45 protein-coding genes and 1 tRNA gene are annotated in these 55,436 nt (G+C 70.3%); 23 read left to right on the top strand and 23 right to left on the bottom strand.

Translation table 11 applies throughout. The features are described 5' to 3' along the window. A partial coding sequence (locus tag GA0115233_RS25125) for an ADP-ribosylglycohydrolase family protein (protein WP_255310341.1) occupies positions 1 to 1,255 on the bottom strand: 1,255 nt, incomplete at its 3' end. Between the two features lie 279 nt (positions 1,256 to 1,534). Here GA0115233_RS25125 and GA0115233_RS25120 point away from each other — a divergent pair. The 3 genes from GA0115233_RS25120 to GA0115233_RS25110 all read left to right on the top strand — a co-directional run bounded on the left by GA0115233_RS25120 (position 1,535) and on the right by GA0115233_RS25110 (position 8,710). Further along, positions 1,535 to 2,266 (top strand): VIT1/CCC1 transporter family protein, encoded by a 732-nt coding sequence (locus GA0115233_RS25120; protein WP_093722565.1) that lies wholly within the window; start codon positions 1,535 to 1,537, stop codon positions 2,264 to 2,266. A gap of 389 nt (positions 2,267 to 2,655) precedes the next feature. Further along, positions 2,656 to 7,254: a glutamate synthase large subunit gene (gene gltB / locus GA0115233_RS25115; RefSeq protein ID WP_093722564.1), complete on the top strand. Its 4,599-nt coding sequence runs from the start codon at positions 2,656 to 2,658 to the stop codon at positions 7,252 to 7,254. Further along, positions 7,247 to 8,710, top strand: coding sequence for a glutamate synthase subunit beta (locus tag GA0115233_RS25110; protein ID WP_093722563.1), 1,464 nt, complete (start codon positions 7,247 to 7,249; stop codon positions 8,708 to 8,710). The genes gltB and GA0115233_RS25110 overlap by 8 nt, the downstream gene beginning before the upstream one ends. A gap of 108 nt (positions 8,711 to 8,818) precedes the next feature. Here the strand turns inward: GA0115233_RS25110 and GA0115233_RS25105 are convergent, their stop codons facing one another. The 3 genes from GA0115233_RS25105 to GA0115233_RS25095 all read right to left on the bottom strand — a co-directional run bounded on the left by GA0115233_RS25105 (position 8,819) and on the right by GA0115233_RS25095 (position 11,970). Further along, positions 8,819 to 9,487 (bottom strand): family 16 glycoside hydrolase, encoded by a 669-nt coding sequence (locus tag GA0115233_RS25105; RefSeq protein ID WP_093722562.1) that lies wholly within the window; start codon positions 9,485 to 9,487, stop codon positions 8,819 to 8,821. Between the two features lie 17 nt (positions 9,488 to 9,504). After that, positions 9,505 to 10,647 (bottom strand): non-hydrolyzing UDP-N-acetylglucosamine 2-epimerase, encoded by a 1,143-nt coding sequence (wecB, locus tag GA0115233_RS25100; protein ID WP_255310340.1) that lies wholly within the window; start codon positions 10,645 to 10,647, stop codon positions 9,505 to 9,507. Between the two features lie 78 nt (positions 10,648 to 10,725). Beyond that, a complete protein-coding gene (locus GA0115233_RS25095) occupies positions 10,726 to 11,970 on the bottom strand; it encodes a glycosyltransferase family 2 protein (protein WP_093722560.1) in 1,245 nt (414 codons plus the stop codon). A gap of 404 nt (positions 11,971 to 12,374) precedes the next feature. Here GA0115233_RS25095 and GA0115233_RS25090 point away from each other — a divergent pair, with 404 nt between their 5' ends. Both GA0115233_RS25090 and GA0115233_RS25085 read left to right on the top strand, forming a co-directional pair. After that, on the top strand, positions 12,375 to 14,249 hold the full coding sequence (locus GA0115233_RS25090; RefSeq protein ID WP_255310339.1) for a polysaccharide deacetylase family protein: 1,875 nt from the start codon (positions 12,375 to 12,377) through the stop codon (positions 14,247 to 14,249). A 26-nt stretch (positions 14,250 to 14,275) separates the two neighbouring features. Beyond that, positions 14,276 to 15,280 carry a glycoside hydrolase family 113 gene (locus GA0115233_RS25085; protein WP_255310338.1) on the top strand — a complete coding sequence of 335 codons (1,005 nt, stop codon included), beginning with the start codon at positions 14,276 to 14,278 and terminating at the stop codon, positions 15,278 to 15,280. On the opposite strand, the gene GA0115233_RS25080 is transcribed toward GA0115233_RS25085, so the two are convergent. Then, positions 15,277 to 16,179, bottom strand: a complete 903-nt coding sequence (locus tag GA0115233_RS25080; RefSeq protein ID WP_093722559.1) for a chitosanase — start codon at positions 16,177 to 16,179, stop codon at positions 15,277 to 15,279. The genes GA0115233_RS25085 and GA0115233_RS25080 overlap by 4 nt on opposite strands. Next, positions 16,176 to 17,087: a rhomboid family intramembrane serine protease gene (locus tag GA0115233_RS25075; protein ID WP_093722558.1), complete on the bottom strand. Its 912-nt coding sequence runs from the start codon at positions 17,085 to 17,087 to the stop codon at positions 16,176 to 16,178. Before GA0115233_RS25075 ends, GA0115233_RS25080 begins: the two co-directional genes overlap by 4 nt. A gap of 148 nt (positions 17,088 to 17,235) precedes the next feature. Here GA0115233_RS25075 and GA0115233_RS25070 point away from each other — a divergent pair, with 148 nt between their 5' ends. Beyond that, positions 17,236 to 17,964, top strand: coding sequence for a vWA domain-containing protein (locus GA0115233_RS25070; RefSeq protein WP_093722557.1), 729 nt, complete (start codon positions 17,236 to 17,238; stop codon positions 17,962 to 17,964). Here GA0115233_RS25070 and GA0115233_RS25065 read toward each other — a convergent pair. Next, positions 17,945 to 18,895: an acyl-CoA dehydrogenase family protein gene (locus tag GA0115233_RS25065; RefSeq protein ID WP_093722556.1), complete on the bottom strand. Its 951-nt coding sequence runs from the start codon at positions 18,893 to 18,895 to the stop codon at positions 17,945 to 17,947. The two genes, GA0115233_RS25070 and GA0115233_RS25065, sit on opposite strands and share 20 nt — an antisense overlap. Continuing rightward, the gene (locus GA0115233_RS25060; protein ID WP_093722555.1) at positions 18,895 to 20,034 is read right to left on the bottom strand and encodes an acyl-CoA dehydrogenase family protein; all 1,140 of its coding nucleotides are present in this window, start codon (positions 20,032 to 20,034) and stop codon (positions 18,895 to 18,897) included. Before GA0115233_RS25060 ends, GA0115233_RS25065 begins: the two co-directional genes overlap by 1 nt. Before the next feature lie 49 nt (positions 20,035 to 20,083). Here GA0115233_RS25060 and GA0115233_RS25055 point away from each other — a divergent pair, with 49 nt between their 5' ends. The 3 genes from GA0115233_RS25055 to GA0115233_RS25045 are packed head-to-tail and all read left to right on the top strand — an operon-like array spanning position 20,084 to position 22,674. Beyond that, positions 20,084 to 20,866: an SDR family oxidoreductase gene (locus tag GA0115233_RS25055; RefSeq protein WP_093722554.1), complete on the top strand. Its 783-nt coding sequence runs from the start codon at positions 20,084 to 20,086 to the stop codon at positions 20,864 to 20,866. A gap of 15 nt (positions 20,867 to 20,881) precedes the next feature. Continuing rightward, positions 20,882 to 21,493, top strand: coding sequence for a TetR/AcrR family transcriptional regulator (locus GA0115233_RS25050; protein ID WP_093722553.1), 612 nt, complete (start codon positions 20,882 to 20,884; stop codon positions 21,491 to 21,493). 23 nt (positions 21,494 to 21,516) lie between these two features. Further along, positions 21,517 to 22,674 carry an acetyl-CoA C-acetyltransferase gene (locus tag GA0115233_RS25045; protein WP_093722552.1) on the top strand — a complete coding sequence of 386 codons (1,158 nt, stop codon included), beginning with the start codon at positions 21,517 to 21,519 and terminating at the stop codon, positions 22,672 to 22,674. Between the two features lie 48 nt (positions 22,675 to 22,722). Here the strand turns inward: GA0115233_RS25045 and GA0115233_RS25040 are convergent, their stop codons facing one another. Together GA0115233_RS25040 and GA0115233_RS25035 are read right to left on the bottom strand one after the other, a co-directional pair. Further along, a complete protein-coding gene (locus tag GA0115233_RS25040) occupies positions 22,723 to 23,631 on the bottom strand; it encodes an SDR family oxidoreductase (RefSeq protein ID WP_093722551.1) in 909 nt (302 codons plus the stop codon). After that, entirely contained in the window at positions 23,628 to 24,386 is a 759-nt protein-coding gene (locus tag GA0115233_RS25035; protein ID WP_093722550.1) for an SDR family oxidoreductase, read from the bottom strand. Before GA0115233_RS25035 ends, GA0115233_RS25040 begins: the two co-directional genes overlap by 4 nt. Positions 24,387 to 24,439: 53 nt before the next feature. Between GA0115233_RS25035 and GA0115233_RS25030 the strand changes: the two genes are divergently transcribed. The 5 genes from GA0115233_RS25030 to GA0115233_RS25010 are packed head-to-tail and all read left to right on the top strand — an operon-like array spanning position 24,440 to position 28,509. Beyond that, the gene (locus GA0115233_RS25030) at positions 24,440 to 25,189 is read left to right on the top strand and encodes an enoyl-CoA hydratase family protein (protein ID WP_093722549.1); all 750 of its coding nucleotides are present in this window, start codon (positions 24,440 to 24,442) and stop codon (positions 25,187 to 25,189) included. 44 nt (positions 25,190 to 25,233) lie between these two features. After that, on the top strand, positions 25,234 to 26,076 hold the full coding sequence (locus tag GA0115233_RS25025; protein ID WP_255310342.1) for a CoA transferase subunit A: 843 nt from the start codon (positions 25,234 to 25,236) through the stop codon (positions 26,074 to 26,076). Continuing rightward, on the top strand, positions 26,073 to 26,807 hold the full coding sequence (locus GA0115233_RS25020) for a CoA-transferase subunit beta (RefSeq protein ID WP_093722548.1): 735 nt from the start codon (positions 26,073 to 26,075) through the stop codon (positions 26,805 to 26,807). The genes GA0115233_RS25025 and GA0115233_RS25020 overlap by 4 nt, the downstream gene beginning before the upstream one ends. Then, the gene (locus tag GA0115233_RS25015; RefSeq protein ID WP_093722547.1) at positions 26,807 to 27,871 is read left to right on the top strand and encodes an NAD(P)H-dependent flavin oxidoreductase; all 1,065 of its coding nucleotides are present in this window, start codon (positions 26,807 to 26,809) and stop codon (positions 27,869 to 27,871) included. Before GA0115233_RS25020 ends, GA0115233_RS25015 begins: the two co-directional genes overlap by 1 nt. Beyond that, positions 27,868 to 28,509, top strand: coding sequence for an SIMPL domain-containing protein (locus GA0115233_RS25010; RefSeq protein WP_093722546.1), 642 nt, complete (start codon positions 27,868 to 27,870; stop codon positions 28,507 to 28,509). Before GA0115233_RS25015 ends, GA0115233_RS25010 begins: the two co-directional genes overlap by 4 nt. 185 nt (positions 28,510 to 28,694) lie before the next feature. Here GA0115233_RS25010 and GA0115233_RS25005 read toward each other — a convergent pair whose 3' ends face one another. Beyond that, entirely contained in the window at positions 28,695 to 29,579 is an 885-nt protein-coding gene (locus GA0115233_RS25005) for a hypothetical protein (protein ID WP_093722545.1), read from the bottom strand. A gap of 194 nt (positions 29,580 to 29,773) precedes the next feature. On the opposite strand from GA0115233_RS25005, the gene GA0115233_RS25000 reads away from it, so the two are divergent. Then, positions 29,774 to 30,541 carry a S1 family peptidase gene (locus GA0115233_RS25000; RefSeq protein ID WP_093722544.1) on the top strand — a complete coding sequence of 256 codons (768 nt, stop codon included), beginning with the start codon at positions 29,774 to 29,776 and terminating at the stop codon, positions 30,539 to 30,541. Between the two features lie 63 nt (positions 30,542 to 30,604). Here GA0115233_RS25000 and GA0115233_RS24995 read toward each other — a convergent pair whose 3' ends face one another. Beyond that, a complete protein-coding gene (locus GA0115233_RS24995) occupies positions 30,605 to 32,338 on the bottom strand; it encodes a glycoside hydrolase family 35 protein (RefSeq protein ID WP_093722543.1) in 1,734 nt (577 codons plus the stop codon). Positions 32,339 to 32,446: 108 nt separating this feature from the next. On the opposite strand from GA0115233_RS24995, the gene GA0115233_RS24990 reads away from it, so the two are divergent. The 6 genes from GA0115233_RS24990 (at position 32,447) to GA0115233_RS24965 (ending at position 40,083) form a co-directional block, all read left to right on the top strand. After that, positions 32,447 to 33,337, top strand: coding sequence for a helix-turn-helix domain-containing protein (locus GA0115233_RS24990; protein ID WP_093722542.1), 891 nt, complete (start codon positions 32,447 to 32,449; stop codon positions 33,335 to 33,337). Positions 33,338 to 33,348: 11 nt separating this feature from the next. Beyond that, a complete protein-coding gene (locus GA0115233_RS24985) occupies positions 33,349 to 33,699 on the top strand; it encodes a chorismate mutase (RefSeq protein ID WP_093722541.1) in 351 nt (116 codons plus the stop codon). Positions 33,700 to 33,840: 141 nt separating this feature from the next. Further along, entirely contained in the window at positions 33,841 to 34,374 is a 534-nt protein-coding gene (locus GA0115233_RS24980) for a response regulator (RefSeq protein ID WP_093722540.1), read from the top strand. Positions 34,375 to 34,430: 56 nt separating this feature from the next. Beyond that, positions 34,431 to 36,929, top strand: a complete 2,499-nt coding sequence (pepN, locus tag GA0115233_RS24975; RefSeq protein ID WP_093722567.1) for an aminopeptidase N — start codon at positions 34,431 to 34,433, stop codon at positions 36,927 to 36,929. Positions 36,930 to 37,015: 86 nt separating this feature from the next. Then, positions 37,016 to 38,677, top strand: a complete 1,662-nt coding sequence (locus GA0115233_RS24970) for a pyridoxal phosphate-dependent decarboxylase family protein (RefSeq protein ID WP_093722539.1) — start codon at positions 37,016 to 37,018, stop codon at positions 38,675 to 38,677. Further along, positions 38,674 to 40,083, top strand: coding sequence for a lysine N(6)-hydroxylase/L-ornithine N(5)-oxygenase family protein (locus tag GA0115233_RS24965; RefSeq protein WP_093722538.1), 1,410 nt, complete (start codon positions 38,674 to 38,676; stop codon positions 40,081 to 40,083). Before GA0115233_RS24970 ends, GA0115233_RS24965 begins: the two co-directional genes overlap by 4 nt. 15 nt (positions 40,084 to 40,098) lie before the next feature. Here GA0115233_RS24965 and GA0115233_RS24960 read toward each other — a convergent pair whose 3' ends face one another. Continuing rightward, on the bottom strand, positions 40,099 to 41,910 hold the full coding sequence (locus tag GA0115233_RS24960; protein ID WP_093722537.1) for a bifunctional metallophosphatase/5'-nucleotidase: 1,812 nt from the start codon (positions 41,908 to 41,910) through the stop codon (positions 40,099 to 40,101). Between the two features lie 362 nt (positions 41,911 to 42,272). On the opposite strand from GA0115233_RS24960, the gene pyk reads away from it, so the two are divergent. Then, the gene (gene pyk, locus GA0115233_RS24955) at positions 42,273 to 43,709 is read left to right on the top strand and encodes a pyruvate kinase (protein ID WP_093722536.1); all 1,437 of its coding nucleotides are present in this window, start codon (positions 42,273 to 42,275) and stop codon (positions 43,707 to 43,709) included. A gap of 3 nt (positions 43,710 to 43,712) precedes the next feature. Here pyk and GA0115233_RS24950 read toward each other — a convergent pair whose 3' ends face one another. Continuing rightward, positions 43,713 to 44,492: a hypothetical protein gene (locus GA0115233_RS24950; RefSeq protein ID WP_093722535.1), complete on the bottom strand. Its 780-nt coding sequence runs from the start codon at positions 44,490 to 44,492 to the stop codon at positions 43,713 to 43,715. 105 nt (positions 44,493 to 44,597) lie between these two features. Beyond that, positions 44,598 to 44,670 (bottom strand) — tRNA-Leu (locus GA0115233_RS24945). A gap of 104 nt (positions 44,671 to 44,774) precedes the next feature. Between GA0115233_RS24945 and GA0115233_RS24940 the strand changes: the two genes are divergently transcribed. Beyond that, complete coding sequence (locus GA0115233_RS24940) at positions 44,775 to 45,431, top strand: ANTAR domain-containing response regulator (RefSeq protein ID WP_093722534.1); 657 nt, start codon at positions 44,775 to 44,777, stop codon at positions 45,429 to 45,431. Positions 45,432 to 45,504: 73 nt separating this feature from the next. Here GA0115233_RS24940 and GA0115233_RS24935 read toward each other — a convergent pair whose 3' ends face one another. The 8 genes from GA0115233_RS24935 to GA0115233_RS24900 form a co-directional block, all read right to left on the bottom strand. Continuing rightward, positions 45,505 to 46,221 carry an ABC transporter ATP-binding protein gene (locus tag GA0115233_RS24935; RefSeq protein ID WP_093722533.1) on the bottom strand — a complete coding sequence of 239 codons (717 nt, stop codon included), beginning with the start codon at positions 46,219 to 46,221 and terminating at the stop codon, positions 45,505 to 45,507. Further along, on the bottom strand, positions 46,218 to 47,147 hold the full coding sequence (locus GA0115233_RS24930) for an ABC transporter ATP-binding protein (RefSeq protein WP_093722532.1): 930 nt from the start codon (positions 47,145 to 47,147) through the stop codon (positions 46,218 to 46,220). The genes GA0115233_RS24935 and GA0115233_RS24930 overlap by 4 nt, the downstream gene beginning before the upstream one ends. A 6-nt stretch (positions 47,148 to 47,153) precedes the next feature. Beyond that, a complete protein-coding gene (locus GA0115233_RS24925) occupies positions 47,154 to 48,962 on the bottom strand; it encodes a branched-chain amino acid ABC transporter permease (RefSeq protein WP_093722566.1) in 1,809 nt (602 codons plus the stop codon). Between the two features lie 5 nt (positions 48,963 to 48,967). After that, positions 48,968 to 49,897, bottom strand: a complete 930-nt coding sequence (locus GA0115233_RS24920; RefSeq protein ID WP_093722531.1) for a branched-chain amino acid ABC transporter permease — start codon at positions 49,895 to 49,897, stop codon at positions 48,968 to 48,970. A 154-nt stretch (positions 49,898 to 50,051) separates the two neighbouring features. Then, on the bottom strand, positions 50,052 to 51,281 hold the full coding sequence (locus tag GA0115233_RS24915; protein WP_093722530.1) for a branched-chain amino acid ABC transporter substrate-binding protein: 1,230 nt from the start codon (positions 51,279 to 51,281) through the stop codon (positions 50,052 to 50,054). 226 nt (positions 51,282 to 51,507) lie between these two features. Beyond that, on the bottom strand, positions 51,508 to 52,185 hold the full coding sequence (locus GA0115233_RS24910) for a hypothetical protein (protein ID WP_093722529.1): 678 nt from the start codon (positions 52,183 to 52,185) through the stop codon (positions 51,508 to 51,510). 86 nt (positions 52,186 to 52,271) lie between these two features. Next, positions 52,272 to 52,760, bottom strand: a complete 489-nt coding sequence (locus GA0115233_RS24905; protein ID WP_093722528.1) for a PaaI family thioesterase — start codon at positions 52,758 to 52,760, stop codon at positions 52,272 to 52,274. A 59-nt stretch (positions 52,761 to 52,819) separates the two neighbouring features. After that, positions 52,820 to 55,099, bottom strand: coding sequence for an FdhF/YdeP family oxidoreductase (locus tag GA0115233_RS24900; RefSeq protein WP_093722527.1), 2,280 nt, complete (start codon positions 55,097 to 55,099; stop codon positions 52,820 to 52,822). Positions 55,100 to 55,436: the final 337 nt, after the last annotated feature.

Raw genomic sequence — 55,436 nt, 5'->3', positions numbered from 1 at the left:
GGGCTGGGGGTGGCTGGGGTGGGTGGGTGGTGTTTCTGTGGGTGGGTGGGGGATCGGTCTGGACGGCCTCGTCCTCAAGCGCCGGACGGGCTGGGGGTGGCTGGGGTGGGTGGGCAGGGTCCTCGGCCTCGTCCTCAGGCGCCGGACGGGCTGGATCGGGCTGGGGGGTGATGTCCAGCGCTGTGAGGTCTTCGAACGGCGGGTCGTCCGGGGCCGTTGCTAGGGGCTCGGGGGGCATTCCGGGGGTCTCCCTCGGGGTGGGGGGTGGGGTCAGGAGGTCTGCTACCGAGAGGATGTGGTGGCCGCGCATCGCGGGGAGGCAGGTGCCCCTCGCCGGGCCGATGGGGGCCGACCAGGCCGGGGGGATTCCCGACTCGCCCTGGGTCGCTCCGGCCAGCGCGCCCGCCACCGCCGCCGTGGTGTCGGCGTCCCTGCCCATGTTCACGGCGGTCAGGACCGACTGGGCGAAGTCGCCGTCGGCCGCCGCGTACGCGCCGAAGGCCAGGGCCACCGCCTCGGGGGCCAGGTCGGTCCAGGGGTAGCCGCCGATCACCACCGCGGAGCGCACGGCCCGTTCGCCCCGGTGGGCGACCGCCGCCGCCCGGCGCAGGGAGCGTGCCGTCCAGGAGTCCTCGGGGATCACGGCCAGGGCCGCGGCCACGACGGCCGGTGTCGGAGCTCCCGCCATCGCCGCCGCGACGCCCGCCGCCACCGCCTGGCCGCCGTAGATGCCCTCGCCCTCATGGCTGACCGAGCCGTCGATGGCGACCAGGCGGGCCGCCTCGGCGGGGCGGCCCGCGGCGTAGACGCCGAAGGGGGCCGCGCGCATCGCCAGGCCGTCGCTCCAGGCGTGCCGGTGCTGGGCGGAGATGGGCGCCGCCAGGCCCCTGCGGAGGTTTTCGAGGGTGCCGCGTTCGCTGAAGCCCGCGCCGCGGAACGGGCCCTCCTCCCGGTCCGCGATCCACTCGTGCCACGCCGCCTCCACGTGCGCCGGTGTGAGCGCGGAACCGTGCCGGGCCAGCAGCAGGCCGGAGAAGATCGCGTACTCCGTGTCGTCCGTACCGGACGGGTGGTCGGAGACGTAGCCGGTGATACGGCCCCAACGGGCCCGGATCTCCGAGGGCTTCATGTTCTCCGCGGGGGCGCCCAGCGCGTCGCCCACCGCCAGTCCCAGGAGCGCGCCGCGCCCCCGGTCGCGGAGTCCGGCGGCGTCCCCCGGCGCCGGGACCGAGGGGATGCAGGCGATCGATGCCATACGCGGCCTCTCCTCCGGGGCTCCCGGGGCGGCGGAGCCCTTTGCGGATCTGTGCCACGGGACGGGGGAGGGATGGCCTCGGCGGGGTCAGCGTCACCCGGTCGACATCTGTGCGGCTTATCTATCGGATGAGCGGAAGCCTGCAAAACCGCAGGTTAGCCGAGCCTTTCCTTGCTGGCGGAGGGGGAATCGGGGGAGTAGCTTTGGGGTTGTAAAAGGTTGGACTCCGTCCAAAGTTAGCCTTTCCTAAGCATCTATCAGCAGGGGGACGCACACCCAATGGCGATCATCGAGACCGAGGCCGCGCTCCACGTGGCCCACCGGGACAACCACACCCACCGCGACGTCAACGGCGGCTGGCTGCGGCCCGCCGTCTTCGGCGCCATGGACGGTCTCGTCTCCAACCTCGCCCTGATGACCGGCGTCGCCGGCGGGCAGGTCAGCCACCAGACCGTCGTACTGACCGGGCTCGCCGGTCTGGCCGCCGGTGCCTTCTCGATGGCCGCGGGGGAGTACACCTCCGTCGCCTCCCAGTGCGAGCTGGTCGAGGCCGAGCTGGACGTCGAGCGGCGCGAGCTGCGCAAGCACCCGCAGGACGAGCAGGCCGAGTTGGCGGCCCTGTACCGGTCCCGGGGGGTGGACGCGGAACTGGCCGACGAGGTCGCGCGGCAGTTGTCGCGGGATCCCGAGCAGGCGCTGGAGATACACGCCCGTGAGGAACTCGGGATCGACCCGGGCGACCTGCCCTCGCCCGCCGTCGCCGCCGTGTCGTCCTTCGGGTCCTTCGCGCTGGGCGCCCTGCTGCCCGTACTGCCCTATCTGTTCGGTGCCACCGCGCTCTGGCCCGCCGTACTGCTCGCCCTGATCGGGCTCTTCGCCTGCGGTGCCGTCGTGGCCAAGGTGACCGCGCGCAGCTGGTGGTACAGCGGTTTGCGGCAGCTTGCCCTGGGTGGTGCGGCGGCCGGTGTGACGTACGCCCTGGGAAGCTTCTTCGGAACGGCCGTAGGATAGGCGGTCTGGAACTTATGCGATGGGCCGCATAAGTAGCCGTTACTCGCTGGTTTCGAATGCTTAACCACCGGGCATGAGCCGTAAGCGCTGTGGGCAATGGTGCCTGCCGCGCACCTGTGCGAGGTGGGCGACGACGCCCCCCTCGCCACCGCCGACGGGCCACCGATCTGATCGATCTTGTCCTGGTCGGTCCCCCATACTTTCCGGCCGTCGCACACGGCCCCGCCGCCACCCGCGGTGTCCGCATGCTGGAACGGTGTATCCGGTTCCCGAGAACCGCTCCATCATGTAACCTGCACGAAATTTTGATCTCAGCGCAGATCACACGCAGAGGGCCAACGTCGTCCCTCGGCACCAGCTAAATGCCACTGACGACGACGGGAGAGCCGATGCGTACGCCGCGCCAGCCGTCCCAGCATTCCGCGAATGGCCAGAACTGGTCGTTCATGGATGCTCGCCCTGCTGCACAGGGTATGTACGACCCCCGCAACGAGCACGACGCCTGTGGCGTCGGCTTCGTGGCCACCCTCACCGGCGAGGCGAGCCACGCGCTGGTCGAGCAGGCGCTCACGGTTCTGCGCAACCTGGAGCACCGCGGTGCCACCGGCTCCGAGCCCGACTCGGGTGACGGCGCGGGCATCCTGTCCCAGGTCCCGGACACCTTCTTCCGTGAGGTCGCCGGCTTCGAGCTGCCCGCGGCCGGCGGCTACGCCGTCGGTATCGCCTTCCTGCCGGAGGACGGCACCGAGGCCGCCGTCTCGCAGATCGAGACCATCGCCGCCGAAGAGGGCCTGACCGTCCTCGGCTGGCGCGAGGTTCCCGTCGCCCCCGAACTGCTGGGTGCCACCGCCCGCTCGACGATGCCCGCCTTCCGGCAGATCTTCGTCAGCCACGGCGAGGCGACGGGCATCGACCTCGACCGCAAGGCGTTCGTGCTGCGCAAGCGCGCCGAGCGCGAGGCCGGCGTCTACTTCCCCTCGCTGTCGGCCCGCACCATCGTCTACAAGGGCATGCTGACCACCGGCCAGCTGGAGCCCTTCTTCCCGGACCTGTCCGACCGCCGCTTCGCCTCCGCGATCGCGCTCGTGCACTCCCGGTTCTCCACGAACACCTTCCCGTCGTGGCCGCTCGCGCACCCCTACCGGTTCGTCGCGCACAACGGTGAGATCAACACCGTCAAGGGCAACCGCAACTGGATGCGCGCCCGTGAGTCGCAGCTGGTCTCCGACCTGTTCGGCACCGACGACAAGGCCCTGGAGCGGATCTTCCCGGTCTGCACCCCGGACGCCTCCGACTCCGCCTCCTTCGACGAGGTCCTGGAGCTGCTCCACCTCGGCGGCCGTTCGCTGCCGCACTCCGTGCTGATGATGATCCCGGAGGCGTGGGAGAACCACGACTCCATGGACCCGGCCCGGCGCGCCTTCTACCAGTACCACTCCACGATGATGGAGCCCTGGGACGGCCCGGCCTGTGTCACCTTCACCGACGGCACCCAGGTCGGCGCCGTGCTCGACCGCAACGGTCTGCGCCCCGGCCGCTACTGGGTCACCGACGAAGGCCTCGTCGTCCTCGGCTCCGAGGTCGGCGTCCTCGACATCGACCCCGCCAAGGTCGTCCGCAAGGGCCGTCTGCAGCCCGGCAAGATGTTCCTCGTCGACACCGTCGAGCACCGCATCATCGAGGACGACGAGATCAAGGCCGAGCTGGCCGCCGCCGCCCCCTACCAGGAGTGGCTGGAGGCCGGCGAGATCGAGCTGTCGGACCTGCCCGAGCGTGAGCACATCGTGCACACCCACGCCTCGGTCACCCGCCGCCAGCAGACCTTCGGCTACACCGAGGAAGAGCTGCGGATCATCCTGGCGCCGATGGCCAAGGCCGGCGCCGAGCCGATCGGCTCGATGGGCACCGACTCGCCCATCGCCGCGCTCAGCGAGCGCCCGCGGCTGCTCTTCGACTACTTCACCCAGCTGTTCGCGCAGGTCACCAACCCGCCGCTGGACGCCATCCGCGAGGAGCTGGTCACCTCCCTGCGCTCCTCCCTCGGCCCGCAGGGCAACCTGCTGGAGCCCACGGCCGCGTCCTGCCGCAGCGTCACCCTGCCGTTCCCGGTGATCGACAACGACGAGCTGGCCAAGCTCATCCACATCAACGCCGACGGCGACATGCCCGGCTTCAAGGCCGCGACCCTGTCCGGCCTGTACCGGGTCTCCGGCGGCGGCGACGCCCTCGCCGCGCGCATCGAGGAGATCTGCGCCGAGGCCGACGCCGCCATCGAGAACGGCGCCCGCCTGATCGTCCTGTCGGACCGCCACTCCGACGCCGAGCACGCGCCGATCCCCTCGCTGCTGCTCACCGCGGCCGTCCACCACCACCTCATCCGCACCAAGCAGCGCACCCACGTGGGCCTGCTGGTCGAGGCCGGTGACGTCCGCGAGGTCCACCACGTCGCCCTGCTCATCGGCTACGGCGCCGCCGCGGTCAACCCGTACCTGGCCATGGAGTCCGTCGAGGACCTGGTCCGGGCCGGCACCTTCCTGCCCGGCATCGAGCCCGAGAAGGCCATCCGCAACCTGATCTACGCCCTCGGCAAGGGCGTGCTGAAGGTCATGTCGAAGATGGGCATCTCCACCGTCGCCTCCTACCGCGGCGCCCAGGTCTTCGAGGCCGTCGGTCTCGACCAGTCCTTCGTGGAGAAGTACTTCAACGGCACCGCCACCAAGATCGGCGGCGTCGGCATCGACGTCATCGCCAAGGAGGTCGCCGCCCGCCACGCCAAGGCCTACCCGGCCTCCGGCATCGCCCCGGCGCACCGCGCGCTGGAGATCGGCGGCGAGTACCAGTGGCGCCGCGAGGGCGAGCCGCACCTGTTCGACCCGGAGACGGTCTTCCGCCTCCAGCACTCCACGCGCTCCGGCCGCTACGACATCTTCAAGAAGTACACGGACCGCGTGAACGAGCAGTCCGAGCGCCTGATGACGCTGCGCGGCCTGTTCGGCTTCAAGTCGGACCGGCAGCCGATCCCCATCGACGAGGTCGAGCCGGTCTCCGAGATCGTCAAGCGCTTCTCCACCGGCGCCATGTCGTACGGCTCCATCTCCAAGGAGGCGCACGAGACCCTCGCCATCGCCATGAACCAGCTGGGCGGTAAGTCCAACACCGGTGAGGGCGGCGAGGACCCGGAGCGCCTGTACGACCCGGCGCGCCGCTCGTCCATCAAGCAGGTCGCCTCCGGCCGCTTCGGTGTGACCTCCGAGTACCTGGTCAACGCGGACGACATCCAGATCAAGATGGCCCAGGGCGCCAAGCCCGGCGAGGGCGGCCAGCTGCCCGGCCACAAGGTCTACCCGTGGGTCGCCAAGACGCGTCACTCGACGCCGGGCGTGGGCCTGATCTCCCCGCCGCCGCACCACGACATCTACTCCATCGAGGACCTGGCCCAGCTGATCCACGACCTGAAGAACGCGAACCCGCAGGCGCGGATTCACGTGAAGCTGGTCTCCGAGGTCGGCGTCGGCACGGTCGCGGCGGGTGTGTCCAAGGCGCACGCGGACGTGGTGCTGATCTCCGGCCACGACGGCGGCACCGGCGCCTCCCCGCTGACCTCGCTCAAGCACGCGGGCGGCCCCTGGGAGCTGGGCCTGGCCGAGACCCAGCAGACCCTGCTGCTCAACGGCCTGCGCGACCGGATCGTCGTACAGACCGACGGTCAGCTCAAGACCGGCCGCGACGTGGTCATCGCCGCGCTGCTGGGCGCCGAGGAGTTCGGTTTCGCGACCGCGCCGCTCGTCGTCTCCGGCTGCGTCATGATGCGCGTCTGCCACCTGGACACCTGCCCGGTCGGCATCGCCACCCAGAACCCGGTGCTGCGCGACCGGTTCTCCGGCAAGGCCGAGTACGTGGTGAACTTCTTCCAGTTCATCGCGCAGGAGGTCCGCGAGATCCTCGCCGAGCTGGGCTTCCGCTCCATCGAGGAGGCCGTCGGCCACGCCGAGGCCCTCGACGTGACCCGCGCGGTCAACCACTGGAAGGCGCAGGGCCTGGACCTGGCCCCGCTGTTCCACGTGCCCGAGCTGCCCGAGGGCGCCGTGCGCCACCAGCTGATCGAGCAGGACCACGGCCTGGAGAAGGCGCTCGACAACGAGCTGATCAAGCTCGCCGCCGACGCGCTGGCCGCGGACTCCGCCACCGACGCCCAGCCGGTGCGCGCCCAGGTCGCCATCCGCAACATCAACCGCACGGTCGGCACCATGCTCGGCCACGAGGTGACGAAGAAGTTCGGTGGCGCGGGCCTGCCCGACGACACCATCGACATCACCTTCACCGGCTCCGCGGGCCAGTCCTTCGGCGCCTTCCTCCCGCGCGGTGTCACCCTGCGCCTGGAGGGCGACGCCAACGACTACGTCGGCAAGGGCCTGTCGGGCGGCCGTGTGATCGTCCGCCCGGACCGGGGCGCCGACCACCTCGCCGAGTACTCCACGATCGCGGGCAACACCATCGCCTACGGCGCCACCGGCGGCGAGCTGTTCCTGCGCGGCCGGACCGGTGAGCGGTTCTGCGTCCGCAACTCCGGTGCCCTGGTGGTCTCGGAGGGCGTGGGCGACCACGGCTGCGAGTACATGACCGGCGGTCACGCGGTGGTCCTCGGCGAGACGGGCCGCAACTTCGCGGCCGGCATGTCCGGCGGTGTCGCCTACGTCATCGACCTCGACCGGGACAACGTCAACGTCGGCAACCTGGACGCCGTGGAGACGCTCACCGAGGACGACAAGCAGTGGCTGCACGACGTGGTGCGCCGCCACGCCGAGGAGACCGGCTCCACGGTCGCCGAGAAGCTGCTCGCCGACTGGGACGCCGCGGCGGAGCGCTTCAGCAAGATCATCCCCAGCACGTACAAGGCAGTGCTCGCCGCCAAGGACGCCGCCGAGCGAGCCGGTCTCACCGAGACCGAGATCACCGAGAAGATGATGGAGGCGGCGACCAATGGCTGATCCCAAGGGCTTTCTCAACCACGGGCGCGAGGTCGCCAAGTCCCGCCCCGTCGAGGTCCGGCTGAAGGACTGGAACGAGGTCTACGTCCCCGGCTCCCTGCTGCCGATCATCAGCAAGCAGGCCAGCCGCTGCATGGACTGCGGTATCCCGTTCTGCCACAACGGCTGTCCGCTCGGGAACCTGATCCCGGAGTGGAACGACTACGCCTACCGCGAGGACTGGGCCGCCGCCTCCGAGCGGCTGCACGCGACCAACAACTTCCCGGAGTTCACCGGTCGCCTCTGCCCCGCCCCCTGCGAGTCGGCGTGTGTGCTCGGCATCAACCAGCCGCCGGTCACCATCAAGAACGTCGAGGTCTCGATCATCGACAAGGCGTGGGAGACCGGTGACGTCTCCCCGCAGGCGCCCGAGCGGCTGTCCGGCAAGACCGTCGCGGTCGTCGGCTCCGGCCCCGCGGGTCTGGCCGCCGCCCAGCAGCTGACCCGGGCCGGTCACACCGTCGCCGTCTACGAGCGCGCGGACCGCATCGGAGGCCTCCTCCGCTACGGCATCCCCGAGTTCAAGATGGAGAAGCGCCACATCAACCGCCGTATCGAGCAGATGCGCGCGGAGGGCACCAAGTTCCGCACCGGCGTCGAGATCGGCCGGGACATGCCGGCCACCGCGCTGCGCAAGCGGTACGACGCCGTGGTCCTCGCCGTCGGTGCCACCACCGCCCGTGACCTCCCCGTCCCCGGGCGGGAGCTGAAGGGCATCTACCAGGCGATGGAGTACCTGCCCCTGGCCAACAAGGTCCAGGAGGGCGACTACGTCACCTCCCCGATCTCCGCCGAGGGCAAGCACGTCGTCGTCATCGGCGGCGGCGACACCGGCGCCGACTGCGTGGGCACCGCCCACCGCCAGGGCGCGGCCTCGGTGACGCAGCTGGAGATCATGCCCCGCCCGAACGACGAGCGGAACCCGGTCACCCAGCCGTGGCCGACCTTCCCCATGCTGTACAAGGTCACCTCCGCGCACGAGGAGGGCGGCGAGCGGGTCTACTCCGTCTCCACCACCCACTTCGAGGGCGACGAGGACGGCAACGTCCAGTGGCTGCACCTGACCGAGGTGGAGTTCGTCGACGGCAAGCTGACCCAGAAGCCGGGCACCGAGCGCAAGATCCCCGCCCAGCTGGTCACCCTCGCCATGGGCTTCACCGGCACCGACCGGGAGAACGGCCTGGTCGAGCAGTTCGGCCTGGACCTCGACGAGCGCGGTAACATCGCCCGCGACGCCGACTTCCAGACCAACGTGCCGGGCGTGTTCGTCGCCGGTGACGCGGGCCGCGGCCAGTCGCTGATCGTGTGGGCCATCGCGGAGGGCCGCTCGGCCGCCCGCGGCGTGGACCGCTTCCTGACCGGGGCCAGCGACCTGCCGGCCCCGATCCGCCCGACCGACCGGGCCCTGATGGTCTGACGGTCCGTCCAGGACCGTTCGAGAAACGTCCCGTACAAAGGCGTACGGAACACAGATGGCGTCTGCCCCACTGTCCCCGACCGGACGACTGGGCAGGCGCCGTCGCCTTTACCGGGACCGGACCCGGCCGACCTCCAGCCCCTCGAACTCCACGGTGGCGTCCTCCGAGTACGCCCCCACCTTCCCGCCCGTGTAAGGGCGTTCGGCATCGCTGAACTCCACCAGCCGCTCCCCGTCCACCGTCACGGTGAGCGTGGCCCCGCGCTGCTCCACCAGAACCCCGTACCAGTCGCCCACCGGGTACTCCTGGTGCCCCGTGGCCAGGAAGCGCTGCCCGCCCGGGTAGGCGGGGTCCCGTTTGCCCAGCTCCCAGCCGTTGGGCTTGAGCGTGATGTAGTAGAAGTGCTCCGGGTCGGTGTACGCCCACACCAGCCACGGCACCTCCCAGGGGTTCGGGTCGGGCTCGCGCAGCTGCTCGACCGTCCGCATCCGGGCCGTGAACCGGACGTCCGCGTACGACGCCGTGCTCACCACCAGCCCCGCGTGCGTGGTCCCCGGGTCCTCCGCGGGCATCGGCGACAGCGTCAGCGAGTCGTCGTCACCCGAGTTGGTGCCGTGGCCGTTGAACACCGACTCCCAGCGGCCGTGCACGGAACCGTCGGCCCACGGCGTCGACGGCGGTGGCGGGTCGTCGGAGCCGCACTGGGTCAGGGCGACGGCCAGGACTCCGACGAGCGCCACCGCCGGGAGCAGACGGCGCAGCAGGGGGCGGGTCATGCGGACGAGTATGGCGCTCAGACCACCGCGTCCAGGGGGACTTCCGCCGCGAAGTCCTCGGCGAGCTGGGCCAGTACGCGCTCCGCCGCCCGCCCGTCGCCGAACGGATTGCCCGCCCCCGACATCCGCCGGTAGGCCACCGGGTCGTCGAGGAGTTCCCCGGCGTCCCGCACGATCGCCTCGGGGTCGGTGCCGATCAGCCGGGCCGCGCCCGCCTCCACCGCCTCCGGGCGCTCGGTGGTGGTCCGCAGCACCAGCGCGGGCTTGCCCAGGCTCGGCGCCTCCTCCTGGATGCCGCCGGAGTCGGTGAGGACCAGATCGCTGTCGGCGAGGGTGGCCGCGAAGTCCAGGTAGTCCAGCGGCTCCACCAGGGCGATCCCGGCGTGGCCGTCGAGTTCGGGCAGCAGCACCTCCCGGACCGCCGGGCTCTTGTGCAGCGGCAGCACGATCTCCACGTCCCCGCGCTCCGCCAGCCGGCGCAGCGCCCGGCCCATCCCGCGCATCCGCTCGCCCTGGTTCTCCCGCCGGTGCAGGGTGACCAGGATCTTCCGGGCCCGGGTGCGGAAGGCGGAGCTGCCGGTGCCCCGGTCCAGCACCCACAGCAGGTTGTCGATGACGGTGTTGCCGGTGACGAACACCTGCTCCTTGGGCACGCCCTCGTCGGTCAGGTGCCGGGCGGCGCGCTCGGTCGGGGCGAAGTGCCAGCGGGCGATACGGCCGATGAGGCTGCGGTTGAGCTCCTCCGGGAACGGATTGTCGATGACGCCGGTGCGCAGCCCGGCCTCGACATGGGCGACCGGGACCTTCTCGTAGAACGCGGCGAGCGCCCCGGCCAGCGCGGTCGTGGTGTCCCCCTGCACCACGACCAGGTCCGGCCGCTTCTCGCGCATCACCTCGCCGAGTTCGGCGACCAGCCGGGCGGTCAGGTCGGAGAGCTGCTGGCGGCTGCGCATCACGTCGAGCGCGACGCGGCTGGTGACGCCGAGCAGCCCGAGCATCTGGTGGAGCATCTCGCGGTGCTGTCCGGTGGTGACGACCAGCGGGTCGAAGTCGGCGGAGTCGGCCATGGAGCGGGCGACGGGCGCCAGTTTGATGGCCTCGGGCCGGGTGCCGAGCACCAGCATGGCGCGTACGGGCAGGACGGACTGAGGTGCGGACATGGGTGAGCCCCCCTTGGGCGCGCGGCCGTGGAGCCGCGCGTTGAGATGAGAGAGAAGTCGGCGGGGTGGGCGGTGGATTCAGGTGCGCGCGGTCTTCAGCCAGGTCCGTTTGCCGGTGAGCATCCGCCAGAAGCCCCACCAGCCGGCGGCGAACCAGATGTAGCCGTAGAAGACGAAGACATGGGCGAGGAGCACCGAGCGGACCAGCCCGAGGTCGCGCTCACGCCGGGAGTAGACGAAGCCGTAGGCGTAGGCGGCGGTGAAGGACAGCAGGTACGGGCCGAGCAGCCACATCGGCGACACCAGCGGCTCGCCCGCCTGTACCGAGGCCACGGCGGTCGCGCCGAGGGCCACCAGGAAGGACAGCGGGAGCAGCGAGGTGAGCAGGATCAGCACCGGGCTGGACAGGTGGTAGAGCAGGTCCAGCGCGGGGCGGGTGGGCACGTCCCGCAGGATGAGCGGGACGAGGTTGGCCGACTGCAGATGGCCCTGGAACCAGCGTGAGCGCTGCCGGATCAGACGGCGCAGGCTCAGCACCGCCTGCTGGGAGACGGAGGCGGTGGTGCAGTGCTGGTTGGTCCAGCCCTTGGCGATCAGCCGGACCCCGAGGTCGAGGTCCTCGGTGAGGCTGTCGCTCCACGGGCCGTCCCCGTCCAGCGTGTTGAGCGCGGACAGCCGCATGAACTGGCCGTTGCCGCCCATGCCGACGCTGCCGATGAAGCGCCGGGCGCTCTGGAAGACATCGCCGTAGACGACGAACTCCATGTCCTGCATCCGGGCCAGCAGCCCCTCGCCGCGGTTGTACATGCGCACGCAGACCTGCACGGCGCCGGTGTCCGGGTCGTCGAAGTAGGGGTCGACCGACTGCACGATGTGCGGATCGAGGCGCCCGTCGGCGTCCACCACACACAGGACGGTGTCGGCGGGGTCGCGGCCGGCCAGCAGCCCCGACTCCCTGAGATGGCGCACTCCGTCGTTGAGCGCGGCGCCCTTGCCCCGGCGCGCGTTCGGGGGAGTGCGCCGGTACAGCCTGACCCGGTCGGGGTCGGCGGCCAGCGCGATCTCGGCGGTGCGGTCGTCGGAGCCGTCGTCGATGACCAGCGCCATGAAATTCCCGGCGGGCAGCGAGGTGATACGCGCCAGGCTTTCGGAAAGGACTCGCTCCTCGTTCAGACAGGCGAGCAGGAATACATAGAAACGCTCTCTCCGCTCGGTGCGGGTCCGGCGAATTCTGCGCCGGGAGAGCAGGAAAAGACTTGTGTTGTAGCAGCCGGCCAGCACGATCAGGCTGACCGAGGACCACAGCAGCAGCTCAGTGATCATGTTTGCTCCCGGCGCTGACCTGCGCTTTTACGGTCTGTCTGCGCAGGTGCGTCCGGGCTGTGAGTATCAGGCAGGCGGTCAGGCAGTAGAGCAGGAATCCCGCTCCCGCCGTCGCCTGAAGAGCTTTGGCCAATGGCAGGCCCGGAATCGCCTCCGGCGCGGCCATGGCTCCGGCCAAGGGCAGCAGTGCCCCCAGAGCTGGTCGTCCGTACATTTTCCCCCCACATTTCACAGCGCGTCCCCATCGCGCGAAGAGGAAGGTAGCAGAACCGTGGGGCGTCCCAGAAGTCGATTTGACAAACGGACGGGTCCCATTGACACCCTTCTTGATCGCCGAGAACAATCGGTGACTTCCTGCCGGAAAATCTCTTTGCCAAAAGCTTGGCAAAGTGGGGGGAACGAACGTGCACGTACACATCCGGCCTCGGAGACGGAGATTCTCCAGGCTTTCCGTTGTCTTCCTGCTCCTCGCCGCACTCTTCGGCGGCACATTCCTGCCGGCCCAGGCGGCCGGCAAACCGGACCGAGGGCACGGCGAGTCGCCCGGCCTGCGGTCCGGGGTCAACCGGGTCGACCTCAAGGGCTGGGCGAAGCAGCAGCTCAAGGCCGACCGCGCGCGCCACGACCGGGCGCGCGGCAAGGGCAAGGGCAAGGTCGGCAGCCGGGCCAGGGGGGCCGTCACCTCGGCGACCACCGCCTCCACGCTCGCCAGGGCGGTCGGGCGCCAGGCGGCACTCGCGGCCCCGGCCGCCGTCGGCCCCGCCGAGCCGTCCACCCTCGTCCTCTACGACACCGCGGGCCCCTACGGCCACCTCGGCGAGCTGTACGCCATGGCCACGGCCAACCTGGCGGGCCACTTCGGCAGCGTGACCGCCAAGCCGGTCTCGCAGTACACCGCCGGGATGGTCGACGCCCACACGGCCACCGTCTACATCGGGTCCACCTACTACTGCTGCGACGTCCCGGACGCGATCCCGGCCGCCTTCTACCAGGACGCGTTCACCACCACCAAGCCCGTGACCTGGATGGGCGCCAACATCTGGAACATGGCGAACGCCGTGGGCGTGGCCCCGTTCGGCCAGAAGTACGGCTGGGACCCCACGTCGTCGTACTACGAGGACGGAGGATCCGTCGGCACCGTCACGCAGGTGACGTACAAGGGGCAGACGCTCACCCGTAAGGTGCCGGCCGGGCAGGACGGCGGGGTGCTGCGCCCCAACGTGCTGACCGGCGCCGGGTATCCGCAGGTCACGCGGGTTGCCGAGGGCCTGGACTCGTCCAACGGGCACACCTTCGGCTGGGCGGTCCGCTCGTCCAACCTCACCTACATCGGGGAGATCCCCTTCTCCTACGTCTCCGAGAGCGACCGGATCATCGTCTTCGAGGACCTGCTCTTCGACGCGCTCGCCCCGGACACCACCGAGCGGCACCGGGCGATCGTGCGGCTGGAGGACATCAGCCCCAACTCCGAACCGTCCGAGCTGCGGGAGATCGCGGACTACCTGTACGAGGAGCAGATCCCGTACGGCATCAACGTGATCCCCGTCTACAGCGACCCCAACGGGACCTACAACAACGGTGTTCCGGAGACGGTGAAGCTGACCGACCGGCCCGAGCTGGTGGAGACGCTGGAGTACATGCTGGACCGGGGCGCGGTGCTGATGAACCACGGCTACACCCATCAGTACGGCAACGCGGCCAACCCCTACAACGGGGTCAGCGGCGACGACTTCGAGTTCTACACGGCCCATGTGGACGCCGCGGACAGCGTGATCTACGACGGGCCGGTGCCCGGCGACTCCGCGGCCTTCGCCCAGGGGCGGGTGGACAGCGCGCTCGCCGAGTTCGCGGCGGCGGGGCTGCCGCGGCCGGATCTGTGGACCACTCCGCACTACGCGGGGTCCGCCACGGATTACCAGGTATTCAGTTCGAACTATTCGGCCCGGCTCGAACGGTCGCTTTATTTCGCCGGAACCCTGAGCGGGGCATCGTCGGATCCGAACCGTTTCATCGGGCAGTTCTTCCCGTACGTGGTGCGTGATGTGTACGGGACGAAGGTGATTCCGGAAAACATCGGGAATTACGAGCCGGAGGCGTACAACAATCACCCTCCGCGGCTGCCGGCGGATCTGATCGCCTCCGCGAAGGCCAACCTGGCCGTACGGGACGGGTTCGCCAGCTTCTTCTACCACCCGTACTTCCCGGTCGAGCCGTTGCGCGAGACGGTCGAGGGCATCAAGGCGCTCGGCTACACCTTCGTCAGCCCCGCGAGTGTGTGAGGAGGCACTGAGCCTGTGAGGAGGCAGTGAGGAGGAGGGCCGTCGCCGTACTGGCGGCGGCCCTCCTCGCCGCAGGCGGCTGTACGCCGCAGAGCGAGGAGGCGCCCGTGAACCGGGGGATCACCCTGCCCTCGTGGTACCGCACCGACTACGACAGCCCGAGCGCCGACCGCTTCCTGCGGGACATCAGGGCGACCGGGGCGCGCTGGGTCACCTTCACCCCGACCTGGTACCAGCGGCGCCCGGGGGACACGGAGATACGGCGCACGCAGGAGACGGCGAGCGACGCGGGGCTGAGACGGATCGTGCGGCGCGCCCACGCGCACGGGCTGAAAGTGATGATCAAGCCGCACGTTGACCTGCCGGGCGACATCGACCGCGCCAGGATCCGCCCCCGCGACCGGGACGCCTGGTTCGCCTCGTACCGCCGCTTCATCACCCACTACGCCGCACTGGCCGCGGAGACCGGCGCGGAACAGTTCTCCGTGGGCACCGAACTCGCCGGGGTCTCGGGCGACCGCGCCGCCTGGACCGAGGTCGTCGAGGCGGTCCGCGACCGCTACGACGGGACCCTCACCTACGCCGCCAACTACGACGAGTACCGGCGCATCGGCTTCTGGCGGGAGCTGGACCTCATCGGCATCGACGCGTACTGGCCGCTGTCCGACCGCCCCACACACTCCGCCGAGCGGCTGCGCCGGGCGTGGCAGCCGATCAGCGCCCGCCTGGCCGCGTACTCCCGCGAGCAGGGCCGCCGCATCCTGTTCACCGAGGCCGGCTACGTCAGCCAGCGCGGTACGACGACGGCGCCCTACGACTGGACGGTCAGCCATCACCCGGACCCCGCCGAACAGTCCGCCGCCTACCGAGCCCTGCTGACCACCTTCACCGGCCAGGACTGGTGGGCCGGCGTCCACTGGTGGATGTGGGACGACTGGCCGGACAGCGCGGAGACACCGGGGCGACTGGCGTACACCCCGCACGGCAAACCGGCGGAGGAGGTGCTCAGGCAGGAGTGGGGGGCCGACTAGGGCACCTGGTAATGCTCGCCGTACATGCTCCAGCTCAGGGGGGTCCTCAGCGAGAGGTTGCCGTTGCGGAGCCACTGGCGCTGGGCCGTGGCGATGCGGCTGGTGTCGGCCGTGGACCTCTTGCGCTTCATCGCCTCCTCGCGGAGGTCCAGGAAGACGTCGAGGTACTGCTTCTCGGAGCCTCCGCGGGAGGGCGGCTCGGCCTTGCGCAGCGCCCGTTCGCGCAGGCCGTAGAAGCCCTCGGGCTCGGGGTCGGGACCGTGCAGGAGCATCGCGTCGTAGTAGATGAACTGCCCCAGCATGCCGAGGCCGTCGAGCTTGGCGAGGCGGACCGCGGGGTTGAAGTAGACGCGGTCGCGCTCCTTGTCCTGCATCTTTCGGAACTCGGGCTTGTCCGCCTCCGCCTTCCACGCGGCGCGGAAGCCGTCCAGCCCGTCGAGCGAGTCGGAGCCGTTGACCTCGCGCAGCGCGGGAAGGTAGCGGGCCAGGCCGTTGTCCGGGTACTCGTCGGTGTAGCGCTCGACCAGTTCGAGCAGATCGTTGGTTCCGGTACAGAACCCGGCCACGCCGGCCGTGTAGCCGCAGTCGTCGTCGTTGCTCTCGACGCTGGCGTACCCCACCTTCCAGTCGAGGCTGGAGAACTCGGCCGAGGCGGTGATCTTGAAGGCCAGTTCCCGCTTGCCCGGCTCGGCCAGCCCGGGCGGCAGGCTCCTGATCGTCTTCTCGTCCGCCGCCCGCTCCGACTCGGCCCGCTCCTTGGCTTCCTCGCGGGCCTGCTGCGCGGCGGACACGGACGGCGCCGCCGGGCTCTCGGCGGAGTCCGAGGGGGACAGGACGTACGCCCCGGCCGTGATGACGAGGGGCAACGCGGCGAACGCCAGGATGTTGCGTGTTCTCACTTCAGACCTCCCACCCGGGCCAGCGCCAGGACCACCAGTACTGTCACAGCAGCCGCGCACGCCGCGGCCTGGATCAGCGTCCGGCGCGGCCCCGGGGGCACGTACGCGTACGCCAGCGCCACCGCGCCGCCGGTCAGCAGCCCGCCCAGGTGCCCCTGCCAGGAGGTCAGCCCCGCGGACAGCAGCAGCCACAGCAGCAGGAACCCCATGAACCGGTTGACGCCCCGCATGTCGGCGCCCACCCGCCGGGCCACGACGTAGTAGGCGGCACCCAGGCCGAAGATCGCGCCGGACGCGCCCAGCGTGGTCGTGCCGGGGTCGTCCAGCAGCAGGACGAGGACCGAGCCGCCGAGCGCCGAGAGCAGGTACAGGGCGAGATAACGGACCCGACCGAGCATCGTCTCCACGGCCCGGCCGATCATCCACAGCGAGAGCATGTTCATCACGACATGCGCCAGGCCGAACGTTCCCTCGGTCGGCTCCAGGTGCAGGAACGCGCTCGTGAGCAACCGCTCCCACTCCCCGGCGACCAGCCCCTCCGCCTCGAAACCGAGCGGTACCGGCGACTGGTACACGTAGTGCAGTCCGTCCGGACCCACCATCGCCGTCGGGACCATGGCGAACCGGTCCACGATCGACGGCCGCACGATCTCCGCCAGATACGCCAGGACGTTCACCGCGATCAGCGCGTACGTCACCACGGGGGTGCGCGAGATCCGGCCGCCCACGACCGTGCGCGCCTGCCGGACGGACTTCGCGCCCTCCCGTACGCACTCCACGCACTGGTGGCCCACGGCCGCCTCGCGCATGCAGTCGGGGCAGATGATCCGCTCGCAGCGCACACAGCTGACGTACGACTCCACCGTGGGATGGCGGTAGCAGGTCGTGACGTGGGACTCGGGTTCCACGCGGCTCCTCGGAAACGCTTGCGGACACTCGCTCGGCCGGGTGGGCGGCGGCGGTCAAAAGTATCGAACACCTGTGAGAGTCGGGAGGGGCGGGGCGGGTGTGACGTAATCTCGTCAGCCAGACGATCGAGTCCAGGGGGGATCGCGGATGTCGGCCATCAGTCTGCGCAAGGTGGAGGAGACCGCGCCCGCGCTGGTCAGTCTCTACAAGAGCGCCGGGGTGTCACTCACCAAGCACGGCCTGGACGGGCTGCGCGCCGCGGTCTACCTCGTGATCGACTACTCCGGCTCCATGAAGCCGTACTACCAGGACGGCAGTGTGCAAGCGCTCGCCGACCGGGTGCTTGGCCTGTCCGCGCATCTCGACGACGACGGCCGGGTGCCGGTGGTGTTCTTCTCCACCGATGTCGACGCCGAGACCGAGATCGCCCTCGCCGATCACCAGGGACGCATCGAACGGATCGTGGCCGGGCTCGGGCACATGGGCAAGACCAGCTACCACCTGGCCATGGACGCGGTCATCGACCACTACCTCGACAGCGGCTCCCGGGCACCCGCCCTGGTGATCTTCCAGACCGACGGCGGCCCGATCAACAAGCTCGCCGCCGAGCGGTACCTGTGCAAGGCGGCCAGGCTCCCGCTGTTCTGGCAGTTCATCGGCTTCGGCGACCCGAACAGCAAGCAGTTCGACTACCTGCGCAAGCTGGACGAGCTGGCCGTGCCGCAGAAGCGGTGCGTGGACAACGCGGGCTTCTTCCACGCCGGACGCAACCCGCGCAAGGTGTCCGACCGCGAGCTGTACGACCGCATGGTCGGGGAGTTCCCGAAGTGGCTGGTGGCGGCGCGGGCCCAGGGCATCATCCCGGCCGGCGCCTGACCGGTCCCCGCAGCACGGCGTCCCGGCACTCGCGCGGGTCGCCCCACGCGGTACGCAGGGCGCGGGCCTTCGCCAGCAGCGGCGACACCGCGCACTCGGCCGTGTACCCGATCGCGCCGTGCAGTTGCAGCGCCGCGCGCCCGGCGCCGTACGCCGCCTCGCAGGCCGTGACCTTGGCGGCGGCGATGTCGGCGGGGGAGAGGGTGAGCGCGGCGCCGAGGACGAGGGGACGGGCGAACTCCAGGGCGACCTTCGCGTCGGCCAGCCGGTGCTTGACGGCCTGGAAGGAGCCGACGGGAACCCCGAACTGGGTGCGCCGCCCGACATGGGTGACCGTCCGCTCCAGCAGCGCCAGCCCGGTGCCCAGCGCCTGGGCCGCGGTGGTGAGCCGGGCCAGGGCGAGGGCCCGCCCGGCGGGCGGACGGGCGTCGAGCAGCTCGCCCCGTTCCAGCGCGGTCAGCCGGCGCGCCGGGTCCAGCGAGGCCCGTACCGGCCCGTGTCCCCCGGAGCGGAACAGCCCGTCCTCGGTGAGCACGAGCCGTAGGTCCGCCGCGTCCCCGTCCAGCGCGTACGGCCCCCCGTGCGCGACGGTCGCCATGACCTCCCCGGACACCAGCCGCTTGACCGTCCCGGAACCGGTGAGCAGCACGGCGGCCGTGACTGTCTCCACCAGCGGACCGGGCACGGCATGCCGCCCCAACTCCATAAAAGCGAGCGCGAGTTCGACCGGCCGCAGTCCGAACCCGCCGTCCTCCTCCCGCGCCGCGAGCCCGAACACCCCGCCCGCCGCGATCCGGCCCCACAGCGCCCGCCCGCGCGCATGCTCGCCCCGGCTCCACTCCCGTACGGCCGCCGGGGTGTCGGCGGCGGAGAGCATCGCGTCCAGGGAGGAGACGAACGCCCGCTGTTCGGCGTCGGGCAGGAACCGCATCACCGGCGTCCCTTCGGCAGGCCCAGCAGGCGCTCGGCGATGATGTCGCGCTGGATCTCGTTCGTCCCGGCGTAGATCGGTCCCGCGAGCGAGAAGACATAGCGTTCGGCCCACTCGGTGTCCGCCCACTCGCCCTCCTCGCCGAGCAGATCGAGCGCCGTCTCGTGCAGCGCGATGTCGTACTCCGACCAGAAGACCTTGTTCAGGCTGGACTCGGGGCCGATCCGCTCGCCGTCCAGGAAGCGGGAGGCGGCGGCGAAGGTGGACAACTGGTAGGCGCGGGCGCCGATCAGGGCGTCCGCGACCCGGTCCCGGGCCCACTCGGGGCTGCCCCGGGCCCGCCACAGCGCGGCCAGCCGGTCGGCGGCGGCCAGGAAGCGGCCCGGGGAGCGCAGCATCAGCCCGCGTTCGTTGCCCGCCGTGGACATCGCGATCCGCCAGCCCCGGCCCGGCTCGCCGATCACGTCCTCGTCGGGCACGAACACCTCGTCCAGGAACAGCTCCGCGAAGGCCGGTCTGCCGTCCATGCGGCGGATCGGCCGGACCGTGACACCGGGGGCGCGCAGGTCGAACATCAGGTAGGTCAGGCCCTGATGGGGCGCGGGCGCGTCGGGGTCGCTGCGGAACAGGCCGAAGGCGCGGTCCGCGAAGGCGGCGCGCGAGGACCAGGTCTTCTGCCCCGACAGCAGCCAGCCGCCCTCCGTGCGCACGGCCCGCGAGCGCAGCGACGCCAGGTCCGAGCCCGCCTCCGGCTCCGACCACGCCTGCGCCCACACCACCTCGCCGCGGGCCATCGGCGGCAGCACCCTCGCCCGCTGCTCGGCCGTGCCGAAGTCGAACAGGGTCGGCGCCAGCAGATGGATGCCGTTCTGGCTCACCCGGCCCGGCGCGCCCGCCGCGTAGTACTCCTCCTCGAACAGCAGCCACCCGACGAGCGAGGCGTTCCGGCCGCCGTACTCGGCGGGCCAGTTGACCACCGACCAGCGGTCGGCGGCCAGTTCGGCCTCCCACGCGCGGTGCGCGGCGAAGCCCTCCTCGGTCTCCAGGGAGGGCAGCGGTTCGGCGGGCACATGGGCTCGCAGCCAGGCGCGGGCCCGGTCGCGCAGGGCCGACTCGGCCTCGGAGAACGCCAGATCCATCGCCCACCGCTCCTTCCCTAACAAGTGTTTGGTAGGTTAGCGTGCCCCTATGACAGGCGTCGAGAGCCCGGAATACGTCCCCGGGCACGGGCTGCTGAGAGGCCGCACCGCCGTCATCACGGCGGCCGCGGGCGCGGGCATCGGCGGGGCCACCGCGCGCCGCTTCCTTGAGGAGGGCGCCCGCGTCCTGATCAGCGACGCCCACACCCGGCGCCTGAAGGAGCACGAGGCCGCACTCGGCCGGGAGTTCCCGGGCGCCGTCACCGCCGTGCCCTGCGACGTCACCGACGAGACCCAGGTGACCGCCCTCTTCGAGGCCGCCCTGCGTGAGCACGGACGGCTCGACGTCGTCGTCAACAACGCCGGGCTCGGCGGGACTTCGTCCCTCGTCGACATGACCGACGAGCAGTGGACCCGCGTCCTGGACGTGACGCTGAACGGCACTTTCCGCTGCACCCGCGCGGCCCTGCGCCGGATGCGCGAGAGCGGCGGGGTCATCGTCAACAACGCCTCCGTCCTCGGCTGGCGCGCCCAGGCCGGACAGGCCCACTACGCCGCCGCCAAGGCCGGGGTGATGGCCCTGACCCGGTGCGCCGCACTGGAGGCCGCCGAGTACGGGGTGCGCGTCAACGCCGTCGCCCCGAGCCTCGCCATGCACCCCCACCTGGCCAAGGTCACCTCGCCCGAACTCCTCGCCGAGCTCACCGCGCGGGAGGCCTTCGGGCGGTACGCCGAACCCTGGGAGGTGGCCAATGCGATCGTGTTCCTGGCGTCCGGTTACTCCTCGTACCTCACCGGCGAGGTCGTCTCCGTCAGCGGCCAGCATCCGTAGGACGACAATGGGACCGTGCCGACCAAGAAGAAGCCCCAGGTGACCGCCTCACCCGAGCGCCGCCGCGAAATCCTCGGCACCGCCGCCGAGGTCTTCGCCGAGCAGGGCTACAATGCCACCACCGTACGCACCATCGCGGACCACGCGGGCATGCTCGCGGGCAGCCTCTACTACCACTTCGACTCCAAGGAGTCGATGCTGGAGGAGATCCTGCGCGCCTTCCTCGACGAGCTGTGGGACGGCTACGACACCGTCCTCAACGCCGGCCTCGGGCCCCGCGAGACCCTCGAAGCACTGGTCACCGAGTCGTTCCGGGAGATCGACCGGCACCGCGCCGCCGTCGCGATCTACCAGAAGGAGAGCAAGCAGCTCGTGGCGCAGGAGCGGTTCGCGTTCCTCGCCGAGTCACAGCAGCGGTTCGAGAAGGCGTGGCTGTCCACGCTGGAGCGCGGCGTCGCGGACCGGGTGTTCCGGTCCGACCTCGACGTCCGGCTCACCTACCGGTTCGTCCGGGACACGGTGTGGGTCGCCGCGTCCTGGTACCGGCCCGGCGGACAGCACAGCCCCGAGGAGATCGCCCGGCAGTACCTGTCGATGGTGCTGGACGGGATCGCCGTACGCGAATAACCCAGTCGAGCTTGGGAGTTGCCATGGCCGAGGCCTACATCGTCGAAGCGGTCCGGACGCCCGTCGGGCGGCGCGGGGGAGGGCTCGGCCAGGTGCATCCGGCCGACCTCGGCGCGCGGGTGCTCACCGAACTGGTGGCGCGCGCCGGCATCGACCCGGCGGCCGTGGAGGACGTGGTCTTCGGCTGCCTGGACGCCGTGGGACCGCAGGCCGGGGACATCGCGCGGACCTGCTGGCTGGCCGCCGGACTCCCCGAGGAGGTCCCCGGCGTCACCGTCGACCGCCAGTGCGGCTCCTCGCAGCAGGCCGTGCACTTCGCGGCGCAGGGCGTGCTCTCCGGCACCCAGGACCTGGTCGTGGCCGGAGGCGTGCAGAACATGACCATGATCCCCATCGCCTACGCCACCCGCCAGGCCGCCGAACCCCTCGGCCTCACCCAGGGCCCCTTCGCAGGCAGCGAGGGCTGGCGGGCCCGGTACGGCAGCAAGCCCGTGAACCAGTTCGTCGGCGCCGAGATGATCGCCGCCAAGTGGGGCATCAGCAGGCGCGACCAGGAGGAATTCGCCCTGCGCTCCCACCGGCGGGCGGTACGCGCCGTCGACGAGGGCCGCTTCGACCGGGAACTGGTGCCCTACGGCGACGTGACGGCCGACGAGGGCCCGCGCCGGGACACCTCGCTGGAGAAGATGGCCGCCCTCAAGCCGGTCGTCGACGGCGGCACCATCACCGCCGCCTGCTCCTCCCAGGTCTCCGACGGTGCGGCGGCCATGCTGCTCGCCTCCGAACGGGCGGTGCGCGAACACCACCTCACGCCCCGCGCGCGGGTGCACCACCTCTCGGTGCGCGGCGAGGACCCCATCCGCATGCTCACCGCGCCCATCCCGGCCACCGCGCACGCCCTGAAGAAGACCGGCCTGACCATCGACGACATCGACCTCGTCGAGATCAACGAGGCCTTCGCCCCGGTCGTCCTGGCCTGGCTGAAGGAGACCGGCGCCGATCCGGAGAAGGTCAACGTCAACGGCGGCGCCATCGCCCTCGGCCACCCCCTGGGCGCCACCGGCGTCCGCCTGATGACCACCCTCCTGCACGAACTGGAGCGCACCGGCGGCCGGTACGGGCTCCAGACGATGTGCGAGGGCGGGGGACAGGCCAATGTGACGATCATCGAGCGGGTGTGAGGGCGACGGCCGGGTGAGACACGCGGACGGCCGGGAACGCCGGACGCGTCAGCTCGCCCCGTACACCGGCAGTGGTTCCCCGGCCTCCCCCAGCAGCTTCCGTGCCGTCTCCCCGGCCTCCTGAGGGGTCCGGCGGGCGCCCCGGTCCGCGCTCGGGCCCCGGCGCCAGCCGTCCATCACCGTGATCCGGCCGCCCTCCGTCTCGAAGACCCGCCCCGTCACCCCCGCGCTCTCCGCCGAACCGAGCCACACCACCAACGGGGACACGTTCTCCGGGGCCATCGCGTCGAAGCCCGCTTGCGGGGGCGCCATCGAGGCGGCGAAGGTCTGCTCCGTCATCCTGGTGCGGGCGGCGGGGGCGATGGCGTTGACCTGGACGCCGTAGCGGGCGAGTTCCGCCGCCGCGACCAGGGTCAGCGCCACGACGCCCGCCTTGGCGGCGCTGTAGTTGCCCTGACCCACCGCGCCCAACAGGCCCGCCCCGCTACTGGTGTTGACGATCCGCGCCGCCGGGACGCGCCCCGCCTTCGCCTCCGCGCGCCAGTGCGCCGCCGCGTGCTTCAGGGGAAGGAAGTGACCCTTGAGGTGGACGCGCACCACGGCGTCCCACTCCTCCTCGTCCAGGTTGACCAGCATCCGGTCGCGCAGGAACCCGGCGTTGTTGACCAGCGTGTCGAGCGATCCGTACGTCTCCAGGGCCGTGCGGATCAAGGACGCGGCGCCCTCGGTCGTCGCGATGTCGCCGCCGTGCGCCACGGCCTCGCCGCCCCGTGCGCGGATCTCCTCGACCACGTGCGCGGCCGGGCTGTCGGCGGCCGGAGTGCCGTCGAGGCCGACACCCAGGTCGTTCACCACCACGCGCGCGCCCTCCGCCGCGAACGCCAGCGCGTGCGCGCGGCCCAGACCCCGGCCTGCCCCGGTGACGGCGACCACTCGGCCCTCGCAGATTCCGGTCATCCCGACTCCCCTCTCCCGCCCGTGCCGTTCACCGTCGCCGCGTCCAGGAAGGCCGGCCGTTCCCCGCCGCCGTGGAGCTGGAGGCTCGCCCCGGATATGTAGGCCGCCGCGTCCGAGGCCAGGAACACCGCCGCCGCGCCCACGTCCGACGGCTCCGCCAGACGGCCGAGCGGGACCGTGCGGGCGACCGCGGCCACGCCCCGCTCGCCCCCGTAGTGCAGAGCGGACCGCTCGGTGCGGACCATGCCGACGACCAGCGTGTTCACACGGACCTCCGGTGCCCACTCCACGGCCATCGAGCGGGCCAGGTTCTCCAGGCCCGCCTTGGCGGCCCCGTAGGCGGCGGAGCCGGGGGAGGGGCGGGTGCCGCTGACGCTGCCGATCATCAGGACGCTGCCCCGGGAGCCGCGCAGCAGCCCGTACGCGGCGAGCGAGACCGTCAGCGGCGCGACGAGGTTCAGCTCCAGCACACGCGCGTGCCGTTCGGCGTCCGCGTCGGCCAGGAGCCGGTACGGGGTGCCGCCCGCGTTGTTCACCAGCACGTCCAGGCGCGGGAGTTCGCGCAACAGCCGGGCCACGGAGGCTGCGTCCCGTACGTCCACCTGCCTGAACTCGACCCCTTTCAGAGGGACTTCCGGTGGCTTTCGCGCGCACACCACCACCTCCGCCCCGGCGTCGGCCAGCGCGCGGGCGATGCCGGCGCCCACGCCGCGCGTGCCGCCGGTGACGACGGCGAGCTTCCCGGTGAGCTCCATCCGCTGCTACCTTCCACCTAACAAACGTTAGGTGGAAGGTAGCTGATGCGCCCATGAGTGTCTCCACCTCGTCCCCGGAAAAGGGGATCCGCGTGGTCACGGTCGACCACCCGCCCGTCAACGCCCTTCCGGTGAAGGGCTGGTACGCACTGGCCGACGCGGTGCGTGGCGCCGGCGAGGACCCCGGGACGCGGTGCGTGGTGCTGGCCGCCGCGGGCCGGGGGTTCAACGCGGGCGTGGACGTCAAGGAGATCCAGCAGGACGGCCGGACCGCGCTGCTCGGCGCCAACCGCGGCTGTTTCGCGGCCTTCTCGGCGGTGTACGACTGCGAGGTGCCCGTGGTCGCCGCGGTGCAGGGCTTCTGCCTGGGCGGGGGCGTCGGGCTGGCCGGCAACGCGGACGCCGTCGTGGCGAGCGAGGACGCCGTCTTCGGGCTGCCCGAACTGGACCGGGGTGCCCTGGGCGCGGCCACCCATCTCGCCCGGCTGGTGCCCCAGCACCTCATGCGCACCCTGTACTTCACCTCCCGCACCGTCACCGCCGCCGAACTGCACCGGCACGGCTCGGTGTGGCGCGTGGTGCCGCGTGGCGAACTCCTCGAAGCGGCACTGGAGTTGGCGCGGGAGATCGCCGCCAAGGACGGGGAGCTGTTACGCCTGGCCAAGTCGGCCCTCAACGGCATCGACCCGGTGGACGTGCGCCGCTCCTACCGCTTCGAGCAGGGCTTCACCTACGAGGCCGACGTGAGCGGGGCCGGCGACCGGGTGCGGGACACCTTCGGGGCCGGGAGGGCGGGGCGATGACCGGTGCGATGACCGGTGCGGCGACCGGTGCGGCGACCGGTGTGATGACCGGTGTGACGACCGGTGCGACAACCGGTGCGGCCGACAAGACGATGACCGCCGAGGACGTGGTGGCGCGGCTGGCGAGCGGGATGACCATCGGCATCGGCGGCTGGGGTTCGCGCCGCAAGCCCATGGCGTTGGTGAGAGCACTGCTCCGCAGTGAGATCACCGATCTCACCGTCGTCTCCTGCGGCGGCCCCGACGTCGGCATGCTCGCCGCCGCCGGACGCATACGGCGCCTGATCGCCCCCTTCGTCACCCTCGACTCCATCCCTCTGGAGCCGAACTACCGCGCCGCCCGCGAACAGGGCCGCCTCCAGCTCACCGAGTACGACGAGGCGATGTTCCTGTGGGGCCTGCGCGCCGCCGCCAGCCGGCTCCCCTTCCTCCCGGTCCGCGCCGGACTCGGCTCCGACGTCATGCGGGTCAACCCCCATCTGCGCACGGTCACTTCGCCCTACGACGACGGCGAGACCTTCGTCGCGGTCCCCGCCCTGCGCCTGGACGCGGCCCTGGTCCACGTCAACCGCGCCGACCGCCGCGGCAACGGCCAGTACCTGGGCCCCGACCCGTACTTCGACGACCTCTTCTGCGAGGCCGCCGAGACCGCGTACGTCTCCTGCGAGCGGATCGTGGACACCGCCGAGCTGACCAAGGACGCCCCGCCCCAGACCCTGCTGATCCAACGGCACCGCGTGACCGGCGTGATCGAGGCCCCCCACGGCGCCCACTTCACCTCCTGCGCCCCCGACTACGGCCGGGACGAGGACGAGCAACGCGCGTACGCGACCACGCCCTGGCCGCAGTTCGCCGCGCGCTATCTCGCCGACGGGGGGACGCCGTGACCGCGCGCCGGGACCCGGCCGTCACCCGCGCCGAGTACTGCGTGATCGCCTGCGCCGAGACCTGGCGCGGGGCCGGGGAGGTCCTTGCCAGCCCCATGGGCCTGATCCCCTCCCTGGGGGCGCGGCTCGCCCGGCTGACCTTCTCCCCCGACCTGCTGCTCACCGACGGCGAGGCCCTGCTCGTCGGCCCCGACGGCACGGTCGAGGGCTGGCTGCCGTACCGGCGGCACCTGACCCTGGTCACGGGCGGCCGTCGGCACGTGATGATGGGCGCGAGCCAGCTCGACCGCCACGGCAACCAGAACATCGCCTGCATAGGCGACTGGGCGCAGCCCAGACGGCAGTTGCTCGGGGTGCGCGGGGCGCCGGTCAACACCCTGAACAACCCGACCAGTTACTGGATCCCGCGGCACTCCCGGAGGGTCTTCGTCCCCCGCGTCGACATGGTCTGCGGGGTGGGCAACGACCGGGCCGACGGCGCCCGCTTCCACCGTCTCGTGCGGGTCGTCACCGACCTCGGGGTCCTCGACTTCGCCACGCCGGACGGCTCGATGCGCCTGGCCAGTCTGCACCCGGGGGTGAGCGTCGAGGAGGTCCAGGAGGCGACCGGGTTCCCGCTGACCGTCCCGGACGAGGCGCCGTACACCCGCGAGCCCACGGCGGAGGAACTACGCCTGATCCGCGAGGAGATCGACCCGGGCAACACCCGCGCGCGGGAGGTGGACCACTGATGGAGACCGCGCTCACCCGGCTCACCGGGGTCCGGTATCCGCTGGTGCAGACCGGCATGGGCTGGGTGGCCGGACCCCGGCTGGTCTCGGCCACGGCGAACGCGGGCGCGCTCGGCATCCTGGCCTCCGCCACCATGACCGTGGACCGGCTGCGGGAAGCGGTTCGCGAGGTCAAGTCCCGTACGGACGCGCCGTTCGGGGTCAATCTGCGCGCGGACGCCTCGGACGCCGGGGACAGGGTCCGGGTGATCGTCGAGGAGGGCGTCAAGGTCGCCTCCTTCGCGCTGGCGCCCTCCGCCGAGCTGGTCGCCGAGCTGAAGGCGGCGGGCGTGGTGGTGATCCCCACGGTGGGCGCGCGGCGGCACGCCGAGAAGGTGGCGGGCTGGGGCGCGGACGCGGTGATCGTGCAGGGCGGCGAGGGCGGCGGGCACACCGGTGAGGTGGCCACGACGGTGCTGCTGCCGCAGGTCGTGGACGCGGTGCGGATTCCCGTGGTGGCGGCGGGCGGCTTCTTCGACGGGCGGGGCCTGGTCGCCGCGCTCGCCTACGGGGCGGCCGGTGTCGCCATGGGCACCCGCTTCCTGCTGACCTCGGACTCCACGGTCCCGGACGCGGTGAAGGCCCGCTATCTGGCGGCCACGGTCCGGGACGTCACGGTGACCCGCGCGGTCGACGGACTCCCGCACCGCATGCTGCGTACGGAGCTGGTCGACTCGCTGGAGCGCTCCGGCCGTACGACGGCGCTGCTGCGGGCCGTCCGGCACGCGGCGGCCTTCCGGCGGCTGTCCGGCCTGTCCTGGCCCCGCATGCTCCGGGACGGCCGCGCCCTGCGCCACGGCAAGGACCTGACGTGGAGCCAGGTCCTGCTCGCCGCGAACACACCGATGCTGCTCAGGGCGTCGATGGTGGAGGGCCGTACGGATCTCGGGGTGATGGCGTCCGGGCAGGTCGCCGGGGTGATCGACGACCTGCCCTCGTGCGCGGAGCTGGTGGACCGGACCATGACGGAGGCCGCGCAAATCATGGGCGCTTTGTCGGCCGGGAGTGCTTCAATGCGCGGATGACTGAGACGATCAAGGAGCCCTGGGGGCTCAGTGTGTTCGGCGCGGGCGATGTGCGGGCGGAGCCCCAACTGGTCCGGGTGAAGCTCGGAGTGGAGGTGCTGGAGCCCAGCGCGGAGGCGGCGTTCCGTGAGGCGGGCGCGGCGGTGACCAGGCTGCGCGAGGTGCTGCGCGGGCACGGGATACCGGACGCCTCGGTATCGGGTTCCCGCCTCAGGCTCAACTCGGAGTACGGGCACACCAATGGCACGCGCAAGCACCTCGGCTACGGCTGCAACGCCCAGTACGTCATCGAGACCGGGCTGCTGGACGACCTCCAGCAGCTGATGGTCGATGTCGTGGAGGCCGGTGCGCACCGCATCGACAGCGTCGAGTTCGACGTGCACGACATGCCGGCCCTGCGGGACGAGGCGCGGCGCAGGGCGGTGGCCGCGGCCCGCCGCAAGGCCGAGGTCTACGCGGACGCGGCGGGCGTGCGTCTGGGGCCGGTCGTCCACATCCAGGACGTGGACGCGGAGTCGTACGAGTTCCGCCAGTACCGCGGCCACAGCGGTGGTGGCGGCGCGTCCGCCAACGACCTCGCACCGGGGATGGTCCAGGTCGCGGCCGGAGTACTGCTCGGCTTCTCACTGGCCGACTGAGAACTTCCAGCCCGTCCGGCACCTGAGAACACAGGCCAGGAATTCCAGCCCGTCCGGCGTTTGAGGACGAGGCCCGTTCAGGGCCGACGAGGGTCCAGGGGGCGGAGCCGGAGCCCCCTGGTGGGGTCGAAGGGGCGAAGCCCCTGGGGAGGGGAACGGGCAGGGGCGGCGGGGGCGAAAACCCCCTACGTGTCACACTCCAGCACCGTCCGGCAGAGCCCACACCGCGCCCGCACCCTCCCCTTCACCGGCACCCGAATCCGCTGATGACACGTAGGACAGGGAAACGACACCCGCAACCCCCCACCGTCCGGCCCGGCGGCGAACGCGTACGGCACCCCCGGCCCCGCCCCACCCCCATGCCGCCGATCCCGCGCATACCGCCGCCGCCCCGCCCACCCGGCAGCCGTCAGCGGAGGCTGCTGCGCGTCCCGCCGAGCCACCGCCAGCCCTTTCTCGTACGCCGTGTACGCCTGCGCACTGGTGAACCACACCGACGGGTCCTCACCGAACACCAGCGCCCGCTTCCCCAGCACGTACCCGAACTCCTCCGGCGTGAGGTACCCCAGCTTCTGCGAGGACGCCCCGTCCTCCCGGTACGCGTCCAGCAGCAGCCACCCCGCGCCCAGATACGTCGTCGCCGTATCCGTGAGGATCTCGTTCTCCCGCGTGCCCGGGAACGCGAGGTCCAGCCGGTGCAGATACACATGCATGATCTCGTGCGCCAGCGCCGCCCCGATGTCCCGCCGATGCGTCCGGAACCGGTCGTTCAGCTCCACGAAGTACTCGGGCCCCGCGGTGAGTTCGACGTTCGCCGCATGCGTCATCTCACGGAAGCTGACGATGATCCGCGCGTCCGGGAGCCGGTAGTGCCGGACCAGTTCCCGGGCCACCCGCTGGGCCCCCAGATGCAGGTCGTCGCTGTCGCAGAAGGCGACATCAGCGGGGACCACGCTGGTGGAGAACGTCTGGATCGTGTCGTAGGACAGCCGCTTGTACAGCGCGGTGATCGCCGCCCGCACCGTCTCCAGGTGAGGGTAGCCGTGCTCGACCGGTCCGCCGTTCGCCACGTCCGAACCCCCAAGACGCCTGAACCCGATTCCACTCTACGGGGATGTGAGGGATATTTCCGCGCTCGGGTTCCCTCTCCGGTACGTGAGATCCGTCCTTGTCATGATCCCCTCTCCATCCTCATACTGCGGCCGCCCAACGCCCCACGAAAGGACATGTGTTGACCCATAAACCGACCACCAGAAGCAGCGGCATGACCATGGTCAAGAGAGTCGCCGCCTTCGGTGCAGTCGCTCTCGCCGTGGCCTCCCTCCAGCCCGTGAGCGCCGCGCAGGCCGCGGACACCCGCATCGTCGGAGGAACGCCCGCGGCACAGAGCGAGTTCCCGTTCATGGTCCATCTGTCGATGGGCTGCGGCGGGGCGCTCTACAAGAAGGACATCGTGCTGACGGCCGCGCACTGCATGCCCGGCTCCGGCAGCAACAACCGCATCACCGTCACCGCGGGTGTCAGCGACCTGAACTCGTCCTCGGCCATCAAGGTCAAGTCGAAGAAGGTCAAGGTGGCCCCCGGCTACGACGGCTTCGGCAAGGACTGGGCGCTGATCAAGCTCGCCAAGCCGATCGACAAGCCCACGCTGAAGATCGCGACCACCAACCGCTACAACCGCGGCATGTTCACGATCGCCGGCTGGGGCGACACCCGCGAGGGCGCCGGCACCGGCACCACGAAGATGCGCAAGGCCACCGTGCCGTTCGTCGCCGACCGCGTGTGCAAGCGCCACTACGGCAACCGCCTGATCTCCAAGGAGGAGATCTGCGCCGGCTGGATGCGCGGCAGCGTCGACGCCTGCCAGGGCGACTCCGGCGGCCCGATGTTCCGCAAGGACGACAAGGGCAAGTGGATCCAGGTCGGCATCGTCAGCTGGGGCGACGGCTGCGCCCGCGCGGGTGCCCCCGGCATCTACACCGAGGTGAGCACGTTCGCCGACGACATAGCCCGCGCCGCCGCGTCTCTCTGAGCCGGGCGGCCGTATGTGAACGGCCCGGGCCGCACGCCCTCCCCGACGGTGAGGGCGTGCGGCTCACACGCTTCTCAGCACCGGCGCCCGCCCCGAGGCGCCCTCCAGCTCCAGCACCCGGATCTCGTTCTCCCCCTCGACCAGCACCGGCCCCGGCACGAACAGCGCCCGCTGCGGTCCCGCCGACCAGTAGCGGCCCAGGTTGAAGCCGTTCAGCCACACGAACCCCCGCGTCCAGCCCGGCAGTTCCAGCAGCGCGTCCCCGGCGCCCCGCACGGTCACCGTCCCCCGGTACAGCCCGCGCGCCCCCGATCCGTCCGGCGCCCCGAACGGCACCGCCGACACCTCCTCCAGGTCGTCGAGGCGCAGCCCACGCGCGCGTACGTCGTGCAGATACTGCCGCTCGTGCAGGATCCCCCCGGTGATCCCCTTGGCCTCCCCGCAGCGCGGCCCGTAGTTCACCCGGCCCAGGGACTCCACCCACAGCTCCACGCGCGCGTGCCCCGCGACCGGCTCCCTCAGCCGCGGTTCCTCCTCGGTGAGCACCCCGGCCCGCTCCCCGTCGACGTACACCACCGCCAGATCCCGCAGCCCGCGCACGGTCAGCGGGTACGGGCGCCGCGGCCCCGGCACGGTCACCTCGTAGCGCACCAGGCCCCGGTCGACGTCCAGCTCCTCGAACGTCGGCGGCACCGGCCCGGACACCTCCGGGCCCCCGCACGCCTCCAGGACGGCCTCCAGGGGCGCCCAGGCGGTCAGTACCGCCTCGCCGCCCCCGGCGAGCGGAGCGGGCGGGGGAGGGGGCTCGGGGAGCGGGCCCCCGGCGTACTCGGCGAGGACCTCGCGGAAGGCCCAGAACTTCGGCGTGGGGCGCCCGGCCTCGTCCACCGGCGCGTCGTAGTCGTAGGACGTCACATCCGGCTCCAGCGGCCCGTCGTGCAGCTCGCCGCCCCGGTTGGCGCCCGCCCAGCCGGCGAAACTGGTGCCGCCGTGCGCCATGTACAGGTTCACCGAGGCCCCGCACCCCAGGACCTCCCGCAACGCCTTGGCCGCGTCCGCGGGATCCCGTACGACGTGCTCGGCGCCCCAGTGGTCGAACCAGCCGCACCAGAACTCCATGCACATCAGCGGGCCGTCCGGCCGGTGCGCGCGCAGCGTCCGGAACGCCTCCCGCGCGTGGGAGCCGAAATTCACCGTCGCCAGCACGCCGGGCACCGAGCCGCCGGTGAGCATGTGGTCCTCCGGACCGTCCGAGGTGAACAGCGGCACCGTGACCCCCAGCGCGCGCAGCAGCTCCGCCAGCCCGGCCAGGTAGCGGGCATCGGAGCCGTAGCTGCCGTACTCGTTCTCCACCTGCACCAGGACCACCGGGCCGCCCCGGTCGATCTGCCGGGACACCACCTGCGGCAGCAGCCGGGCGAACCACGCCTCCACAGCCGCCACGAAACGCCCGTCACGCGTGCGTGCCCGGCCCGGCACCCAGTGCGGCAGCCCGCCGTTCTCCCACTCGGCGCAGATGTACGGGCCGGGCCGCACGATCGCCCACAGACCCGCCTCCGCGGCCGCGTCCAGGAAACGGCCGAGGGCCGCCACGTCCCGGAACCCGCCCGGCCGGGGCTCGTGACGGTTCCACGGCACGTACGTCTCCACGCAGTTCAGGCCCATCGCCCGCAGCATCCGCAGCCGGTGCCCCCACTGCGCCTCGTGCACCCGGAAATAGTGCAGCGCCCCCGACAGCAGCCGCACCGGCCGCCCGTCCAGCAGGAAATCGGTGTCCCCCACGGTGAACTCGCTCATGCCCGCCACCCTCACCCCTGGCGGCGGCCGGGTCCATGGACAAAGATCGGCGCTGCTTGGACCGAAGTGACAGCGACGGACCGACGACGGGGACAGGAGGGAGCGCCGGTGTACCGGACCTGGATGCGGTTCCTCACACCCGGACCCGCCCACCACCGCCTCGGCCTGGTCTGCCTCGGCGTCGGCCTCCAGCACGGCGCCCTGCCCACCGTCGGACCACGCACCCTCGACCACCACGTCGCCGTCGTCATCAGCGCCGGAACCGGCTGGTACGCCACCCCCGACGGCCGCCGCACCCCCGTCACCGCACCCGCCCTGCTCTGGCTCACCCCCGGCGTCCCGCACCACTACGCCCCCGACCCGGAAACCGGCTGGGACGAGGCCTTCGTCGACTTCACCGGCCCCGCCACCGCCCCCTACACCGAACTCGGCTACATCGAACCCGACCGCCCCGTCGTACCCCTCACCGAAGCCGCCGCCCCGCGCGGAGTCGTCGCCCGCATCGCGCGCGCCGCACGCCGCGACAACCCGCTGCTGGAGGTCGAGACCGCGGCCGCCGTCCACGAACTGCTGGTGACCCTGCGCCGCGCCCGCGCCGACCTCGCCCCCGACGGCGACCCCGTCCTCAAGGCCCTCGCCCACGACGCCTGCACCCCCATGACCGTCGCCGACCACGCCGCCAAGCACGGCATGACCCCGGCCGAACTGCGCACCGCCGTCCGCCGCGGCGCCGGATGCAGCCCCAAGGACTACCTGCTCGGCATCCGCCTCGGCCGGGCCAAGGAACTCCTCGCCACCACCGAACTGCCCGTCGCCGCCGTCGCCCGCCGCGTCGGCTACGACGATCCGGCCTACTTCTCCCGCCTGTTCACCCGCCGCACCGGCATGCCCCCCGTCCGCTTCCGCGCCCAGCAGGCCCGCGCCGTCCCCGGCGGCTACAGCGACCGGGTACCGGATCCGGACGATCCCCCGATGATCGCCGGACCTCGCAGACCGTAGGCTTCTCGCCCATGACCACCAGCAACAACGGAACCGGTGACGTCGACCCCGCCGTCCGCGAAGAACTGGCGCGGCTGCGCGACAGCATCGACAACATCGACGCGGCCGTCGTCCACATGCTCGCCGAACGGTTCAAGTGCACCCAGCAGGTCGGACACCTCAAGGCCGTCCACCAGCTGCCGCCCGCCGACCCGGCCCGCGAGGCCCGGCAGATCGCCCGGCTGCGCACACTCGCCGAGAACGCCAAGCTCGACCCGGCCTTCGCCGAGAAGTTCCTGAACTTCATCATCGCCGAGGTGATCAGACACCACGAGCGCATCGCGGAGGACACCGTCGGCGGCGCTGCGCCCACGGCGAACTGACGCCCCCGCGCCCTCCCGGGAGGTGACACCGGCCGCCCCCACGGGGCATGCTGCGCTGTGCACTCGTTGTCAGCCGACGGGCACAGCCCGTCAGCCCCACGGACACCAGCTGGTAGTCCCATGCGGGAGGGACGTCGGGCCATGCCGCCGGATGCGAAGATCCTCATCGTCGACGACCACCGGGACACGCTGTACGCCCTGGAGAGCGCCCTGGCCCCGCTGGGCCACCGGATCAGCCGCGCCACCACCGGCGACGAGGCGCTCAAGCAGGTCCTGCGCGGACACGTCGGACTCCTGCTGCTGGACGTACGGATGCCCGGCGTCGACGGCCTGGACGTGGTGCGGTACATGCGCCGCGTGGAACAGACCCAGCACATTCCGGTCATTCTCCTGACCGGGTTCGGCGCCGACCAGGAACTGACCTCCGCCGCCTTCGGCCTCGGCGTCGCCGACCTGGTGACGAAACCCATCGACCCCTGGGCCTTACGCACCAAGGTCCGCTACCTCTACGACGCCCACCGCCGCCAGCGCGACCTCGAACACGAGGTCCGCGCCCTGCGCGCCCTGGTCAAGGACCGGAACGACCCCGACACCCCCGTACTGCCCCACCCCGACACGCGCGTCCCGCCGCAGCGCGACACCTCCGGCGCACACCCGGCGCGAGACCGGACATAGGGCGCGTACCGATCCGCCTCTGTGCCATCCCACCGCCATCAGGCAGCATGTCCTGCATGTCCGTACTGACGCGCGACGAAGCGCAGACCCGTGCCCAGCTCATCGACGTGAGCCGCTACACGATCGCCCTCGATCTGACCACCGGCGACGAGACCTTCGGCTCCCGCACCGTCATCAGGTTCACCACGCGCGCCGACGCGGACACCTTCGTCGAGATCAAGCCCGCACAGCTGCACTCGGTCACCCTCGACGGACAGCCCCTGGACCCGGAGACCCTCGACGGCAACCGGCTGCCGCTGAAGAACCTCACCACGGGCGAACACGAACTGCGGGTCGAGGCCACCATGCGCTACTCGCGCACCGGCGAGGGCATGCACCGCTTCACCGACCCCAGCGACGGCGAGACCTACGTCTACACCCAGCTGTTCATGGACGACGTGCAGCGCGTCTTCGCCGCCTTCGACCAGCCCGACCTCAAGTCCGTCTTCGAACTGTCCGTCCAGGCCCCCGACGGCTGGAAGGTCCTCGCCAACGGCGTCACCGAGCACACCGGCGACGGCGTCTGGACCGCCGCGCCCACCCCGCTGATCTCCACCTACCTCGTCGCCGTCGCCGCCGGACCCTGGCACTCGGTCACCACCGAACACCGCGGACTGCCCTTCGGCATCCACTGCCGCCGCTCCCTCGCCCCCTACCTCGACGCGGACGCCGACGAACTCTTCGAGATCACCCGGCAGTGCTACGACCGCTACCACGAGAAGTTCTCCGAGCCCTACCCCTTCGACTCCTACGACCAGGCATTCGTCCCCGAGTTCAACGCCGGCGCCATGGAGAACCCCGGGCTGGTCACCTTCCGCGACGAATTCGTCTACCGCTCCGCCGTCACCGACACCGAACGGCAGACCCGCGCCATGGTCATCGCCCACGAGATGGCCCACATGTGGTTCGGCGACCTCGTCACCCTGCGCTGGTGGGACGACATCTGGCTCAACGAGTCCTTCGCCGAGTACATGGGCTACCAGACCCTCACCGAGGCCACCCGCTTCACCGACACCTGGACCGACTTCGGAGTCGTCCGCAAGGGCTGGGGCTACGACGCCGACCAGCGCCCCTCCACCCACCCCGTCGCACCCGAAGCCGTCCACGACACCGCCTCCGCGCTGCTGAACTTCGACGGCATCTCCTACGCCAAGGGCGCCTCCGCACTGCGCCAGCTCGTCGCCTGGCTCGGCGAGAAGGACTTCCTCGCCGGCATCAACACCCACTTCGAACGGCACCGCTTCGGCAACGCCACCCTCGCCGACTTCATCGACTCCCTCGCCGCCCACACCCACCGCGACGTACACGCCTGGGCCGACGCCTGGCTGCGCACCACCGGCGTCGACACCCTCACCCCGCGCGTCACCCCCGGCACCGACGGCACCTGCACCCTCCAGGTCGAGCGCACCGGCAGCCGCCCGCACCACATCACCGTCGGCCTGTACGACCTGGACATCGCCGACGAGCGCCGCCGGCTCGTGCTGCGCGAGCGGATCGCCGTCGACGTGCCGCAGAGCGAGCCGCAGCCCATCGGCAAGCGTCCGGCCCTGCTCCTGCTCAACGACGGCGACCTCTCCTACGCCAAGGTCCGCTTCGACCCCGAGTCCTTCGAGGGCGTACGCACCGCCCTGTCCGGACTGCCCGAGCCGCTGTCCCGCGCCGTGGTCTGGAACGCGCTCCGGGACACCGTCCGCGACGGTGAACTCCCGGGCACCGCCTACCTGGAGACGGCCCGCACCCACCTCCCCTACGAGACCGACCTGGCCCTCGTACAGGGCGTACTGAGCTTCGCCGACGCACAGATCGCCAACCGCTACCTCACCCCCGAACAGCGCCCGGCCGCCCTCACCCTGGTCGCCGCCCTCTGCCGCGACCTGATCCGCCGCACCGAGGACGGCGACCACCCCGGCCTCCGCCTGATCGCCGTACGCCACCTCATCGAGGTGTCCGCGCACCCCGAGCCCATCGCCTCCTGGCTCGCCGACGGCACCGTGCCCGGCGGACCCGAACTCGACCAGGAACTGCGCTGGCGCATCCTGTCCCGCCTCGCCGTCCTCGGCGCCACCGACGAGACGACCATCGACGCCGAACTGGAACGCGACCCGAGCGCCACCGGACAGGAGGGCGCGGCCCGCTGCCGCGCCGCGCTGCCGAACCCGGAGGCCAAGGCACGCGCCTGGGAGGCGATGTTCGGCGGGGACGACCTGTCCAACTACCTCCTCACCGCCACCGCCCAGGGCTTCTGGCAGCCCGAACAGGCCGAACTCGTACAGCAGTACGTGCCGCGGTTCTACGCCGACGCGGTCGCCGTCGCCGCCCGGCGCGGGCCCGCCATCGCGGACGTGCTGGGCCGCTGGGCGTTCCCGGTGCACGCCGTGGACGAGGAGACCCTGCGGCTCGGCGAGGAGTGCCTGCGCGACGGCGAGCCGATCCCGGCGCTGCGCCGCAAGCTCGTGGACCAACTCGACGACCTGGGACGGGCGTTGCGGGTGAGGCAGCAGACGCGGGAGAGCTGACGGGGCGGCCCGTACATACCCTCTTTCGGGTTCCGAACCCCGGGCTTTTCGGACACGACGCCTCATCGGCGTACAAGCTGGAAGCCATGAACACGCCGCCTCCCGCCCTGGGTCCCCTGCTCGCCGTGGTCCTCGACGCCCTGACCACCGGCACCCGGGCCCGGGGCGGCCCCCTGCCCCCGGGCGGCCCGGAGGCGGTGGCCGCCCGCCTCCGGGAGGCAGTGGGCGCCATCCTCCCGGAGAAGGGCGACGCCAACGCCCTCCACACCCTGACCCGAGCCCTCACCGAGGGCTCGGCCGACCCCACCCACCCCCACTGCACAGCCCACCTCCACTGCCCACCCCTCCCCGAGGCCGTAGCAGCGGACCTGGCCACCAACACCCTGAACCAGTCCCTGGACTCCTGGGACCAATCCCCAGCAGCCTCAACCCTGGAATCCCTACTCACCAGACAACTGGCGGCCCTGACGTTCCCTCCAGCAGCAGCCGCCGACACCGCTGCTCCAGCCGCGGGTGCCACGGAGGCCACATCCGCCACGGCTGCTCAAGCCGCGGGTGCCGCGGAGGCCACCGCTGCTCAAGCCGCGGAGGCCGAGAGCGCCGACACCGCTGTTCAGACCGCGGGCAGTCGTGCCGCTGGGGCGGCACGGGCGGGCGCGGGCGGTGCCCCGCGAGCGCGGGTGGGCGAACCCACCCCCACGGTGACCCCGAGCCACGGCACGGCACCACACGCCCCCGGCACACACACAGACGGCACAGACACAGACGGCACACACACAGACGGCACAGACCCAGGCGACACGGCCCCGGACGCCCTCGTCACCACCGGCGGTACCGAGTCCAATCAGCTCGCCCTGCTCCTCGCCCGCGAGGCACACCCCGGCACCCGCCTCATCCACGGCGCCAACGCCCACCACTCCCTCCCCAGAGCCGCCTGGCTGCTGGGCATGCCCGACCCCGTCGTCGTCCCCGCCCCCGCCGGCACCCTCGACCCCGCCGCCCTCGACGAGGCACTCACCCACCTCCCCGGCCCCCACCTCGTCGCCGCCACCGCCGGAACCACCGACGCCGGCCTCATCGACCCCCTCCCAGAGATCGCCAGACTCTGCGAGCAGCACCACGCCCGCCTCCACATCGACGCGGCCTACGGCGGCGGCCTCCTCTTCAGCGACCGCCACCGCCCCAAACTCGCAGGCCTCGCATCCGCCGCCACCGTCACCCTCGACCTGCACAAACTCGGCTGGCAGCCCATCGCCGCCGGCATCCTCGCCGTCCGCGACCCCCACGACCTCGCCGCCCTCCACCACCGCGCCGACTACCTCAACGCCGACGACGACACCGAAGCCGGAATCCCCGACCTCCTCGGCCGCTCCCTGCGCACCACCCGCCGCGCGGACGCCCTCAAGATCGCCGTCACCCTCAAGACCCTCGGCCGCACCGGCATCGGCAGCCTCGTCGACCAAGTCTGCGCCCGCGCCGAGGAATTCGCCGAGATGATCGACCACCACCCCCGCTTCGAACTCTACGACCGGCCCACCATCAGCACGGTCCTCTTCCGCCCCCGCACCGCCACCGACGACACCGTCGCCGCCGTACGCCGCACCCTGCTCACCGACGGCCGCGCCGTCCTCGGCCGGGCCCGCCTCGACGGCCGGCTCTGGCTCAAGGCCACCCTCCTCAACCCCCACACCGGCACCGGCGACCTGGCCGCCCTGCTGCACCTCGTGGAAGGAACCACCCCCCGATGAGCCCCACCCCCGACACCCCCCGCGACCTGGTCGGCATCGGCATCGGCCCGTTCAACCTCTCCCTCGCCGCCCTCGCCCACCCACTCGCCGAACTCGACACCGTCTTCTACGACCAGCGCCCCGCCTTCGACTGGCACCCCGGACTCCTCATCGACGGCGCCACCATCCAAGTCCCCTTCCTCGCCGACCTCGTCACCCTCGTCGACCCCGCCAGCCCCTGGACCTTCCTCAACCACCTCAAAAACCGCGACCGGCTCTTCCCCTTCTACTTCGCCGAACGCTTCCACATCCAACGCGCCGAATACGACGCCTACTGCCGCTGGGTCGCCGAAAACCTCCCCGCCCTCCACTTCGGCCACCAAGTCGACGCCGTCCGCTTCAACCCCGAACGCGACGTGTTCGAAGTCGACTTCACCCAACTCGACACCGACGGCGAGGCCGAGGCCCTCGGCCGCACCTACACCCGCAACATCGCCCTCGGCATCGGCACCGAGCCCTACATCCCCGACCCGCTCAAACCCCTCGTCGAAGCACCCGGCGTCCCCGTCATCCACGCCGCCGACTACCTCACCCACCGCGCCGAACTACTCACCGCCGAACACATCACCGTCGTCGGCTCCGGCCAGTCCGGCGCCGAAGTCTTCCTCGACCTGCTCCGCGCCCGCCCCCACGGCCGCGAACGCCTCCACTGGATCGGCCGCACCGAGGCCTTCGCGCCCATGGAGTACTCAAAACTCGGCCTCGAACACTTCACCCCCGACTACACCCGCTACTTCCACGCCCTCACCGAATCCGTACGCGACCGCCTCATCACCACCCAATGGCAACTCCACAAAGGCATCGACGCCGACACCCTCGCCGCCATCCACGACGAGCTCTACCGCCGCACCCTGCACGGCGGTTGGCCCGACACCGTACTCACACCGGGCGTCCGGGTGCGCACCGCCGGACGGATCGCCACCACCAAACTCGAACTGCACCTGGAGCACATCGAGCAGAACACCCGCTCCCGGCTCACCACCGACGCCGTCGTCCTCGCCACCGGCTACCGCGAACGCCCCCTCGACCGCCTCCTCGCCGGACTCGACCCCTACCTGCGCCGCGACAGCCGCGACCGCCCCCGCATCGACGAGCACTACCGGCTCGCCCTCGACCCCACGGTCACCGGCACCGGCTGCAACATCTACGTCCAGAACGCCGAACGCCACACCCACGGCGTCGGCACCCCCGACCTCGGCCTCGCCGCCTGGCGCAGCGCCACCATCCTCAACTCCCTGACCGGCAAGGAGACCTACCCCCTGCCGGCCCGCACCGCGTTCACCACCTTCGGCCTGGAAACACCACGGCCCCAGATCCCGCCCGCGCGACGCCCCAGCACACTGACGCCACTCCTCGACGGAATCTGAGGCCGACCCAGGCCGCTAGAAGACCGGCGTACCGTCCCGCGTCAGCTTCCAGTCCACCGACGAGAAGTCCTTCGGGTCCAGCACACCCTTCGCCGTGACCCACTCCGCGATCCGCGTACGGATCTCCGTCGACTCCGACCACAGCTCCGGCGCCGAAGCCACATGCGGGAACGCGCCACCGCCATTGGCACGGTAGTTGTTCACCGCGAACACGAACTTCTGCGCGTCGTCCAGCGCGGCACCGCCAAAAGTGAGGTTCTTGATCCGCGACCCCACCGGCTGGGCGATGTCGATGTCGTACGACAGACCCGAGACATAGTCGTAGTTGTAGTCCGGACGGCCGTTCGCGTTCGTCAGCTTCTCCACGTCCACCGGCGCCCCGGCCGCCGTCTGCACGAAGTACTCCGCCGAGTACTCCAGGTACGCCCGCACCTGCGCACCCGTCATCAGCTTCGCGACCAGGGTGTTGTCGTACACGTACAGGCTCGACAGATCCCGGATGGTCACCTCGCCCGCCGGGATCTCCGACGTCCGCGAGAACGGCGACGCCTGCGAAATCACCGGCAGCTCCACATACTCGGTACCCACCAACGCCGCCTTGACCACGTCCTCCTGCACCTTGGTGATCAGGTCGATGATCGGGGCGTCCTTGTACCGGGCGTCCACCGTGGTCAGCGTCGCCGTCGCGGTACCCACCACCTGGTTGACGTACTCCACCACCAAGGCGTGCTCGTCCTTCAGCAGCTTGGTGATCCTCGGGTCGTCCGGCACCGTCTTCGAGTCCAGCACGCTCGCCGCCACCGACTCCACCGACCAGCGGCCCCTGCTGAAGATCAGGTCGATGTCGAACAGCGACAGCCGCTGCGCGAAGCAGAGCGGCTCCGACAGCACGACCGTCTTCCCGGTCTTCTCGTTCGTCACCTTCAACTCGGCGATCTCCGTGTGCGCGTGGCCCACCAGGATCGCGTCGATCCCCGGCACCTGCTGCGCGACCAGCGCGGCCGAGTTCTCCACATACGGCAGCTGGTCACCGTAGGAGGAGGTACCGGAGGAGCCGGAGTGCGCCGACACGATCACCACGTCGGCGCCCATCGACCGCAGCTTGGGCACCCACTTCGCGGCCTGCTCCTCAAGGCCCGGGAAGGTCATCCTGCCCTGAACGTACGCCTTGTCCCAGATCGCGATGCCCGGGTTCGTGAGCCCGAGCACGGCCACCTTGACCGGCGGGGCACCCTTCGGCCGGAACGTCTTCATGAAGTACGGCGGAAAGGCGGGCCGAAGCGTCTTCGCGTCCAGCGCGTTCGCACCGAGCAGCGGGAAGTCGCACTGCTCCTCGAACTTGCGCAGCGTCTCGATGCCGTAATTGAACTCGTGGTTGCCGAGCGCCACCGCGTCGTACCCGATGGCGTTCATCGCCTGCGCCATCGGGTGCACCGGACCACCCGGAGCGGTGATCGGGTCGACCTTCGCGTAGTAGTACGTCAGCGGGGTGCCCTGAATCGTGTCACCGGCGTCGATCAGCAGCGTGTTGCCGCGGCCCCGCTCCTTGCGGATCCGGTCGACCAGCGTGGCGACCCGAGCCAGGCCCTTCGCGTTGCCCTTGGCGTCCGTGTACTCCGCGTCCTTGAAGTAGTCCCAGTTGAAGATGTTGCCGTGCAGGTCGGTGGTGCCCATGACCGTCAGGGAGTACCGCTTGGCCGGCTTCGGACGCTTGCCCTTGGCGGCCTCGGCCGCCTCTGCGGAGGGCGCCGCCACCGCGCCGGCCAGAGCGACCCCCGCTCCGGTCACGGCCGACTTCTTCAGGAACTTCCGACGGTTCAGGGGCATGCGGATCTCCTCCGGATGGTTCGTGACGCGCGTAGATCACGAGTCGAGACCCGCGCCGACGCGCGTAGATTCTGACCCGTACACGGCGACCCGCAACAGGCTCCGGAGGTTTCGATCTGGTGTCCAAACCTATGAGTTGACGCGTTTACAACCCGCCAAGCAGTGACGGAGCGGGACGTATCACCACGCCCACCACCCCTCCCGCGCCGCCACCACGGCAGTAGACCGATTCCGCACCCATTCCGCTCATCGGAGCGACCCGGCGCACAATTCACCACCGGCCAACAACCCTTCATTCAAAGGTTGTTGCCCCGTCACCCAGACCCAATTCCCTACCCATCGGTAAGCCCTAGGGTCGAAACATGCGCCGAGCAAAAATCGTCTGCACCCTGGGCCCAGCCACCGACTCCTACGACCGGATCAAAGAACTGGTCGACGCCGGAATGGACATCGCCCGCTTCAACCTCAGCCACGGCACACACGCCGAACACGAGGAGCGCTACCGGCGTGTACGCAAGGCGTCCGACGAGACCGGCCGCAGCGTCGGACTCCTCGCCGACCTTCAAGGCCCGAAGATCCGCCTCGGCCGCTTCACCGAAGGACCCGTACTCCTCGAACGCGGCGACACCTTCACCATCACCGTGGAAGAGGGCACCGAGGGCGACCGCGAAAGCTGCGGCACAACCTACAAGGGCCTCGCCACCGACGTCACCCCCGGCGAACGCATCCTCGTCGACGACGGCAAGGTCTGCCTCGAAGTCACCGCCATCGACGGACCCCGCGTCCGCACCACGGTCGTCGAAGGCGGCATGGTCTCCGACCACAAGGGCCTCAACCTCCCCGGCGTCGCAGTCTCCGTCCCCGCCCTCTCCGAGAAGGACGAGGAAGACCTGCGCTGGGCCCTCCACACCGGCTTCGACATCATCGCCCTCTCCTTCGTCCGCAGCGGCAAGGACATCGAAGACGTCCACCGGATCATGGACGAGGAGGGGCGCCGCCTGCCCGTCATCGCCAAGGTCGAGAAACCGCAAGCCGTCGAGAACATCGACGACATCGTCGCCGCCTTCGACGGCATCATGGTCGCCCGCGGCGACCTCGGCGTCGAAATGCCCCTGGAACAGGTACCCATCGTCCAAAAACGCGCCATCAAACTCGCCAAGCGCAACGCCAAGCCCGTCATCGTCGCCACCCAAATGCTCGACTCGATGATCGATAACTCCCGCCCCACCCGAGCCGAAGCCAGCGACGTCGCCAACGCCGTCATCGACGGCACCGACGCCGTGATGCTCTCCGGCGAGACCAGCGTCGGCAAATACGCCATCGAAACCGTACGCACCATGGCCAAGATCGTCGAAGCCGCCGAGGAAGACCTCCTTGCCCAAGGCCTGCCGCCCCTCACCGAGCGCAACAAACCCCGCACCCAGGGCGGCGCCGTCGCCCGCGCCGCCGCCGAAATCGGCGACTTCCTCGGCGCCACCTACCTGGTCGCGTTCACCGAGTCCGGAGACACCGCCCGCCGACTGTCCCGCTACCGCTCACCGATCCCACTGCTCGCCTTCACCCCGGAAGCCTCCACCCGCTCCCAGCTCAGCCTCACCTGGGGAACGGAAACCTTCCTCGGCCCCCACGTCGACTCCACCGACGCCATGGTCGCCCAGGTCGACGACCTGCTCCTCAAACACGGCCGCTGCCGCAAGGGCGACACGGTGATCATCACCGCCGGCTCACCCCCGGGCGTCCCCGGAGCCACCAACATGGTCCGCGTCCACCACATCGGGGAGGACGACAGCCCGAGGTAGGGGTCAGTACTTGGGGCCTACGTGTTCGTCCATGAGGGCCACGGAGGCTTTGCGGGCGACGGAGATGTTGTACGGGTTGCCGTTCCGTGTGCAGTGCGTCCACTCGATGCCGAGACTGTCCAAGGTGTCTGTGTAGAGCTGACGGATGTCGTCGGACACGTTGGTGAAAAAGTAGCGGGGGTATTCGTAGCGCTTGTGCTCACCTTGGACGATGCGCGTCGTCCAGTTAGTAGTGCGACAGCCGTCGGAGTGGATGAGACCGCGAACGAATTCCCAGGGGTGAGCGTCGACGATCTCCCGCTGCCAGGATTCGAGCACGATGCGGCGCTCGTGCTTCTTGCCGGGGCCGTGCTGCGGGAACATGCAGATCCAATGCTTGGTGTACGACTTCACCTCGACGCAGCCCGGCTTGTGGCGATGCTGAATGCTTGGGGTCGGCATCACCTTGCGCATCGCGTCCGCAGCGGCGGCAATCAGACCTGTCTGCGTGGCGTTGCAATAGACAGACAGGTGGTGCTGCTTGCGCTTCGAGATGATGTGGCCGTCACCCAGGTAGAGGCCAAGCAGGTAGGCATACGAGACTGTGTCGAACTCGCGGCCCGTGCATCTGGGACAGTCCGTGGGCTCCGTGTACGCCTCGCCACGCATCCTGCGATCTTCGCTGCGCCACCAACCGATAGTTCCTCGCGGGATGTTGAGCTGCTCCGCGACCGTGCGATTCGGAACGCCCTGGCGCATAAGTGCGACCGCTTGAGCGCGAATCGAAGGGCTGTGCTGTTCCATACAGTCACTCTGTGAGAGTGATCACGACGGTGCACAGCAAAAAGCGGATGTTCACGAGAACGTGGACATCCGCTTTGTGGGTCAACCTTCAAATTGAAGGAAAAGTGCCCCGGGTGGGATTCGAACCCACGCTGTCGGTGGTTTGAGCACCGTGTCTCTCCCGCTGGACTACCGGGGCCTCCTGTAAAACCAAGGTTAGCAATCACCCGCAGTGCACCCACCATACCGTAGCTAGGTACTCTCTTGGGAGCAGCACCCCTGCCCCTGAACGAGGAGCCCTTCGTGACCGCCCCCGAGTCGCCCCAGCCCGTTGAAGCGCCCGACGACGACAAGGCGCATGTGCCTCCGTTGACGACCCGTGTCGTCATTGCCGAGGACGAGGCGCTGATTCGGCTGGATCTCAAAGAGATGCTGGAGGAGGAGGGGTACTCGGTTGTCGGGGAGGCGGGTGATGGTGAGCAGGCCATCGAGCTGGCCCGGGAGCACCGGCCCGATCTCGTGATCCTCGATGTGAAGATGCCGAAGCTGGATGGTATCTCCGCGGCGGAGAAGATCGCCGAGGAGCGTATCGCTCCGGTGTTGATGCTGACGGCTTTCTCGCAGCGTGATCTGGTGGAGCGGGCCCGGGATGCGGGTGCCATGGCTTACTTGGTGAAGCCGTTCAGCAAGAGTGATGTGGTGCCGGCGATTGAGATGGCCGTGTCCCGGTTCACGGAGCTGAAGGAGTTGGAGAACGAGGTCGCCGACCTCACCCAGCGTCTGGAGACCCGCAAGCTGGTTGACCGGGCGAAGTCGATTCTGCAGACGGAGTACGGTCTGACCGAGCCGGCGGCGTTCCGGTGGATTCAGAAGACGTCGATGGATCGTCGGATGTCGATGCAGCAGGTCGCGGAGGCCGTGATTCAGGATGCCGAGGAGAAGAAGGCGGCCAAGGGCTGATCTTCCCTGATCGTACGGCCGAGGCCCGCACTCCCTTCCGGGGGTGCGGGCCTCGGTCGTACTGCGGTGGGTGTCAGTCCTCGCCGAGGTAGGCCTTGCGGACGGACTCGTCGTGGAGGAGGTCCTGGCCGGTGCCGGACAGGACGATGTTGCCGACCTCCATGACGTGGCCCTGGTCGGCGAGGGAGAGCGCCGCTTGGGCGTTCTGCTCGACGAGCAGGATGGTGGTGCCCTGTGACTTCAGCTCGGCGATGGTCGCCATGATCTTCTGCATCATGATCGGCGAGAGGCCCATGGAGGGTTCGTCGAGCATGAGCAGCTTCGGCTGGGACATCAGTGCGCGGCCCATGGCCAGCATTTGCTGTTCACCGCCGGAGAGGGTGCCGGCCGCCTGGTTGCGGCGTTCTCCGAGGATGGGGAACAGGTCGTATGCCTTCTGGATGTCCTTTTCGATGCCTTCCTTGTCCTTGCGGAGGAAGGCGCCGAGCTGGAGGTTCTCGAAGATGGTCAGCCGGGGGAAGATGTGCCGTCCCTCGGGGGAGTGGGCCAGTCCCAGCGAGACGATCTTGTGGGCGGGTACGCCGGTGAGTGGCTTGCCGTCGAAGGTGATCTTTCCCGCGGTGGGCTTGAGCAGACCGGACAGGGTGCGCAGGGTCGTCGTCTTGCCGGCGCCGTTGGTGCCGATCAGGGTGACGACCTGGCCTGCTTCCACGCTGAAGGAGATGCCCTTGACGGCTTCGATCTTGCCGTAGGAGACGCGGAGGTCCTCGACCTCAAGCAGTGCGGTCACTGGGCTTCTCCTTTGGTGCTGGTGGTGCTCTCCTCCTCGGCCGGGGCGTCGGCCGGAGCCTCGTCCTCGGTCTTGGTCACCGAGGTTTTGGCTGGCCCGGTCTCGGCCTTGGCGGCTTCGGCTTCGGCGACCTCGGCGGCCTCTTCCTCGCCGGGCGCGCCCTCGAAGGGCTCGCCGAGGTAGGCGGCGACGACGCGCTCGTCGGCCTGGACGACCTCGGCGGTGCCCTCGACGAGCTTTTCGCCCTGGACGAGGACGGCGACGCGGTCGCTGAGGTTGAAGACGAAGCGCATGTCGTGCTCGATGAGGAGGACGGCGATGCCTTGGTCCCGGATGGCGAAGACCAGTTCCTCCGTGGCCCGTGTTTCCTGCGGGTTCATTCCGGCGGTCGGCTCGTCGAGGAGGAGCAGGCCGGGGTCGGAGGCGAGGGCGCGGGCGATTTCGAGCTTGCGCTGTTCACCGTAGGGGAGGTTGCGGGCGAGGTGGTCGCGCTTGTGGGCGAGGCCGACGAACTCCAGGAGTTCCATGGCCCGTTCCTCGCTGGCCTTTTCCGCCTTCTTGAAGCCGGGGCCGCGCAGGAGTGCCGACCAGAGGCCTTCCTTGGTCCGCGTGTGACGGCCGACGAGGACGTTCTCCAGGACGGTCATGTTGGCGAACAGGCGGATGTTCTGGAAGGTACGGGCGATGCCCGCCTTGGTCACCAGGTGCGGCTTGGGCGGCAGCACCGTGCCCTTGTAGGAGACTGTGCCCTCGGTGGGGACGTACAGGCCTGTGAGGCAGTTGAAGAAGGTGGTCTTGCCGGCGCCGTTGGGGCCGATGAGGCCGACGATTTCGCCGGAGTTCACCGTGAAGTCCACTGAGCGGACGGCGGTCAGGCCGCCGAAGCGCATGGTGACGCCACGGGCTTCGAGTACAGGTGTCGTCATGGTTCGTTACGCCCCTGCCTTGGTGACGGCCGGTTCGTCGGTCAGCGTCGCTTGTTCTGGTACGTCGAGTTGCCCGGTCTCGTGGAATTCGAGCTGCTGGCGGCGGTTGGCGATGATGCCTTCCGGGCGGAAGCGCATCAGCAGGACCAGCGCGATGCCGAAGGCGAGCAGGGACTTGTCCTGGAGGAAGTTGAGCTTCTCCGGGAGCAGGTACAGCAGCGCGGCGCCGAGCAGCGGGCCGGCGACGGTGCCCATGCCGCCGAGGACGACGGCCGCGAGGAGGAACGCGGAGTTGGGCGGTGTGGATCCGGCGAACTGGTAGGGCGTCGGGACCACGGAGTAGGTGACGTGGGCGCTGACGGTGCCGGCGAGGCCGGCGAGGGCCGCGCCGAGTGCGAAGGCGATGAGCTTGACCCGGAAGCCGTTGATGCCCATGGCGGTGGCGGCGGTCTCGTCCTCGCGGATGGCGATCCAGGAGCGGCCGATGCGGGAGTCCGCGGCGCGTGTGTAGACGAGGACCACGATGGCCATGATGAGGACCATCAGCAGGTAGTAGTTGGCGAACCGGCCGAGGGTGAAGCCGGCGATGTCGTGGGATTCGCCCAGGTTGAACCCGAAGAAGCTCAGGTCCGGGATGGACGGGATGCCGTTGGGGCCGTTGGTGATGTCCGGGCCGGAGTCGCCGTCCATGTTGTTGACGGCGATGCGGAAGATCTCACCGAAGCCGAGGGTGACGATGGCGAGGTAGTCGCCGCGCAGTCGCAGGGTTGGGGCGCCGATGAGGACGCCGAAGACCAGTGAGGCGGCGGCGCCGGTGAGCGCGGAGGCCCAGAACGGGAACTGTACGCCGGAGAACCGGGAGAACTCGGAGCCGGAGACCAGGGCGGCGGTGTAGGCGCCGACGCCGAGGAAGGCGACGTATCCGAGGTCGAGCAGGCCGGCGAGGCCGACGACGATGTTCAGACCGAGGGCGACCGTGCCGAAGATCAGGATGTTGACGCCGATGTTGGCGTAGTGGTCGTCGGTCTGGGTGAAGGGGAACGCGATGGCGGCGGCGAAGCCCATGGCGAGGGTGAAGCTGCGGTTGTGGGCGACGATCCGGGAGAAGGTGTCGAGCATGCCCGCGGTGTGCAGGGCCCACAGTGAGAAGGTGACCAGGATCAGGTAGCCGACGAACAGCTCGCCGTATTCGGTGTCGATGCCGTAGGTGAAGACGGCGAGGCCGATGATCGTGACGATCGTGATGATCGCCCGTTCGACCCAGGGCGCGATGGCCTTCGGGGCGGGGAATCGGTCGGGCTTGGCGACGTACTTCTTGAGGTTGTCCTTGAGGTCGTCGCCGAGTGGCTCGGGCAGCGCGAGGGCGCCGAGTACGGGGATCAGGGAGGCCACGGCCGCGATCCAGCCGCCCGGTTCGAGGTTGACCACGCCGCCGAGTTCGACGGTGATGGCGATGACGGCGAACCAGGTGGTGGCGAAGCCGCCGAGGGCGGCGAGTACCACGGGGGCGTTGTTCTTCGCGGGCAGCAGCCAGCCCAGGCCGCGCACGCCGTACGACGACAGCGTGAACAGGGCGGTGAGGATGCCGGCGACGAAGGTCAGCCACTGGAGGCCGCCGGGGTAGCCGTTGACGGTGAGGTCGCCGGGGAATTCGTCGGTCCAGGTCCAGGCCATGTAGGCGGAGGCGCTGGTGGCGATGCCGCCGGCGAGCAGGAGTGCGCGGGCCGTGGCCAGCGGCAGCGGGAGCAGTCCGCGGGCGGATGGGGCGGCCGCGGTGGCGGTGGTGTCCGTGGTGGTCTTCTGGGTTTCGGTCACGTCGATCACGCCCTGTCCGCGACGCGCTCGCCGAGCAGACCCTGCGGCCTGACGAGGAGCACGAGGATGAGGAGGCAGAAGGCCCAGACGTTGGCCCAGCTCTGACCGCCGAGCTGCTGCATGCCGGGGATCTCGTCGATGTAGGCGGAGGCGAGGGTCTCGGCGACGCCGAGGACCAGACCGCCGAGCATGGCGCCGTAGATGTTGCCGATGCCGCCGAGGACGGCTGCGGTGAAGGCCTTGAGGCCCATCAGGAAGCCCATGCGGTAGTCGATGTTGCCGTACTTCAGGCCGTAGGCGAGGGCGGCGACTGCGGCGAAGAAGCCGCCGATCGCGAAGGCGATCACGATGATGCGGTTGGTGTCGATGCCCATGAGCTGGGCGGTGTCCGGGTCCTGTGCGGTGGCCTGCATGGCGCGGCCGGTGCGGGACTTGCGGACGAAGAAGGCGAGGGCGGCCATGCAGATGATGGCGGCGAGGATGAGGAAGATGTCGGCGTCCTTGATGGTGATGGAGCCGATGTCGTGGGTGGCGTCGAGGCCGGGGAAGGCGATGGCTCGGTCGGCACCGGGGTAGAAGTTACGGACGACTTCCTGGAGTGCCAGGGAGAGGCCGATGGCGGTGATGAGGGGTGCCAGGCGTGGTGCTCCGCGCAGTGGCCGGTAGGCGAAACGTTCCGCGCCGACGGCGATCAGTACGGCCACCAGGCCGCCGCCGATGAGCATGAGCGGGATGGCCACGGTCATCGCCGTGCCGTCGGGGAGGATGTAGAAGTAGACCGTGAAGGCGCCGAAGGCGCCGGTCATGAAGATCTCGCCGTGCGCGAAGTTGATGAGCTGGACGATGCCGTACACCATCGTGTAGCCGATGGCGATCAGCCCGTACATCGAGCCTAGAAGCAGCCCGTTGGCCAGCTGCTGCGGCAGGGTGTTCACCGCATGGCCTCCATGTCGCTGGATGTCGTGTGCACTATTCGCGTGCAGGGGTCTCTAAGCACTGAGCGTGTGCAGGGTCTGGGTGTGGAAACGGGCCGCGCGGTCGGGGTCCCCTCCCGCGCGGCCCGCGTGTTGCTTGACTGGGCTGCCTGGGTCAGCCGAGGTCGGCGGTGCCGGTCTTCACGGCCTTCCACTCACCCTTGGTGACCTGGTAGACGGTCAGCTGCTTGTTGGTGGTGTCGCCGTACTCGTCGAAGGCGACCTTGCCGGTCAGACCCTCGAAGTCCGACTTCTGGACCTCGTCGACGACCTTGGAGCGCAGGTCGTTGATGTCGCTGGGGACCTTGCCGTCGTTGGCGTCGACGACCGCCTTCACGGCCTTGATGATGGCGGTGGTGGCGTCGTAGGCGTAGGTGCCGTAGGCGCCGTAGTCACCCTTGTAGCCCTTGGACTTGTAGGTCTCGATGAAGGTCTTCGCGGCGGGCAGGGTGTCGGCGGGGACACCGATCGCGGTGGCGAGGTCGCCTTCGGTGGCGGCGCCGCCGGCCTCGATGTAGGTGGTGGCGAACATGCCGTCACCGCCGAACAGCGGGATCTTCACCCCGGCGTCCTTCATCTGCTTGGTGAGCAGCGCGGACTCGTCGTACTGGCCACCGTAGTAGAGAACGTCGGCGCCGGAGTTCTTGATCTTGGTGACGAGGGAACCGAAGTCCTTGTCGCCGGTGTTCACGTGGTCGGTCTCGACGACCTTGCCACCGAACTTCTTGAACTGCTCGTTGAAGATCTTCGCCAGACCGGCGCCGTAGGTCTGCTTGTCGTCGACGACGAAGGCCTTCTTCTTCTTCAGACCGTTGAAGGCGTAGTCGGCGGCGAAGCTGCCCTGCAGCTCGTCCGTGGTGGACGTACGGAAGTACGTCTTGAACGGACGCTTCTTGTCGGTCTGCCAGTCCTTGCCCTGAGTCAGCTCGGGGGCGGTGTTGGCGGGGGAGATCTGGACCATGTTGGCAGAGGCGAAGACCTGCTGCATGGTCTGGGCAACGCCCGAGTTGAGCGGGCCAACGGCGCCCACGGCGGTCTTGTCGCCGGTGATCGCGGTGGCGTTGGTCTGACCGGTGGCGGGCTGGGCCTTGTCGTCGTAGGCCTTCAGTTTGAAGGTGACGCCCGGCACGAGCTTCTTCTCGTTCGCCTCGTCGACAGCGATCTGGGAGCCGTACTGCAGGCCCAGGCCGGTGGTGGAGTTCTCGCCCGAGAGCGGGGCGTCCACACCGATGGTGAGGGTGGTGGTCTTGCCGTTGTCGCTGTCGCCGCCGCCGTTGTCGTCTCGGGAGCCGCAGGCGGTGAGGGACAGAGCTCCGGTCGCGAGGACGGAGGTAAGTATCACCAAGGAACGTCGCACAATCAGTCCTTTCCGCAGTCACGCCCGCCCCGGTAGGGGCGGCGGGTGCCGCGCTGGTACCGAACTCCCGATGGAGCGGTGACTGGCGGTGACTCTAAGCCCGGTATGTGCGGATGGGCATCGGCGTGGGCTTCCTTGTGACTTTCTTGTTATGACGTGCTCGGGGGCGGGCAGGGGCGTGGGGCGCTCTCAGCCGTTTTGGCGGAATTTCCCCTCAGTCCGCATTGTGAGAACCTGCACTTCCGGTTGGCCTTGTGCCCGGTCGAGGGGGTATGGGCGCGCAAGCTGCGTGAAGGAGATCGGAAAGGTCCCGCGAGAATGCGCCACCGAAGATGAAACTGTGGCGCTGTATTGCGTGAGTGTTACGCAGCGTTACGTCCAGATAGTGAAATCCCGCATTCAAGGGCAGTTCCGAACAGTCGGATACGGAAATCTGCACCGTGATACGGCGAGTTGCTCCGCCGGGGACGGTGAACTCGTCCTTGGGCACGCTGTGGGCGGCCAGTCCGTCGAAGGGGGTGCCGGTGACCCGCAGGGTGACGTCCGGGCCGCGCAGTACGGACACCCGGAACCGGTAACTTGCCCTGATGTCGGTGGAGTTGATGGTGTCGGCGAGCCCGAGGTAATCCCACCGGGTGACATTGACGGGCCAGGCGGAGAGATCGAGCACCGGCTCGGGTCGGGGGTCCTGGCGGGGTGCGAGGAGCACCGCGCCGACAGCGCCGACGGTCAGCAGCGCCAGCGCCGCGGCCCCTCTGCGTACCCAGCGCGGGCCGCGGCCCCACCATCCCAGGATCCGGTCCCCGAGGCGCGGCCCATCCACCCCGATGACCTCAAAACCCTCGTCGTCATCAGGCCCGTTGACGGGTTCGACGGGACCTATGCCGGCCATGACAGCACGGTAACGCGGGGGAGCGGTGAGTGGGGGTGGTCGTGCCCGCGTAGCTGCGGGCAGCCGACCCACCCCCGCCGAGCCGGTCAGCCGGAAACGCCCACCGGCTCCCCGTCTCCCGGACGCACGTCACGCAGCAGACACGTCAGCCGCGCCGTGCACACCCGCTTGTCGGACTCGTCCGTGATCACGATCTCGTACGTCGCCGTGGACCGCCCCCGGTGCACCGGCGTGGCCACACCCGTCACCAGCCCCGACCGCACCCCCCGGTGGTGCGTGCAGTTCAGGTCCACACCCACCGCGATCTTCGAGGACCCCCCGTGCAGCATCGACCCCACGGACCCCAGCGTCTCCGCCAGCACCGCGGACGCGCCCCCGTGCAGCAGCCCGTACGGCTGGGTGTTCCCCTCCACCGGCATCGTCCCGACGACCCGCTCCGCCGACGCCTCCAGGATCTGCACGCCCATCCGCGTCCCCAGGTGCCCGGCCGAGAACAGTGCCGGAAGATCCACCCCGAGCGCGGCGTACTCGTCGATGACCTCTTGCGGGAACTTCACCTGCTGCTGCTCGCCCATGGGGTGGACTCCGTTCGTCGTCGATCGCTCCAGCGCGCCGCTGGCACCTGAGCAAACGCTCAGTCGGTCGCCGATTGTTCCAGACGTACTACTACGGACTTGCTGGCCGGGGTGTTACTGGTGTCCGCGGTGGCGTCCAGCGGCACCAGCACATTGGTCTCCGGGTAGTACGCCGCCGCGCACCCCCGCGCCGTCGGGTAGGCCACGACCCGGAACCCGGGGGCCCGCCGCTCCACGCCGTCCTTCCATTCGCTGACCAGGTCCACGTACGACCCGTCCGCCACTCCGAGCGCCCGCGCGTCCTCGGGGTTCACCAGGACGACCCGCCGCCCGTTCCTGATCCCCCGGTACCGGTCGTCCAGCCCGTAGATCGTGGTGTTGTACTGGTCGTGCGACCGCAGTGTCTGCAGCAGCAGCCGCCCCTCGGGCAGCTCCGGGTACTCCACCGGCGCCGCCGTGAAGTTGGCCTTGCCGGTGGCGGTCGGGAAGCGCCGTTCGTCGCGCGGGGCGTGCGGCAGGGCGAATCCGCCGGGCTCGGCCACGCGCACGTTGAAGTTCTCGAACCCCGGCACGACCCGCTCGATACGGTCCCGGATCGCCGCGTAGTCCTTCTCGAACTCCTCCCACGGCACCCGGCTCCGCTCGCCGAGCACCCGCCGCGCCAGCCGGCACACGATCGCCGGTTCCGACAGCAGATGCGGGCTGGCGGGCTCCAACCGCCCGCGTGAGGCGTGCACCATGCCCATGGAGTCCTCGACGGTCACGAACTGCTCGCCGCTAGCCTGGAGGTCCCGCTCGGTCCGCCCCAGCGTCGGCAGGATCAGCGCCCGCGCCCCCGTCACCGCGTGCGAGCGGTTCAGCTTGGTCGACACATGCACCGTCAGCCGGGCCCGCCGCATCGCCGCCTCGGTCACCTCCGTGTCGGGCGAGGCGGAGACGAAGTTGCCGCCCATCGCGAAGAACACCTTCGCCTTGTCGTCCCGCATCGCGCGGATCGCCCGTACGACGTCCAGCCCGTGCTCGCGCGGCGGCGCGAACCCGAACTCCTTCTCCAGCGCGTCCAGGAAGGCGGGCGCGGGCCGCTCGAAGATGCCCATCGTCCGGTCGCCCTGCACGTTCGAGTGACCGCGCACCGGGCACACGCCCGCGCCCGGCCGTCCGATGTTGCCGCGCAGCAGAAGGAAGTTGACGATCTCGCGGATGGTCGGCACGGCGTGCTTGTGCTGGGTCAGGCCCATCGCCCAGCAGACGATGGTCCGCTCGGAGTCGAGGACCATCTTCAGCGCCCGCTCGATCACCTCCCGGTCCAGGCCGGTCGCGGCGAGCGTCCCGTCCCAGTCGGCGTCCCGCGCGGCGGCGGCGAACTCCTCGTAACCGTGGGTGTGTTCGCGGACGAACTCCTCGTCGACCGCGCCCTCGGTGTCCAGGATCAGCTTGTTCAGCAGCCGGAACAGCGCCTGGTCGCCGCCGATGCGGATCTGCAGGAACAGATCGGTGAGCGCGGCGCCCTTGAGCATGCCCTGCGGGGTCTGCGGGTTCTTGAACCGCTCCATGCCCGCCTCGGGCAGCGGATTGACGGTGATCACCCTGGCACCGCCCGCCTTGGCCTTCTCCAGCGCGGACAGCATCCGCGGATGGTTCGTCCCCGGGTTCTGCCCGGCCACGATGATCAGATCGGCCTTGTACAGGTCCTCCAGCAGCACACTGCCCTTGCCGACGCCGATCGTCTCGTTCAGCGCAGAGCCCGACGACTCGTGGCACATGTTCGAGCAGTCGGGCAGGTTGTTGGTGCCGAACTCGCGGGCGAACAGCTGGTAGAGGAAGGCGGCCTCGTTGCTGGTGCGGCCCGAGGTGTAGAAGAGGGCCTCGTCCGGCGAGTCCAGCGCCGTCAGCTCCTCGGCGACGATGTCGAAGGCCCGCTCCCAGGTGACAGGCTCGTAGTGCTCGCCGCCCTCGGGCAGGTACATGGGGTGCGTCAGCCGCCCCTGCTGCCCCAGCCAGTACCCGCTGCGGGTCGCCAGGTCCGCGACGGAGTGCGCGGCGAAGAACTCCGGCGTCACCCGGCGCAGCGTCGCCTCCTCGGCGACCGCCTTCGCGCCGTTCTCGCAGAACTCCGCGGTGTGCCGGTGCTCCGGCTCCGGCCAGGCGCAGCCCGGGCAGTCGAAGCCGTCCTTCTGGTTGACGCGCAGCAGGGTCAGCGCGGTCCGCTTCACGCCCATCTGCCGCTGTGCGACGCGCAGGGTGTGGCCGATGGCGGGCAGTCCGGCGGCTGCGTGCTTCGGCTCCGCGACCTGCGGCGCGTCCTGGACGGGATCACCCTTGGGCGGCTTCGACGCCATCGCACGCTCTCCTTACGACTGCGTATGTGAGGTACATCTCCGATCCTCGCACGTGTCACCGACACCGCCTGCCGCCGGGCTCCGGTGCGGGGTGATCCGTCTTCACGCAGATGCCGACGGGCCGGCGGCCGGGGCGGGGCGGGGTGAGCCCGGCAGCGTGGCCGAAGCCCGCGTCGACCCCGGTACGGCTGCCCCGGGCCGGGGCGCCACCTGTCACCGGGCCGGGGCGCCGAGTCGCCCACGCGGGAAGGGGACGTAGGGGTGTCCGCCCACCCCCGACGGACCCGCGGTCGCGCGCGGCGGGAAGGGGACGTGTCGGGGGGTGTCCGCCCGCAGC

Origin of the sequence: Streptomyces sp. DI166, assembly GCF_900091315.1 — a bacterium.
Classification (GTDB): domain Bacteria; phylum Actinomycetota; class Actinomycetes; order Streptomycetales; family Streptomycetaceae; genus Streptomyces; species Streptomyces fuscus.
This window is presented reverse-complemented; position numbering and strand designations above follow the sequence as displayed.

Excerpts from the sequence above, each read along its gene's own strand:
- GA0115233_RS25120 (WP_093722565.1), top strand. The coding sequence starts at position 1,535 with ATGGCGATCATCGAGACCGAGGCCGCGCTCCACGTGGCCCACCGGGAC.
- gltB (WP_093722564.1), top strand. The coding sequence starts at position 2,656 with ATGCGTACGCCGCGCCAGCCGTCCCAGCATTCCGCGAATGGCCAGAAC.
- GA0115233_RS25110 (WP_093722563.1), top strand. The coding sequence starts at position 7,247 with ATGGCTGATCCCAAGGGCTTTCTCAACCACGGGCGCGAGGTCGCCAAG.
- GA0115233_RS25105 (WP_093722562.1), bottom strand. The coding sequence starts at position 9,487 with ATGACCCGCCCCCTGCTGCGCCGTCTGCTCCCGGCGGTGGCGCTCGTC.
- wecB (WP_255310340.1), bottom strand. The coding sequence starts at position 10,647 with ATGTCCGCACCTCAGTCCGTCCTGCCCGTACGCGCCATGCTGGTGCTC.
- GA0115233_RS25095 (WP_093722560.1), bottom strand. The coding sequence starts at position 11,970 with ATGATCACTGAGCTGCTGCTGTGGTCCTCGGTCAGCCTGATCGTGCTG.
- GA0115233_RS25070 (WP_093722557.1), top strand. The coding sequence starts at position 17,236 with ATGTCGGCCATCAGTCTGCGCAAGGTGGAGGAGACCGCGCCCGCGCTG.
- GA0115233_RS25065 (WP_093722556.1), bottom strand. The coding sequence starts at position 18,895 with ATGCGGTTCCTGCCCGACGCCGAACAGCGGGCGTTCGTCTCCTCCCTG.
- GA0115233_RS25060 (WP_093722555.1), bottom strand. The coding sequence starts at position 20,034 with ATGGATCTGGCGTTCTCCGAGGCCGAGTCGGCCCTGCGCGACCGGGCC.
- GA0115233_RS25055 (WP_093722554.1), top strand. The coding sequence starts at position 20,084 with ATGACAGGCGTCGAGAGCCCGGAATACGTCCCCGGGCACGGGCTGCTG.
- GA0115233_RS25045 (WP_093722552.1), top strand. The coding sequence starts at position 21,517 with ATGGCCGAGGCCTACATCGTCGAAGCGGTCCGGACGCCCGTCGGGCGG.
- GA0115233_RS25040 (WP_093722551.1), bottom strand. The coding sequence starts at position 23,631 with ATGACCGGAATCTGCGAGGGCCGAGTGGTCGCCGTCACCGGGGCAGGC.
- GA0115233_RS25035 (WP_093722550.1), bottom strand. The coding sequence starts at position 24,386 with ATGGAGCTCACCGGGAAGCTCGCCGTCGTCACCGGCGGCACGCGCGGC.
- GA0115233_RS25030 (WP_093722549.1), top strand. The coding sequence starts at position 24,440 with ATGAGTGTCTCCACCTCGTCCCCGGAAAAGGGGATCCGCGTGGTCACG.
- GA0115233_RS25025 (WP_255310342.1), top strand. The coding sequence starts at position 25,234 with ATGACCGGTGTGACGACCGGTGCGACAACCGGTGCGGCCGACAAGACG.
- GA0115233_RS25015 (WP_093722547.1), top strand. The coding sequence starts at position 26,807 with ATGGAGACCGCGCTCACCCGGCTCACCGGGGTCCGGTATCCGCTGGTG.
- GA0115233_RS25010 (WP_093722546.1), top strand. The coding sequence starts at position 27,868 with ATGACTGAGACGATCAAGGAGCCCTGGGGGCTCAGTGTGTTCGGCGCG.
- GA0115233_RS25000 (WP_093722544.1), top strand. The coding sequence starts at position 29,774 with ATGACCATGGTCAAGAGAGTCGCCGCCTTCGGTGCAGTCGCTCTCGCC.
- GA0115233_RS24995 (WP_093722543.1), bottom strand. The coding sequence starts at position 32,338 with ATGAGCGAGTTCACCGTGGGGGACACCGATTTCCTGCTGGACGGGCGG.
- GA0115233_RS24985 (WP_093722541.1), top strand. The coding sequence starts at position 33,349 with ATGACCACCAGCAACAACGGAACCGGTGACGTCGACCCCGCCGTCCGC.
- GA0115233_RS24980 (WP_093722540.1), top strand. The coding sequence starts at position 33,841 with ATGCCGCCGGATGCGAAGATCCTCATCGTCGACGACCACCGGGACACG.
- pepN (WP_093722567.1), top strand. The coding sequence starts at position 34,431 with ATGTCCGTACTGACGCGCGACGAAGCGCAGACCCGTGCCCAGCTCATC.
- GA0115233_RS24970 (WP_093722539.1), top strand. The coding sequence starts at position 37,016 with ATGAACACGCCGCCTCCCGCCCTGGGTCCCCTGCTCGCCGTGGTCCTC.
- GA0115233_RS24965 (WP_093722538.1), top strand. The coding sequence starts at position 38,674 with ATGAGCCCCACCCCCGACACCCCCCGCGACCTGGTCGGCATCGGCATC.
- GA0115233_RS24960 (WP_093722537.1), bottom strand. The coding sequence starts at position 41,910 with ATGCCCCTGAACCGTCGGAAGTTCCTGAAGAAGTCGGCCGTGACCGGA.
- pyk (WP_093722536.1), top strand. The coding sequence starts at position 42,273 with ATGCGCCGAGCAAAAATCGTCTGCACCCTGGGCCCAGCCACCGACTCC.
- GA0115233_RS24950 (WP_093722535.1), bottom strand. The coding sequence starts at position 44,492 with ATGGAACAGCACAGCCCTTCGATTCGCGCTCAAGCGGTCGCACTTATG.
- GA0115233_RS24930 (WP_093722532.1), bottom strand. The coding sequence starts at position 47,147 with ATGACGACACCTGTACTCGAAGCCCGTGGCGTCACCATGCGCTTCGGC.
- GA0115233_RS24910 (WP_093722529.1), bottom strand. The coding sequence starts at position 52,185 with ATGGCCGGCATAGGTCCCGTCGAACCCGTCAACGGGCCTGATGACGAC.
- GA0115233_RS24905 (WP_093722528.1), bottom strand. The coding sequence starts at position 52,760 with ATGGGCGAGCAGCAGCAGGTGAAGTTCCCGCAAGAGGTCATCGACGAG.
- GA0115233_RS24900 (WP_093722527.1), bottom strand. The coding sequence starts at position 55,099 with ATGGCGTCGAAGCCGCCCAAGGGTGATCCCGTCCAGGACGCGCCGCAG.